This is a genomic window from Streptomyces sp. NPDC001532 (genome assembly GCF_040298625.1).
GTDB lineage: Bacteria > Actinomycetota > Actinomycetes > Streptomycetales > Streptomycetaceae > Streptomyces.
This window is the reverse complement of record NZ_JBEPAL010000015.1, coordinates 56,675-114,345: the sequence shown is the minus strand read 5'-3', so window position 1 is coordinate 114,345 and position 57,671 is coordinate 56,675. Positions and strand designations below refer to the sequence as shown.

The following is a 57,671-nucleotide window of genomic DNA, read 5'->3' as shown; positions in this document are numbered from 1 at the left end:
GCATCCTCAAGGCGGGCGGCGCGTACCTGCCGGTGGACCCGACCCATCCGCCCGAGCGCACGGCCGCGGTCCTCGCCGACGCCCGCCCGGCCCTCGTCCTGCGCGACCTCACCCTCGCCGGCACGGACGACCCGGACCCGCGGCGCGGCCCGGCGGCACGGACCGGCCCGCCGGCGACCCCGCGGCATCCCGCGTACGTCATCCACACCTCCGGCTCCACCGGCCGGCCCAAGGGCGTGGTCGTCGAACACGCGAGCGCTGTGGCCCTGGTGCGCTGGGCCGTCGACGCGTTCGGCACCGAGCGACTGGCCCGCACCGTGTGCAGCACCTCGTTCACCTTCGACGTCTCCGTGTTCGAACTGTTCGCGCCACTGGCCTGCGGAGGCCGTGTCGAGATCGTGCGCGACGCCCTCGCGCTCACCGAACGCCCCGCGTCCGCCGGTTCCGCGACCCTCGTCAGCACGGTGCCGTCCGCGCTGACCGGCGTCCTCGACCACGGCCGCCTCCCGGACGGCACCGGCACGGTCGTCCTCGCCGGCGAGGCGCTGCCGCGGGCCGTACTGGGACGGCTGCGCGAGACGGTCCCCGACGCCGACCTGATCAACGCCTACGGCCCCACCGAGGCCACCGTCTACGCCACCGCCTGGTGGGCCGAAGGAACCACACCCGACGGACCGCCCCCGATCGGCACCGCCCTGCCCGGCACCACCGCGCAGGTCCTCGACGCCGCGCTGCGGCCCGTCCCGGCCAACTGCGTAGGCGAGCTGTACCTCGGCGGCACCGGCGTGGCCCGCGGCTATCTGCACCGGCCGGCCCTGACCGCCGAACGGTTCCTGCCCGACCCGTACGGCGCGCCCGGCGCCCGCATGTACCGCACCGGCGACCTGGTGCGCCGCCGGCCCGACGGCGGCCTGGTCTACGTCGGCCGCGCCGACCACCAGGTCAAGGTGCGCGGCTTCCGCATCGAACCCGGTGAGATCGAGACCGCGCTGTGCGCGCACGAACGGGTGGACCGCGCGGTCGTCGTGGTCCGCGAGGACACGCCGGGGGACCGGCGGCTGGTCGCCTACGCCGTACCGGTCCGGCCGGACCCGCTCCCGTCCGCCGCCGAACTGCGCGCACACCTCGGCAGGATCCTGCCGGCGTACATGGTGCCGTCGGCGTTCGTCGAACTGGACGCGCTGCCGCTGACCGCCAACGGCAAGCTCGACCGCGCCGCCCTGCCCGCCCCGCACTCCGGGGACGCCGCCCAGGCCGCCGCCTACGAACCGCCGCGCCCCGGCACCGAGACAGTCGTCGCGGAGGTCTGGGCGCAGGTCCTCGGCGTCGAACGGGCCGGACGGCACGACGACTTCTTCGACCTGGGCGGGCACTCGCTGCACGCGGCGACCGCCACCGCCCGCATCCGGGCCCGCACCGGCACCGAACTGCCGCTGGCCGCCGTGTTCACCGCGCCGACGGTCGCGGAACTGGCCGCCGACATCGACGCCCGCGGCCGCACCGCCGAGGAACCGGCCATCCGCAGCCTCGACCGCACCCGTTACCGCGCCCGCGGCCGCCAGGAGCCCTCCGCCACCGCCCGATAGCGTCCCCGGCACCTCGGCGACCGTCCCCCGCCCCCGCCCGGCCCGCCCCCGGGCACACCCCGACCCCACCCACCCTGAGGCCCCTGGGCCCCCGATCCGGCCGACGACCGGACCGGGCCCGCACCCGGAAAGGTAGGCCAGCCATGTCAGCTGCCGCCCAGGACGACGCCGGACCCGCCATGGACGCACCACCCGCGGAGACGGAGGACGTCCTCGTCTTCCCGGCCTCCTTCGCCCAGTCCCGGCTGTGGTTCATGGACCGGCTCGCACCGGGCGGCACCGTCTACAACGTGCCGCTGGTCATCGGCCTGTCCGGACCGCTGGACGCCGCACTCCTGGCCGAGTGCCTGAACGCCGTGGCCGGCCGCCACGAGGTCCTGCGCACCACCTTCGCCGAGGGCGACGACGGGCCGCTCCAGATCGTCCGGCCCGCTCCGGCGATCCGGCTGGAGGTGCGCGACGTCGCCGCCGACGAGGCACGGCGCGCCGCCGCCGACGAGGCCGACCGCCCCTTCGACCTGACCACGGGACCGCTGCTGCGCGCCCTGCTGCTGCGCACCGCCCCCGCCGAGCACCTGCTCGTCGTCACCTTCCACCACACCGTGTGCGACGGCTGGTCCCTCGGCGTGTTCTGCCGCGAACTCGGCACGCTCTACCAGGCGCACGCCCTCGGCCTCGCCTCTCCGCTGCCGGACCTGGCGATCCAGTACGCCGACTACGCGGTCTGGCAGCGCGAACGGCTGGACTCCGCCGCCCTCACCGGCCACCTCGCCCACTGGCGCGAACGGCTCGCCGACGCCCCGGCCGTCCTCGCCCTGCCCACCGACCGGCCCCGGCCCGCCGTCGCCTCGCACCGCGGCGCCGAGGTGCCGCTCAGCGTGCCCGGACCGGTCGCCTCCCGGCTGCGGGAGACGGCGCGGGCCGGCCGCTGCACCCCGTTCATGCTGCTGCTGGCCGCCTGGCAGGTGACGCTCGCCCGCTGGTCCGGCCAGTCCGACGTCTGCGTCGGCTCCCCGGTCGCCGGCCGTGACCGGCCGGAACTGGAGCCGCTGATCGGCTACTTCGCCAACACCGTCGTGCTGCGCGCCCAGCTGGACGAGGACATGACCTTCCGCGACCTGCTCGCCAGGACCCGGCGGACCGTGCTCGCCGACCTCGCCCACCAGGACGTCCCGTTCGAGCGGCTCGTCGAGGAGCTGCGGCCCGACCGCGACCTCGGCCACCATCCGCTGTTCCAGGCGGCGTTCGTGCTCCAGAACGCCGACCCGGCCCGCCTGCATCTGCCGGGACTGCGCTGCACGGTCGGCGAACCGGCCACCGCCACCGCGAAGTTCGACCTCACCCTGGCCCTGGAGGACACCGAGGACGACGGCTTCACCGGCGTCCTGGAGTACGCCACCGACCTGTTCGACACCGGTACGGCCACCGCGCTGGCCGAGTCGTTCCTGCTGCTGCTGGAGCACGCCGTCACCGAGCCGGACACCGCGCTCGCCGCTCTCCGGCTGGTCCCCGCCGGCCGACGGGCCGACCTCGTCGCCCCGCACCCGCGCGCGACCGCCGTTGCGGCCGGCCCGAACCGGCCCGCCACCCTGACCGGCCTGTTCGAGGGGCAGGCCGCGAAGACACCCGACGCGATCGCGGTGGTCGCCGGCGCCGAGCGGCTGTCGTACGCGGAACTCGACCGCCGGGCCGACCACCTCGCCCGCCGTCTGCTGCGCTCCGGCGCCGGCCCCGACCGGCTGGTGGCGCTGGCCCTGCCGCGCTCCGCGGACCTGATCGTCGCGATCCTCGGCGTCCTGAAGGCCGGCGCCGCCTATCTCCCCGTCGACCCCACCGCCCCGGCCGAACGCGTCCGGCACATCATGACCGACGCAGCACCCGCCTGCGTCCTGACCACGACGAAGATCGCGGCCCGCCTGTTCCCGGACGGCACCACCGCCGTCCTCCTCACCGACACCGCCGACGACACGCCCGCCGGCGGCCTCCCCGAGGCCGGCACCCAACGCGCCGCCCCGCCGCACCCCGACCACCTGGCCTACGTCATCTACACCTCGGGTTCCACCGGCCGGCCCAAGGGCGTCGGCGTGGCGCACCGCCAGGTGGTGCGGCTGCTCACCGCCACCGCCGAGGACTTCGGCTTCGGACCCGGCGACGTGTGGAGCCTGTTCCACTCCTGCGCCTTCGACTTCTCGGTGTGGGAGATCTGGGGCGCCCTCGCGCACGGCGGCACGCTCGCCGTGGTCCCGGCCGAGGTCACCCGCTCGCCACGGGAGTTCGTCGACTTCCTCCTCACCCACCGGGTCACGGTCCTCAACCAGACCCCGTCCGCGTTCCGCGAGCTGACCGCCGAGGTCATGGCCCGCCCCGAACCGCCCGACCTCGCGCTGCGAACCGTGGTCTTCGGCGGCGAGGCCCTGGTCGTGGACGACCTGGCACCGTGGTTCGACCGCCTCGGCGACCGGTGCCCGGACATGGTGAACATGTACGGCATCACCGAGACCACCGTGCACGTCACCCACCGCCGGCTCCGGCGGGCCGACCTGGACGGCCCGGTGCGCAGCCCGATCGGGCACGCGCTGGCCGACCTGCGGCTGCACCTGCTGGACGCGCACGGCCGACCGGTGCCGCGCGGCGCGGCCGGTGAACTGTACGTCGGCGGCCCGGGCGTGGCCCGCGGCTATCTGCGCCGGCCCGCGCTGACCGCCGAGCGTTTCGTGCCCGACCCGTTCTCCGCCGAGCCGGGCGCCCGGCTGTACCGCTCCGGTGACGTGTGCCGCTGGCGCGCGGACGGCGAGCTGGAGTACCTCGGACGCGCCGACCAGCAGGTCAAGATCCGCGGCTTCCGCATCGAGCCCGGCGAGATCGAGGCGGCGCTCGCGGAACACCCGCGGATCGACCGGGCCGCGGTGCTGGCCCGCACCGACCCGGCCGGCGACCCCTACCTCGTCGGCTACGTCGTCCCGACCGCCGACGGACCGCCGGACGCCGCCGCCCTGCGCGCCCACCTGGCCGCGCTCGTCCCGCCGTACATGGTGCCCGGCGCCTACGTCGTGGTGCCCGCGCTGCCGCTCACCGGCAACGGCAAGCTCGACCGCGCCGCACTGCCCGCCCCCGAGGCCGGCCGGCGCGCGGCGGCCGCTTTTGAGCCGCCGAGCGGCGACAGCGAGCGGCTGCTGGCCGAGATGTGGTCGGAGGTGCTGGGCGTGCCCGTGGAACGAGTCGGTGCCGACGACAACTTCTTCGACCTCGGGGGCCACTCCTTCGCGGCGCTGCGGCTGATCAGCCGTATGGAGAGCAGCTGGGACGTGACCGTGCCCACGGCGACCGTGTTCTCCGCGCCGACGCTGCGCGCGCTGGCCGGCTGGCTGGACGAACGGCCACCGGCCCCCGCGCCGTCCCCGCTGGTCCCGCTGCACGCCACCGGTACGCGGCCACCGCTGTTCCTGGTCCACCCGGTCGGCGGCCACGTCCTGTGCTACGCCTCCCTGGCCGGCGCGCTCGGTCCCGACCGGCCCGTGCACGCGCTGGTGGCGCGTGGCATGCGCGAGGGCGAACGGCCGGCCGCACGGATCGAGGAGATGGCAGCCGACTACCTCGACGCCATCGCCGAGGCCGGGTACGACGGCCCGCTGGTGCTGGGCGGCTGGTCGTTCGGCGGTGTCGTCGCCTTCGAGATGGCCCGCCAGGCCGCCCGGCGCGACGGCCGCACCCCGCCGGTCGTCCTGATCGACAGTCACGCGCCGGGACGGTACGGGCCGGGCACCGCGCCGGACGAGACGGAGCTGATCGCCGACTTCGCCGCGGACTGGGAGCGCTCGACCGGCACCCGCCTCGGAGTCCAGCCCGCCGCACCGGCGGGAACGACGGCGCGGGACTGCCGCGCACACCTGCTGGAGAGCGCCCGGCGCGCCGGGCTGCTGGACGCCGAGGACGGCCCCGCCCACCTGGCCCGCCTGCTCGACCTGTACGGCGCCAACCGCACGGCCCTGCGACGCTACCGGCCCGACGGCCCGTACGACGGACGGCTCCTCGTCCTCTCCGCCACCGAAACCGCCACCGCCACCGAAACCGGCAACGGCACCGAAACCGGCAACGGCACCGCCACCGCCACCGAAACCGGCAACGGCACCGGCAGCGAAACCGGCAGCGGCACCGGCACCGACAGCGAAACCGCCACGGACGCCGCCACCGACGCCGACCGCGGCTGGCGCCGCTGGACCACCGGCCCGGTGGACGTCCGCCCGGTCGGCGGCGACCACTACAGCCTTCTGCGCGAACCCCACCTCACCGACCTCGCAGCCGAGCTGCGGCCCTTCCTCGACGGGAGCCTGACATGAAGCTGCGCCGAGCGCCGCTCGAAGACTGGATGCGCGACTTCTACTTCGACACCACCATCGACCTCGGCAGCAGCGGAGTGCAGTGCTGGACCCTGGCCGAGCTGCGCGCCCTGCTCGGCATCTCGCAGGACGACCTGGACGCCATCGCCCTCGACGACAGCCCCTCCTACGGCAGCGAGGCCCTGCGCGGCGCGCTCGCCCAGCGCTTCGCCGACGGCGACCCGGCACGCGTGATGGCCACCCACGGCTCCACCGAGGCGATCTTCCTCGCCATGAACGCGCTGCTGGAACCGGGCGACGAGGTCGTCGTCATCGACCCCGGCTACCACTCGCTGTGGTCGATCGCGGAGTCCATCGGCTGCCGGCTCAAGCGGTGGCGGCTGCGCCCGGAGGACGGCTTCGCACCCGACCTGGACGCCCTGCGCGCCCAGCTCACCCCCGCCACCCGCATGGTCGTCGTCAATCTCCCGAACAACCCGACCGGCGCCTCGCTGCCCGCCGGCCTCTTCGACGCCTTCCTCGACATCGTCGCCGACAGCGGCGCCTACCTCGTCTGGGACGGCGCCTTCACCGAACTCGTCCAAGACGGCCCCGCCCTGCCCGAACCGTCGCTGCGCTACGAGCGCTGCCTCTCGCTCGGCACCATGTCCAAGGCCTACGGCCTGCCCGGCACCCGCGTCGGCTGGTGCCTGGCCGCGCCCGAACTGCTGGCCCGCTTCCTGCCGTTGCGCGACGCGCTGACCATCTGCCTGTCACCGCTGACCGAGTTCCTCGCCGAACGCGCCGTGGTGCACGCCGACCGCATCCTCGACATCCGCCGGGCCCAGGCCCACCGCAACCTGGACACCCTCACAGCCTGGGCCGACACCCACCCCGACCTCGTCTCCCTCACTCCGCCGGCCGGCGGAGTCACCGCCTTTCCGTCCTTCCACGGCGTCACCGACACCGAGGACCTGTGCCGCGAGCTCGGCCGCGACCACGACGTCCTCCTCGTCCCCGGCAGCGGCTTCGGCCACCCCGACCGGGTCCGGCTCGGCTTCGGCGGCGACGAGAGGGCCTTCGCGACCGGCCTGAGCCGGCTGCACACCGTGCTCGCGCAGCGCGCCGCCACCCGCCGCCTCGAAGGAGCGCCCCGATGACCAGCGCCCCGCCGACCAGCGCCCCGGCCACCGCCCGGGGCACCCGTGCCCACGACGTCTCGGTCACCCAGCACGGCCTGTGGTTCCTCGACCAGATCACCCCCGGCGACCCGCTGTACACCCTGGCCTGGCGCATCGACCTCGACGGCCCCCTGGACACCACCGCGCTGCGCCACGCCGTCAACGCCGTCGTCGCCCGCCACGACGCCCTGCGCACCCGCTTCGCCCGCGACGACGACGGCCGGCCCGTCCAGCTCGTCACCGACCAACTCACCGTCGGCCTGGCCGTCACCGACCTGCGCCCGCTGCCCGCCGCCGAGCGCGAACGGGCCGCCGCCGACGCCTGCGCCGCCGAGACCGCCATCGGCTTCGACCTCGCCACCGGCCCGCTGATCCGCACCCGCCTGCTGCGCACCGCGGAGCACCGGCACACCCTGATGCTGCTCGTCCACCACATCGTCTTCGACGCGGTGTCGATGGAGACGGTCGTCCGCGAACTCGCCGAGGCCTACGGCCACGCCCGCGCCGGCACCGACTGGCGGCCCGAGCCCGCCGCCCAGTACCCGGACTTCGCGGACCGCCAGCGAGCCGAGCTGAGCGGCCCCCGGCTGGAACGCCTCCTCGGCTTCTGGCGCCGGGAGCTCGACGGCGCGCCCGAACTCCTCACCCTGCCCACCGACCGGCCCCGCCCGGCGGAACAGACGCACGCCGGCGCCGAGCACCGCCTCCGGCTGCCCGCCGGCCTCACCGACCGGCTGCGGGCGCTCGCCCGCTCCGAGCGCGTCACCCTGCACATGCTGCTGCTGGCCGCCTACCAGGTGCTGCTGGCCCGCTGGTCCGGCCAGCGCGACGTCAGCGTCGGCAGCACCGTCGCCGGCCGGCCGCGCACCGAACTCGCCGGAGCCGTCGGCTACTTCGTCAACACGGTCGTCCTGCGCGGCCGTCTGGAGGACAACCCGTCCTTCCGCGACCACCTGCGCGCCGTACGCACCAGCTGCCTGCGCGCCTACGACCACCAGGCGCTGCCCTTCGACCGGGTGGTGGAGGAGCTGCGGCCGGGCCGCTCACTGAGCCACAACCCGCTGTTCCAGGTCACGTTCGACACCCATGTCGACGACCGGGCCCACCGCACCGACGCCTTCGGCGACGCCAGGCTGACCGCGGTCGACTTCATCGAGGCGGGCCGCTCCAAGTTCGACCTGTCCCTCACCGCCGTGGACGACGGCACCTCCGTCGAACTGACCGCCGAGTACGCCACCGACCTCTTCGACCACGCCACCGTCGAACGCCTCATCGGCCACTACACGCTGCTGCTGGGCTCGGCCGCGGACGCGCCGCACACCCCGGTCGACGACCTGGGCTTCCTCTCCGCCGACGAGGAGACCCTGACCGTCCGGGACTGGAACCGCACCGACGGCCCCGTCCCCGACACCACCCTCGGCGACCTCTTCGCCGCCCAGGCCGCCCGCACCCCGGACGCCGTCGCCGTCAGCGACGCCTCCGGCAGCCTCACCTACGCCCAGCTCGACGCGCGTGCCGCCCAGGTCGCCAACCTGCTGCGCTCGCGCGGCCACGGCCCGGAGAGCACCGTCGGCGTCTTCCTGGAACGCTCCGTCGACCTCGTCGTGGCGCTCTACGGCGTCGTCCGGTCCGGCGCCGCGTTCGTCCCGCTGGACCCGGGCTACCCGCCCGACCGCCTCGCCCACGTCGTCGACGACGCCGGCATCACCACCGTCCTCACCGAATCGGCCCTGCGCCCGCGCCTGCCCGACCGGCTCGACACACCCACCCTCGACACCGACCGCCACCTCTTCGACGCGCAGCCCGCCACCGCGCCCCGGCCGGACGTCACCGGACGCCACCTCGCGTACATCGTCTACACCTCCGGGTCCACCGGCCGGCCCAAGGGGGCGATGAACGAGCACCGCAACATCGTCAACCAGCTCACCTGGGTGCAGGACCACTACGGACTCGGCGCCGACGACGTCCTGCTCCAGAAGACCCCGGTCGGCTTCGACGACTCGCTGCGCGAACTGTTCTGGCCGCTCGCCGTCGGCGCCCGCCTGGTCATGGCCGAACCCGGCGCCCACCGCGACCCCGCCTCGCTCGCCGACGTCGTCGAGGCCGAACGGGTCACCGTGCTGCACGTGGTGCCGTCCCTGCTCCAGGCCTTCGTCGAAGCCCCGGCCGACGCCGCCCGCTGCGCCACCCTGCGCCGTGTCATCTGCAGCGGCGAGGCCCTTCTGCCGGAGCTCCAGCGCCGCTTCTTCGCCACCTTCGCCGGCACCGCGCTCAACAACCTGTACGGCCCGTGCGAGGCGGCCATCGACGTCACCCACTGGGACTGCCTGCCCGGCGCCGAGGGCCCGGTCCCGATCGGCGGCCCGGTCCTCAACACCCGCGTCTACGTCCTCGACGCCGCCGGACGCCCGGTCCCCATCGGCGTACCCGGCGAACTCCACGTCGCCGGACGCCAGATCGGCCGCGGCTACCACGGCAAGTCCGCCCTGACCGCCGAACGCTTCGTGCCGGACCCGTTCTCCAGCGAGCCGGGTGCCCGCCTGTACCGCACCGGCGACGTGTGCCGCTGGCGCGCCGACGGACGGCTCGACTACCTCGGCCGGACCGACCACCAGGTCAAGATCCGCGGCATCCGCATCGAGCCCGAGGAGATCGACGCCGCGCTCACCGCGCTGCCGCAGGTCCGCCAGGCGGTCGTGCTCTGCCGCGAGGACACCCCCGGCGACAAGCGCCTCGTCGCCTATGTCGTACCGGCCACCGCCGTCCGCCCCGCCGATCTGCGCACCGCCCTCGCCCGCACCCTGCCCGCCTACATGGTCCCGGGCGACTACGTCCTGCTGGACGCCCTGCCGCTGAACAGCAACGGCAAACTCGACCGCGCCGCCCTGCCCGCCCCGGCCGGCGACCGCCCCGGCGACTCCCTGTACACGGCGCCCCGCGACGACGTCGAAGCCGTGGTCGCCTGGGCCTGGGCCGACGTCCTCGGCGTCGAACGGACCGGCATCCACGACGACTTCTTCGACCTCGGCGGACACTCCCTGCTCGCCACCCGGGCCGTGATGTTCCTGCGCGAACACCTCGGCGTGGACCTGCGCGTGCACGCCCTGTTCCGGGCCCCGACCCCGGCCCTGCTGGCCGCCGAGATCCTGCGGCTGGCCGCCGATCCGCAGCGGCTTCGGGCCACCTGCGCCGCCGTGCGCGCCGTACTCGACCTCTCCGACGAGGAGGCCGACCGCCTCTTCGACGAGCGACCCACCGCGCAGGAAGGACCCGGTGACCATGGACAGCACGGCTGAACAGGACACCCCTCCGCTCACCGGCGGCTGCCCGTACGCCGCGCGGTCCGCGGCCCCGGCCCGCCCGGCCGACTTCGACAGCCATGACCCGGCGCTCGCCCGCGACCCCTTCCCGACCTACGAACGCCTGCGCGCGGCCGGGCCGGTGACCTGGAGCGAGAGCTGGGACGGCCACTGGGTGGCCGTCGGGCACCAGGAGGTCTCCGCCGCCGCCCGCTCCCGCCGTCTGCTGACCGGCCGCACCCTGCCCGATGGCACCGTCCAGGGCGTCACGATCCCGCCGCTGGGCCAGACCGGCCGCATGGCACCGCTGGAGCTGGACGCGCCGCTGTCCCTGAAGTACCGCAAGCTGCTGGCCGCCTTCTACTCCGCCAGCCGGGTCCGCGCCCGCGAGCAGGAGCTGCGCGACCTGGCCCGCGAGAGCCTCGACGCGGCGATCGCCGCCGGCACCTGCGACATCGTCCCGGCGATGACCCTGCGCGTGCCGGCCATCGTGACGATGCGCGACATCGGTCTGCCGGACGACCGCTGGTTCGACGTGGACGCCCTGCTGCACCGCGCGCTGCTCGCCGCACCGCACGACATGCCCGCCGCACGCCACTACGCCCAGCTGATCACGCTGGAGATCGTCGAGGAGATGGAGGCCGTCCGGGAGCTCCTGGAGGACGACCCGGACGCGCCGGCGAGCGGGCTGATCGCGGACCTGCTGCGCGCCACCGTCGACGGTGAGCCCGTACCGGACGAGGACATCGTCTCGATGATGTACTTCCTGCTGCTCGGCATCGACCCGACCTCCACCCTCACCGCGACCGCGCTGTGGCACCTGGCCCACCACCCGGAGCTGAAGCGGCGTCTGATCGACGAGCCGCGGCTGATCCCGCGCGCCGCGGACGAGTATCTGCGCTGGATGTCACCGGTGCAGGGCACCAGCCGTACCGTCGCCGAGGACTTCCAGCTCGGCGGCCGGCAACTGGCGGCGGGGGAGCGGGTGTTCCTGTCCTGGGCGGCGGCCAACCGGGACGAGAGCGTGTACCCGAGGCCCTTCGAGGTCGACCTGGACCGCCCCGACGAACGGCACCACGCGTTCGGTGGCGGCCCGCACTACTGCGTCGGCGCGGGCATCGTCCGCGCCATGTTCACCGTGATGCTGGAGGAGATCCTCACCCGCCGCCCCGACTACGAGATCGCCGACGAGGACGCCATCACCTGGTTCCCGGACCTCAGTTCCTTCTACGGCATCACATCCTTGCCATTACGCCTGACAAGTGGCAAAGATCACGAAACTTCATAAGGGTCTCCTGTGTAACTTCTGTGGATTTGCTGTGATTTCGGATTCGATCTGACGCTTACGCTCTCACAGGCGCCACACATGTGGTGTTCATGTAAAAACACAGATCGGACCATGATGACGGTGTACAAACCCCTGCCTGACCAGCAGGGGCGGCCCGCATCCGGCGGAACCGCACGCTGGACAGCGGGCGGAATCTCCCTGGTGATGGCCATAACCCTGCTGGACGTGGCGAGCCTGCCGGCCGCCGCTTCGGCCCCCGACGCACCCAAGCCCCAGAAGGCGGCGGCGACGCAGGCCGCCGACATCCCGTCGGCCCGCGTGGCCGCGCGGCTGTCCGGCACCCGGGTGGAGGCGCTCTCCGAACGCACGGAGACCTCCACCACCTGGGTGAACAAGGACGGCAGCCTCACCACCGAACTCGCCGCCGGACCCGTCCGGTTCCAGCGGGACGGCAAGTGGGTCGACGTCGATGTCGACCTGCGGCGGTCCGGCTCCGGCGTGGAGGCCGTGGCCCACCCGGAGAGCCTGCGGCTGGCGGGCCGGACCGGCACGCCGGCGCGCTCGTGGAAGGCCGCGCGCACCGCCAAGGCGACCGACCTGGTGACGCTCGGCGAGGGCGAGCGGCAGATCACCCTCCAGTGGAAGGGCGGCCTGCCCCAGCCGAAGCTGAACGGGACGCGCGCCGAGTACGTCGATGCCGTGCCCGGCGCCGACGTGGTCGTCGAAGCCACCCGCACCGGCTTCGAGCAGTTCGTCGAGGTCAAGAAGCGGCCCGCCGCGACCGGCTACTCCTACACCCTGCCCCTCAAGGCCAAGGGCCTGAAGGTCCGGCAGCTCGACGACGGCAGCGTCCTGTTCACCGACAAGAAGAACAAGAAGCGGGCCGTGATGCCCGCGCCGGTGATGTGGGACGCCACCGTCGACAAGCGCTCGGGAGAGCACACCCGCAAGGCGCGGGTCGGCCTGAAGGTCGTGCGGAAGGGCTCGTCCGTCGACCTGGTGGTCACCCCGGACGCCAAGTTCCTCGCCGACCCGAAGACCACGTACCCCGTCACCGTGGACCCGTCGACCTCGGCGCTGTCCAACGTCTTCGACACCTACGTCCAGCAGGGCGAGACCGTCGACTGGTCGGCCGACACCGAACTCGACCTCGGCAATCCCGGCACCAAGAACGCCGACGGCACCCCGCGCACCGCGCAGTCCTTCATCTCCTGGAACACCACGCCCGTCCAGGACGCGCTGGTGCTGGACGCCGAGCTGTCGCTGTGGAACTTCCACTCCGGCAACCCGGACTGCAAGGCCTACCCGTGGGAGGTGTGGACCTCCGGCGCCGCCTCCACGTCGAGCCGGTGGACCAACCGCCCGACGATGACGGCGAAGAAGGCGACCTCCACCGAGACCCGCGGCAACGCCGCCTGCACCGCCGCCCCCGACGGCTGGATCAACGCCGACGTGACGTCCATGGTGCAGGAGTGGGCCTCGGCCAAGGCCACCCGCGGCCACATGGGCCTGCGGGCGACCAGCGAGTCCGTCGTCGAGCAGTGGAAGCGCGTCAACTCGGCCAACGCCGCCACCAACCCGCCGAAGCTGGTCGTCACCTACAACTACCGGCCGCGCACCGGCACCAAGCAGGAGGCCGGACCGCCGTACTTCTCCTACAGCGGCGTCTACTCCGTCAACACGGTCACGCCCACGCTGCAGGACCGGTTCGTCGACGCCGACGGCGACAAGGTCAACGGCACCTTCCAGATCTTCGACAACGCCACCAACACGCAGGTCGGCGAACCGATCGTGTCGAAGTTCGTCCCGTCCGGCCAGCTCGCCTCGGTGACCGTGCCCGCCGGGCTGCTGAGCAACGGAAAGACGTACAAGTTCCGCACCTCGGCCTACGACGGCACGCACTACAACACCGGCTGGTCGGCCTGGAAGACCTTCACCGTCGACACCAGCGCCCCGCCCGCCCCGGCCAAGATCACCTCCACCGACTACCCGACGGGCAAGTGGAGCAAGGGCGCGGGCCAGGCCGGAACCTTCACCGTCACCCCGCCCGCCTCCGACCACAACTGGCTGGAGTGGTCGCTGGACGGCGTGACCTGGACCAAGGTCGCCACCGGCGGCGCGAGCGGTGACAAGAGCATCTCCATCACCCCCGCCGACAACGGCGCACAGGCCCTCCTCGTGCGGGCCGTCGACCGCGCCGACAACCGCTCCACCGTCGTCGAGTACACCTTCAACGTCGGAGCCGGCGGCTTCGTCCGGCCCGCCTCCGGCGACCGGACCGCACGCCGGCTCACCCTGGAGGCCGAGACCGACGGCGCCAAGTACGACAAGGTCTCCTTCTCCTGGCGGCGCTCCGCCGCCGACGACTGGCAGCGCATCCCCGCCGGGGACGTGACCCAGGACGGCACCGCGCTCACCCAGTGGCCGGTGGACCTGACCGGCGGCCGCAACGCCCCGCTCGCCTGGAACGCCACCTCCACCGTCAACCCCGACGGATCCGTCGAGATCAAGGCCGACTTCACCGGCCCCGCCGGAGCCTCCGGCAGTGCCGAACCGGTCACCGTCGTGGTCGACCGCAACGCCGACGGCGCCGCGAGCGAGGACGTCGGACCCGGCTCGGTGAACCTGCTGACCGGTGACTACGCCCTGTCCGCGGAGGACGTCTCGGCGTTCGACCTCGTCGTCAGCCGCACCGCCCACTCACGCCGCCCCGAGGCCGGCGCCCAGCAGGACGACCAGGCCGCGATCTTCGGCAAGCAGTGGGTCTCCGGCTTCGAGGCCCAGCTCAACGAGTCGGAGTACACCCACCTGGAGAAGATCTCCGACACGGCCGTGCGCGTCGTCCTCGCCGACGACAGCCCCATCCACTTCACGGCCAACGCGGCGAAGAACGGGTGGATCCCCGAGCCGGGCGCCGAGGAGATGGTGCTCAAGGGCAGCGTCAGCGGCACCTTCACCCTCTCCGACAGCTCCGGCACGGTCACCGAGTTCGCCAAGGCCGACCCGGCGGCGACCGCCTGGCAGGTCAAGAGCACCCTGTTCGACGGCCTGTCCAACTCGACCACCACGGTCATGTCCCAGACGGTCACCGTGGACGGCAAGGAACTGGCCCGCCCGACCCGGATCATCGCCCCGACCTCCGCCGCCGCCGCGTCCGCGTGCGCCGCGGACCCGTCGACGAAGGGCTGCCGCCTGCTGGAGTACGTCTACGCCTCCGCCACGACGGCGACCGCCACCACCTTCGGCGACATCGGCGGCCAGGTCCGCGAGATCCGGCTCTGGTCCACCGAACCCGGCGCCACGGCCGCCACGGCCAAGGCCGTGCAGACCTACCGCTACGACGACTCCGGCCGGCTCCGCCGCGCCTGGAACCCGCAGATCAGCCCCGCGCTCGTCACCGAGTACGCCTACGACGCGGCGGGCCGGGTCACCTCCCTGACGCCGCCCGGCGAGCTGCCGTGGACGTTCACCTACGGCAAGGCGGGCAACGACCCGGCGGCCGGTGAGGGCATGCTCCTCAAGGCCGGCCGCGCCGCGCTGAAGGAGGGCACGGCCGCCACCGTCGAGGGCGAGTCCACCACCAGCGTCGTCTACGACGTGCCGCTGTCCGGCACCTCGGCCCCGTACGCGATGGACCGCGACACCGTCCGCACCTGGGGCCAGCAGGACATCCCCACGGACGCCGCCGCCGTCTTCCCGGCCGACGCCGTACCGGCCTCCCACTCGGGTTCGGCGCTCGACCAGTCGGCATACCGGCTGGCCACCGTGCAGTACCTGAACGTCTCCGGCGAACGCGTCAACCTCGCAGAGCCGGGCGGCCGGATCGACAACACCGACCACGACCGCTACGGCAACGTGGTGCGGGAACTGTCGGCCGGCAACCGGGAGACCGCCCTCGGCACGACGGCCGCCGCCAAGGAGGCCCTGGCCGACCTCGGCCTGGCCGACCGGCCCGGCGCCGAGCGTGCCGAGCTGCTGTCCACACGGTCCGTGTTCGACGAGACCGGCACGCGCGAGCTGGAGAAGTTCGGCCCGCTCGGCCGGATCGACCTGGCGAAGGACCTGAAGTCGGGCGACACCACCCTCGTCTCGGCGGGCTCCTCCGTCCTCGCCCGCAGCTGGACCAGCAAGCGCTACGACGAGGGCCGTCCCTCGGACGCCGTCGGCACCGTCAACCAGGTCACCAGCACCCGCGAGGGTGCCCAGGTCCGCGAGCACCCCGCCACCATGGCGGACGCCCAGCTGACCACCGTCGCCTACGACTGGGCGAAGGGCCTGCCCACCAAGGTGGTGCAGGACCCCGCCGGGGCCGCCATCACCACCGTCACCGAGTACGACGCCCAGGGCCGCGTCACGAAGCAGGGAGCGCCCGGCACCTCGGGCACCGACGCGGGAACGCAGGTCAGCACCTACTGGTCGGCCACCGGAACCGGCACCTGCGCCGGCCGCCCCGAGTGGGCGGACCTGCTGTGCACCAGCGGGCCGGCCGGCGACATCACCGGCGGCGGGACCAACCCGGCCCAGCTGCCCACGATGACCGCCGAGTACGACTGGTGGGGCAACACCGCCAGGACCACCGAGAAGTCCGGCACCGCGACCCGCACCATCACCCGCGGCTACGACGCGGCGGGCCGCCCCACCACCGTGCAGACGACCGGCCTCGGAGCGGCGGTGCCGTCGACCACGACCAGCTACGACCCCGAGTCGGGCCGCGCCGTCAGGACGACGTCCCCGACCGGCGGCACCCTGACCCGCGCCTACGACAAGCTGGGCCGGGAGATCTCCTACACCGACGCGGACGGAGGAACCACCACCACCGCCTACGACCGGCGCAACCGCCCGGTCAAGGTCGGCAACAGCGTCCCCAGCACGGTCACCTACACCTACGACTCGACCGCCGAGCCGCGAGGCCTGGCCACCAAGGTGACCGACTCGGTCGCCGGCACCTTCACCGCCACGTACGACACGGACGGAGCGGTCGCCACCGAGAAACTGCCGGGCGGCTACACGCTCAAGCAGTCCAAGGACGCCGCGGGCGCCGTCGTCGAGCGCGTCTACACCCGTGACAGCGACGGGGCGACCGTCTACAACGACGCCGTCACCTCCACCATCCACGGCCAGGCCGCCACGCGGTCCGGCTGGTCGCACCAGGAGTTCGGCTACGACGACGCCGGACGCCTCACCCGGGTCGAGGACACCAGCGACAACGTCTGCACCCTGCGGACGTACACCCTGGACAGCCGCTCCAACCGGACCGGCACCACCGAGGCCTCGGCGGCTCCCGGACTGAACTGCCCGACCACCGCGGGCGCGGCGAAGAGCCAGGCCTACGACACCGCGGACCGCATCGTCGGCTCCGGCCACGCCTACGACGCCTTCGGCCGCACCACCACGCTGCCGGGCTCGACCCTGTCGTACTACGCCAACGACCTGGTGCAGCGGCAGACCGCCGGCAACCGGCGCCAGACCTGGCAGCTCGACGCCGGACTGCGGTTCCGCTCGTGGACCGTGGAGACCGACACCAACGGCACCTGGAGCCATACGGCGGCCAAGACCAACCACTACGGCAACGACGGCGACAGCCCGAGCTGGATCGTGGAGGACGCCGCCCAGGGCACGGTGACCCGTAACGTCGCCTCCGCCACCGGCGTGTTCAGCGCGACCACCGGCAAGACCGGCGGCACCGTCCTCCAGCTGACCAGCATCCACGGCGACGTCGCCCTCCAGCTGCCGCTCGACCCGGCGATCGCGCCGACGGTCGTCGACAGTGACGAGAACGGCGCCGCCCGCACCGGCAAGGCCGCCCAGCGCTACGGCTGGTTCGGCTCCAACCAGCGCTCCGGCGAGACCCTCACCGGAATGGTCCTGATGGGCGCGCGGCTGTACGACCCGGAGACCGCCCGGTTCCTCCAGCTGGACCCGGTCTTCGGCGGCAACTGCAACGCGTACGACTTCGTCTGCGCCGACCCGGTCAACGGCACCGACCTTGACGGCCGGTGCGGAGCCTGGGGCAATCCCTTCAAGGCCTGCGACAAGTGGCGCATCCTGATGTGGTCGCGCTCGCCCGGCAGCCACTGGAAGACCATCCGTGAGGGCAGCACGTCCAACGTCACGGTGAACGGCAAGAAGTACGGCAAGTTCGGTCTGCGGCACATCAAGGACAAGCACGTCGGCAAGGGCAAGCGCTCCGCCTGGCGGTCCAGCTCCACCATGATGAGCGACCTCAAGAAGGCACTGACCTCCGGCAAGTGGCGCAACGCCTGGGGTGGTGTCTACGACGGCAAGTGGGACATCACGTACTCCTACTGGACCGGCTGCGGATGCCGTAAGAAGAAGAAGTACACGGTGTACGTGTACTACCGCACCACCAAGGCACCCGACGGCAAGCCGCTGGGTGTGACCACCGCCTACATCAACCGGACCGGGTGACCCAGTTGTCTCAGCAGATGAACGCGCCGGACGCGCCGGACGCACCCGAGGACCTGATCCGCGCGGCGGCCCGGAGCATCGCTTCGCGGCTGGCGGGGGAGAAGGGTCCCCTCGGGGCACTGCGCTCGGTCGTCCACATGGTCGACAACGACGAGGCCGAACTGGCCGTCGACGACCTGGCGCGAGTGATCGCCTCGTACCGCATCCGCATCCGGCGGACGGAGTACGACCAGATCACCGCGGCGGCGGCGCGGCTCGACGCGCTGGACTCGCTCACCGAAGCGGGAGTCGATCGCTTCATCGACGACTGAGACACAAGCCGCCCGGCGATCCGGGCACACATCGAATGACGCCGGCCTCCGAGACCACGATCCTGGTCTCGGAGGCCGGTGTCGTCCGCGCGAGCCGGGAGTCCTGTGACACGTACCGCACACCACCTGAGAAGGACCGGGCGTTCCGTGGTGCTCCACGACCTCCGGTACAGCGCGCGCGTCCTCGCCGACGCGGCACGGGAGGCCAGAAGGCCCCGCCCTCGCCGGATCCGCCGCGAGGTGAACGTCCGCACGTTCGCCCGCCGGCAGCGCGACCCCTCCGTCGCCGAGTGGTCCGCGCTGGAGGAGCGCCGGGCGCGACAGCGGCTCCGCAGCCGGCTGGGCACCCTGCTGAAGCTGGTCGCCTCCACCGCCGACGGGCTGGCACTCGATGCCGTGGACAGGGTGGACGTGCCGCCGGCACGCCATCGGCGTAGCTCGCTCTGGCTCGCGTAGCCGTCGGCCGGGGCGCGTGTCAGGCTGTGGCTGACGCGACGGGAGGCAGGTCATGGACCAGATCGGCGAGAAGCCCGAGGAAGTGCGCAAGCAGATGGAGAAGGAGCAGGCGCAGGCGCGGGCCGGGAAGAAGGGGCCGAAACGGGGCACGGAACGCGAGGGTGCGCAGACGGAGCACGGCGAGTCCGCGCAGGACGAGGCCGAGCCGCCCACGCCGGAGCGATAGCAGGAGCGGACGCCCCCGGCGCGAAGCCCGGGGGTGGAGGGTCAGGCGTGACTTCCGCGCCTCTGGGGACACGAGTCGACATGCCGACAGTGAGAGAACAGCAGCCGGCGGCCGCCTCGGACGGCCCGGCCCTGAAGAAGGCCCTGACCACACCCCTGCTCTACTTCTTCATCCTGGGAGACGTCCTGGGCGCCGGGGTGTACGTGCTGGTCGGCCAGGTCGCCGCCGAGGCCGGCGGAGCGGTGTGGGCGCCGCTGGCCGTCGCCCTGCTGCTGGCCCTGCTGACCGCGGCCTCCTACGCCGAGCTGGCCACGAAGTACCAGCGGGCCGGCGGAGCCGCCCACTACGCCACACTGGCGTTCGGCCCGTTCGCCGGTTTCCTCGCGGGCTTCTGCATGCTCGCCGCCGGCATCGTCTCCGTCGCCGCCCTGGCGCGCGGCTTCGGCGGGGACTACCTGTCGGCCTTCGTGTCCCTGCCCGTGGGCCTGGTCGCCGTGGTGTTCCTCGCCCTGCTGGCCCTGCTCAACGCGCGCGGCATCAAGGAGTCGATGCGCGCGAACGTCGTCGCCACCGTCATCGAGGTCGGCGGGCTGCTGATCATCGTCGCCCTGGGCGCGTGGCTGCTGCTGCGCGGCGACGGCGACCCCGGGCGGCTGACCCGGTTCGGCACCGCGGACACGGGCGCGGCCGCCGCCGTCCTCAGCGGCTCCGTCCTCGCGTACTACTCCTTCGTCGGGTTCGAGACGTCCGTGAACGTCGCCGAGGAGACCCGCGACCCGCGCCGCTCCTACCCGCGCGCCCTGTTCGGCGCCCTGGCCACCGCCGGAGCCGTCTACGTGCTGGTGGGCGTCGCCGCCTCGGTGGCCGTGCCGACGGACCGGCTCGTCGCGTCCAGCGGCCCGCTGCTGGAGGTCGTCGAGGAAGCGGGCGGCGTGCCGGTGCTCCTCTTCAGCGCCATCGCGCTCGTCGCCGTGGCCAACGGGGCCCTGCTGACCGGCATCATGGCCTCCCGGCTCGCCTTCGGCATGGCCCGCGACGGACTGCTGCCCTCGTCCCTGGCCAAGGTGCTGCCGGGCCGCCGCACACCGTGGGCCGCCATCGCCGCCACCACCGTGCCGGCCATGTTCCTCGCGCTGACCGGCAGCGTCGACGTCCTGGCGTCCACGCTGGTCCTGCTGCTGCTCGTGGTCTTCCTCATCGTCAACATCGCCGTGCTGGTGCTGCGCCGCGACACCGGTACGGAACCGCACTTCCGCACGCCGACCGTGCTGCCCCTGCTGGGCGCCGCCTCCTGCGTCCTGCTCGCCACCCAGATCGAGGGCCGGGTATGGCTGCGGGGCTCGGCCGTCCTCGCCGTCGGCGCGCTGCTCGGCACGGTGGCGGCGCTACGGCGTGACAGGACCGGCCGGCGGTCTTGCCGCGGACGATCACAGGCGCTTCAATGCACCCACCCCCCACAGGAGGAACACCCGAACCACACCCAGCGAAGGGGTTCTTCTTGACCGCCAAACGCGCCACCGCCGTCACCGCGGCCGCCTGCGCCACCGCGCTCGCCATGGCCTCGCCCTCGTCCGCGATCAACTCCTACAACGCCACGCCCGCCCCGGAACGCACCGAGGTCGGCGCTCTCGTGGCCACCTGGGACGACGACGGCGATCCGGCCACCGCGGACCGCGTCGACTGGGTCTGCTCCGGCACGATGATCGACGCCGACACGTTCCTGACGGCCGCCCACTGCACCACCGACTGGCCGGACAACGTACGCTTCCACGTCTCGCTCGACCAGGACGTCCAGGCCGGACTGGACGCCGCCGCGAAGCAGCACCCCGGCGACCCCGCCGCCCAGGCGGCCGCCGTCGCGGTCCCGGGCACAGCCCACAGCCACCCCGACTATCCGGGCCCGGCCGCCGACACGCACGACATCGCGGTCGTCGAACTCCCCGCCACCGCGATGAAGTCCCGCTGGTCCTTCACCCCGGCCTCCCTGCCGACCGCCGACCAGCTCGGCCGCCTCGGACCGCGGAAGCTCAACTCCACCGACTGGCTCGTCGCCGGTTACGGCACCCAGGAGGCCGTACGCGGACCCGGCGGCCACACGCACCCCGGTGGCGGCGTCCGGATGAAGGCACCGGTGACCTTCGACGCCCTCAACGCCTCCTGGGCACGCCTCGCCATGACCGCGCCCCAGGGCAACGGCGGCGCCTGCTACGGCGATTCGGGCGGACCGAACTTCGCCGTCATCGACGGCAAGCGCGTCCTCGCGGCGACGACCATCACCGGCGACAGCCCCTGCTACGCCACCAACGTCACCTACCGCCTGGACACCCCGGGCGCCCGCACGTTCCTGGCCCCGTTCGTGCGACTGCCGTAGCCACCCGCCGGACGGTGCCGACGACCAAGCAGGCCGTCGGCACCGTCAGCCGAGGCAGCTCCCAGCCGAGGCAGCTCTCAGCCGAGGCAGCTCAGCCGAGGTAGCTCGCCCGCCCCTCGTCGTCGAGTTCGAAGGGGCCCTCGGGGATGACGCAGAACTCGTTGCCCTCGGGATCCGCCATCACCAGGAAGCCGCCGTCGGCGTACTCCTCCAGCCTGCGCCCGCCGAGCGCCTCGATCCGGCGCCGCTCGGCGGCGGGGTCGGGTGAGGTGACGTCGAAGTGCATGCGGTTCTTGCCCGACTTGGGCACCGCGGTCCGCTGGAAGCCCAGGCCGAGGCCGTCGTCCCGCCGCAGCCACACGTAGGGGCCCATGCGGCCCACGACCGGTCTGCCGAGCAGCTCGGACCAGAACGCGGCAAGCCGTTCCGGGTCGTCGGCGTCGACGATGAGGGCGTTGATGCGCACAGATGATGAGTCTGCCATGGCGTGATCATCCCAGGACCGCGCCGAGTTGGTGCGCGGTCGGCGTACGGGCAGTCGGCGACTGGGGAGTTGGCGACGGGGGAGTTGGCCGCTTGACGGCCCCCGCCCGCACCGCCCCGGCACCCCGGTGCTACGCTCCACGCGCCCCCGGCGGGGGAAGTCCGGTGAGAGTCCGGCGCTGACCCGCAACGGTGTGTGCGCGAGCCCTGTGGCCCGTCGTACAAGCCCGATCGCCCGCTGGTGGTTGCCGTACCCATCGACCGCTCGCCGTGGAATGCGAGAAGGGACCGCCGCAGTGCGTCGCACACCCCTCCCACCGCTCCTGCTGGGGCTCCTTCTGCTGCTGTTCGCCTCGGTGTTGTGCGGGGTGGGACTCGGGGCCTCCGACGTGGGATGGGAGCGCACGCTGCGGCTGCTGTGGGCCGGGCTGAGCGGCGGCGACCTGCCCGCCGGTGACCGCGCCGCCTACACCATCGCCTGGGAGATACGGCTGCCCCGAGTCGTCCTGGCCGTCGTCGTCGGCGCCGGGCTGGCGACCGTGGGTGTCGCCGTGCAGGCGATGGTGCGCAACGCGCTCGCCGACCCGTTCGTCCTCGGCATCTCCTCCGGCGCGGCCGTCGGCGCCAACGCGGTGATCCTGCTGGGCGCCTTCGCGGGACTCGGAGTGTGGGCGCTGTCGGTGTCGGCGTTCCTGTCCGCGCTCGCCGCGACGGCCTTGGTGTACGCCGTCGCCCGCTCCGCCGCCCACGGCCTGACCCCGCTGCGGCTGATCCTCACCGGCACCGCCATGGCGTACGGCTTCCAGGCCGTGACCACCGTGATGGTGTTCGGCGCCGCCCGTGGCGAGGCCGCGCGGTCGGCCATGATGTGGCTGCTGGGCAGCCTGGGCGGCGCCACCTGGGCGCGCGTACCGATCGCCGCTGCGGCGGTGGCCGCCGGCTGGGCGTGGCTGCGGACGCGGGCGGAGCCGCTGAACGCGCTCGCCATGGGCGACGAGACCTCGGCCGCGCTGGGCGTGCGGCCGGGCCGGCTGCGCCGGGAACTGTTCGTCGTCACCGCCGCCGTGACCGGCACGGTGGTCGCCGTGAGCGGGGCCATCGGCTTCGTCGGCCTGATGGTGCCGCATGTCGTGCGGATGCTGGTGGGCGCCGACCACCGCCGGGTACTGGCCGTCGCCCCGCTCGCCGGTGCCGTGCTGCTGGTGTGGGCGGACTTGCTGTCCCGGCTGCTGCTCGCGCCCGCCGAGCTGCCGGTCGGGGTGATCACCGCGGTGGTCGGCGTGCCGGCCTTTCTCCTGCTGATGCGGCGCGGCGGCTACGCGTTCGGAGGACGCTGATGAGGCTCGACATCGAGGACGTGACCGTCGACACCGCCGGTGGCGTCAGGCTGGTGGAGGACATCCGGCTCGCGGTGGACTCCGCGGCCTTCGTGGGGCTCGTCGGTCCCAACGGGAGCGGCAAGTCGACGCTGTTGCGGTGCGTCTACCGGGCGCTGCGGCCGGCCGGGGGAGTGGTGCGGGTCGGCGGGGACGACGTGCGCGACCTGGAGCCCAGGGCCCTGGCACGGCGGCTGGCCGCGCTGCCGCAGGAGTCGCCGGCCGAGTTCGACTTCACGGTGTCCGAGGTGGTCGGCATGGGCCGGACACCGCACCGGGGGCGTACGGCGGCGGCGGACCGCGAGATCTGCGCGGCGGCGATGGACCGGACCGGCGTCGCGCACCTCGCCGACCGGGGTTTCCTGGCGCTGTCGGGCGGCGAGAGGCAGCGGGTGCTGATCGCTCGGGCGCTGGCCCAGCAGCCCGCGGTCCTCGTGCTGGACGAGCCGACGAACCACCTGGACATCGCGCACCAGCTGGAGGTGCTGTCGCTGGTGCGGGGCAGCGGTCCGACCGTGCTGGCCGCGCTGCACGACCTGAACCTGGCCGCGGCGCACTGCGATGTGCTGTACGTGATCACCGCGGGGCGCGTCGTCGCCTCGGGACCGCCGCACGACGTCTTGCGCCCCGACCTGCTCGCCGAGGTGTTCGGCGTACGCGCCCATCCCGTACGGCACCCGGAGACCGGTGCCGTACGGCTGCTGTTCGACCTGCTGCCCCCCACTCGCTGACTTCCCGAGGAACCGCCGATGCACAGGCCCTTCACCACCGTCACCGCCACCGCCGCCTGCCTCGCCGTTCTCGCCACCGGGTGCGGCGCGCGGATCGAGCAGCCGACCGCACAGGCGGGCCGGCCGGTCACACTCACCAACTGCGGCACGGAGGTGACGTACGACAAGGTTCCGGAGCGGGTCGTCACCAACGACGTCGGGATCACCGAGCTGATGTTCGCGCTCGGCCTGGAGGACCGGATGGCCGGGTTCGCCATGCCCGACGACAAGGGAGATCTCGACGAGGTGGCGTGGAAGGACGGCTACGACAAGGTGCCGTGGCTGTCGAAGGACCAGCTGACCAAGGAGAACGTGCTGGACGCCCGCGCGGACCTGGTCTTCGCCGGATGGAACTACGGCTTCCGCGAGGACGCGGGCTTCACCCCGCAGACGCTGGAGAAGCTGGGCGTGCCGTCGTACGTCCTCACCGAGTCCTGCCGCAACGGCCGCACGAAGACCTCGCGCGGCATCATGCCGCCCCTGGACGCCCTCTACGCGGACCTCACCAACCTCGGCAAGCTCTTCGGCGTCGAGGAACGGGCCGCCCGGCTGATCGCAGGCTTCCGGCGACAGGTCGCCCAGGTCCGCGCGAAGGCACCCGAGCGCACCCCCGAGGTCTTCCTCTACGACAGCGGCGAGGACCAGCCCTTCACCTCCGGCCGCTACGCCGCGCCCGACCAGATCATCAGCGCGGCGGGCGGCAGGAACGTCATGCACGACGTGGCCGACTCCTGGACCACCGTCGGCTGGGAGACGGTCGTGGAGCGCGATCCGGACGCCATCGTGATCTGCGACTACGGCGACGTCAGCGCTGAACGGAAGAAGGACTTCCTGCTCTCCTACGCGCCACTGCGGGACGTCACCGCCGTTAAGCACCGCAACATCTTCGTCCTCGACTACGCCGACCTGGTGGAGAGCCCGCGCAATCCGTCGGCGATCGCGCGGCTGGGGGAGTACCTGCGGACGGTCGCGGAGGACGACCCGAACCGGCAGCGGTCCCGCACAAAGTAAAGGCCCGTTACTTAGTGACGCCGCCGAACGTTATCCGGTCACCGGCGCGCGCGGCGCCGCTGGCGACAGGAGGAACGGTGTTGTCGGAAGCGTTGTGGGGACTGGCCGCGGCCGGCGGAACGGCCATGGTGGGGGCCGCGGCGACGGACGTCTGGCGGTCGGCACGACTGCGGATCGCCGGACTGCTGGACCGAGGGGAGCCGACCGGGGGACGGGCGGATTCGGCACGGATGGATTCCGCACGGACGGATTCTGCACGGACGGATTCTGCACGGGTGGATCCGGCGCAGGCGGATCCGGCGGTGGTGGAGGCGGAACCGGTCGAGTCGCGGCCCGGGCGCATCCGCGTGGTGCAGCACAACATCGCCCTCGACGGCGGAGCGCAGCACATCACCCTGAGCGGTGACATCAACGTCGGCCGGGACGGCCGGGTCTCGCGGTGAGCGCCGAGGCGCGGCACCACGGCACCGCGACCGCGCTGCCGGGGCAGGCCAACGCGGCGCAGCACGGCGGCACGCAGTACATCACCGGCAGCGGTGACGTGAGGACCGTCAACGTGTTCGTCGTGCTGCCCGAACACCCGAAGGAGGACGACGACCCGATGCCCGCTCCCACCCGCCGTGAACGGCTGCGCCGTCAGATGTCGAGGGACGTCCGCGCGGCGGCGCGGGAGGTCATCACCCGGCAAGGTGTGGAGGCGTTGACGCTCGCCGAGATCGCCCGCCGGGTCGGCGTGACCCCGGCGGCGCTCTACCGGCACTTCGACGATCTCGGGGACATCGTGCGGCAGACGACCCGGGACATCGTCACCGAACTCACGGACGGGTTGCGGGAGGCGATCGAGGCGGAGAGCGAGACGGACCACGCGGCCCGCCTGATCGCCCCGGCCCGGGTGTTCCGGCACTGGGCCCTGGCGCACCGCCAGGAGTTCCGTCTGCTCTTCGGGACACCCACGGTGGCCGCCGGTGTGGCCCACACCGATGTGACCGCCGAGTGGGTCCGGGAGCTCGCCACCATCTGGGGCGCCGAGCACATGCGGCTCTGGGCGGCCCGCCCCTACCCGGTCCTGGCCGACGAGGACCTGCATCCACGGCTGCGCCGGCAGATCACCGACTATCGCGCCGCCACCGGTGTGGAGATGCCGCTCGGCGCCCTGGTCGTCATGCTGTCGTGCTGGCGCACCCTGTTCGGGCAGGTGGCCATGGAGGTGTTCGAGCACCTGAACCCGCTGATCGCCGATCAGGACCACCTGTTCGAGCTGCTGATGTCCGAGTCGGTGACCCGCATGGGTCTGGGAGCGGACTACCGGCCCCCGAAGGGCCGGCGCCGTCCGGCCCGCACGTGATCACGGCCCGCCTCGGCGGTCACCGCCTCCGCCCGCGCGTGTCCGACGTGGTTGCGGGTAACCGGAGTTGACTCTCCAGGCATCTCGCGAAGGGATTCGAAGTGGACGAGCGGAAGGCGCCCGCCGACAGTGGTCTCGGCGAGCTCGAGCCCGGCACCCGGCAGCGTGGGCAGCTGCGTACCCGTGTCGCCGACATCTCCTGGACGGCGCTGTGCGTCGTGCTCGCGCTGTGGGCCGTGTGGAGCGCCGTCGGCGTCGCCCGCGGCGCGACCGCGTGGGTCTACTGCGCAGTGGCCTGGGTGCTGCTCGCCGCGGCGCTGGCCCTGCGGGTGGCGGCGGTGCGGCGCAGGACGTCGTTGTAGTCGGCCCGCTGGGTTGGTTGGCCCGCTCGGTGTGCGGGGCGGACGCGCCACGGCCATGGCCGGCGGCCGGCGCCGAGGCGGGTTCAGGACACGCAGCCCTGCGCCTGCCCCGCCGCCGGGAACCAGGACGTGAGGAACGCCAGGAGAGCATCCCGGCGTTCCTCGGTCTCCGAGGGGACCGGGTCCTCGCTCTCCAGCTGGACCAGCCCCACGAACTCCCGCGGCGCACCCCGGTAGGCGCACTCCGCCGCGGCCTTGGCTCCGCCGTCCGCCACCGCGGCCACGTCCCCCACCCCCTCGACGAGAGCCGGATCACCGAGCCGCCGAAGCCCTCGGTCCTCCAGGGACACCACGTCCGTACCGCGGTCGGTGACGTCCCCCGAGAGGTAGAGCACCAGGGAGTCGTCCACGCTCACCCGGCAGGAGACGCTGCCTCGGCCCTTGTCGGTACGGCTCTGGGTGAGCCTCGCGCCCGCGGGCAGCAGTGGTGAGAGCGCGTCGGCGTCCACGCGAACGCCGCACACCCGGTCGGGTACGGCGTAGTCCCGGGACCGCGACTCCCCGCACCCGACCAGGGCGACGGCCAGCAGCCCGGCCAGCACGGTCGGCCCGGCCGCGGCGGGCGCACGCGTGCCGCGGCACCGGGCTCGTCGTGCTGTCACTTGCCCGCCAGCCCTTGCGCCCGGTTGTTCCCGTCGAACGCGGCACCGTTGATCTCGTCGGTGACCGTGTAGCGGTTGGCGCCGTCCAGGTTGCCGGCGTTGGCGCTGATCCACTCGTCCGCCAGCGCCTGCAACTGGCGCTCGCGCGCCGTGAAGGTGTCGCCCTTCATCCGCTGGTTCTCCTCGTTGATGCGCTGCTCCTCGTCCTGCTTCCAGGCCTCCACGGCGATGCCGACCCCCTTGTCGACGACGGGACCGGCCACGGGGATGTAGCTCACCGCGGCGCCGACACCGCTCTCGACGAGCTTCGCGGTCCAGGTCGGGTCGTCCTTGTCGACCTCCAGCGCCTGGTAGCGCGCCTCCTCCAGGAAGCCCATGGTGGCGCCGGCCCGCAGCAGGGTCTCGCGCGGGTCGCCGGGCCTGTCGTGGTGGATGTCCCGGATGATCTCGTGGGTCAGGCCTTCGTTGAGCATGCCGTACGCGGTCTGGTCGCGGGAGATCTGCTTGGTGACCTCGAGCAGCTGCTTGCGGTCCACCTGGCGCGGGTCGTTCTCGTCCGTCGCGTGCGCGCTCATGGTGTGGTGCACGGAGTCGCCGTGGTTGGAGAGGACCTTGGCCATGTCGTCGCGGAACTCGGCCGGGAAGTCGTCCTTGGACTCGGCGAGGATCGCCAGGGACCGGTCGAGGACGCGGCGATGGTCGCCGCTGTGCTCCACGAAGCGGGCGTTCGGGTCGTTCGGGTTCATGCCCGTGGCGGCGGCGACGAGCGCCCGGCCGGTCGCGTCCCTGGCCTCGTTGGGGCCGTCCGTGAACGGGCTGTCGTCGAAGTACGGCCGCTCCTTGAGCACCCACCGTGCGTTGTCCTGCGGCTGGTCGTCCTTGAAGAACTCGGTGGCGGCGTCCGGGCTGTTGGACAGGGCGGTCATGAAGCCCGACATCGCATCGAGCCCGCGCTCCTCCCCGATGAAGTTCGTCTTGAACGTCGGCTCCATCTGGTAGAGCCGGTCCGGGATCTTCATCTCCTTCTCCATCGCCACGAGCTTGTCGCCGTACCGGCCCAGGAACGCGTCGTCGTAGTTCCCGGTCCGCATCAGGTTGCTCATGATCTGGAAGCCGTAGGCGTCGCCGCCGCGCTGGGTGAAGCGCTGATCGCCCAGCTGGATCATCTCGTCGGTCCAGGTCCGCATGGCGGCCGAGTCGGACCGGGTGGCGCCGGCCAGGGTCATGCCGAGGTTCCTCTGGAGGTCGTCGAGCTGGTCGAGGCGGGCCCGCTGGAGGCCGCCGCCGTCGGTGCCGTCGGACATGTCGGCCCAGAAGTCGAGGGTGCCGCGCGGACCCATGGTCGTCGCGAACTTCTCCTGGAACAGCGGGTCGCTCCCGTGGGCGGCCAGGATGCGGTTGACCTCGTCGAACTCCTCGGGCGACATGTCGTCGCCCTTCTTCATCAGATCCGCGGCGCGCTGGGCGTCCTTCAGCGACTGCGCCGCCGTGTCCCGGTCCTTGAACGAGGCGTCGGAGAAGCCCGTCTCGGACTGGCCGACGATCGTGTTCAGCACCTCGGCGGCCGTGTTGTCGCTGGTGGTGGCGTCACTGAGGATCTTCTGCACCTCGTCGCGCAGTGCGGTCACGTCCTGCGGCGTGTGCTCGGGCGGAGTGTGCCCTGCGGCGGCGCGGTCGGGGTGGACGTTCATGGTGACCGTGAAGGAGCCGTTGCCGGTGTCCATGACGGTCAGGTTCTTCTTGAGACCGTTGCCGATGGCCGTCTTCAGCCGGTCGCGATGGCCGACGAGTTCGTCGTGGGTGTCCTGGAGGATGTTCCGGATGGTCTTGGCCTGGTTGCAGGCGTCGGAGAACTCGCCGGCCGTCTTGGTGATGAACTGCTTCGACACCTGCGAGTTCACACCGGTCCAGTTCGCCTTGTCGGCGAGCCCTTTGAGGCCGTCCGAGGCCTCTTTCGACAAGGTCTCCAGGTGACTGACCAGCTTGTTCCAGTCGGCGATCGCCGTGGACAGCTTGCCGAACTCGCCGAAGCGCAGGGTGTTGAGGTTCATCGGCCCTCCGGGTTGTCCGGGTTCTCGTCGAAGCCCTTGTCGAGGTCCGCGAGGGAACTGAGCTGACCGACGATGTGGTACTCGTCGCCCTGGTGCACCTTGCCGGAGAACTCCATGTGGTTGGAGATGTGCGCGCACGCGTCGATCAGCGATCTGAGCTGCTTCTCCCACTGCTGGTCGACGCGTTCGAGCGCCCCGCCGAGCGCGAAGCCCTGCGTCTTCAGATCGGTGGCGGCGCTCCCGGTGCTCGCGTCCGCGACCTTCCCCTGGGTGCTGAGCTTGTCGAACAGCTCGAACGCCCGGTCGCCGATCGCCGCCAGATCGTCCTGGCCGACGGTCAGGTCACCGTGCGAGGTCTTGCTGGTGCCGCCGCTGCCGCTGCCCCCGTCGGGCGGGAGCTGGTTGAGCCGCATCCCGGTCGACTGCTGCTGCGCCGCCTCCGCTTTGAGCTGTTCCCACTCGTCCCACGCCATGGCCCCCGTCGCTCCCTCGCTCGGCTCGTCGTGTGTGTCGTGTCCGTCGGGCTCGGCCCGCTTCCTCTCCACAGTGGACGCCGGACAGCGGCGGTTGGCTGCACGCCCTGCACTTTCTCCACACGGATTTCCCAAATCCCCGACGGAGGGCGCTGCGGGGAGGGCGCGTCCGCGTGAGAGAGCTCCCGAACGGGGGAAGTCATACCCGGCCGACGAAAGCCCAGCCCCGTACCGGAGGGAGCCGTCCATGCGTGTGGCCGTGCCCAGTGGAACGCTCGGTCGACCCCGGGACGCGCGATGACCGCCCCCGCCGCCGACCACCTGCTCGACGACGCCCGTGCGCTGCTGCCGGAGATCGTCGCCGTACGCCGCCGCGTGCACCGCACCCCCGAGCTGGGTCTGCGGCTGCCCCGCACCCAGCGCACCGTGCTCGACGCCCTCGACGGACTGGGGCTGACGGTGACCACCGGCAAGCGGCTCAGCTCCGTCGTCGCCGTGCTGGAAGGCGCCCGCCCCGGGCCCGCCGTCCTCCTGCGGGCCGACATGGACGCCCTGCCCCAGCAGGAGGACACCGCGCTGGACTTCGCCTCCGAGGTGCCCGGCGCCATGCACGCCTGCGGCCACGATCTGCACACCGCGATGCTCGTCGGCGCGGCCCGGCTGCTCGCCGCGCGGCGGGCGAGGCTGGCGGGGCGGGTGGTGTTCATGTTCCAGCCGGCGGAGGAGACCGACGGCGGAGCCCGGCACATGCTCGACGAAGGGCTGCTGGACACCCCGAACGGCGCGGGCGTCACCGCGGCCTTCGCCATGCACGTCACCACCCGCTTCGAGAGCGGCACGGTCCATCTGCGTCCCGGCCCGACCTTCGCCGCCTCCGACCAGATCCACCTGACCGTCCGCGGCCGCTCCGGACACGCCTCGTCGCCGCACACGACCCTCGACCCCGTCCCGGTGGCCTGCGAGATCGTCCAGGCCTTGCAGACGCTGGTGACCCGCACGGTGAACGTCTTCGACCCCGCCGTGATCACCATCGCCTCGATCCACGCCGGTACGACGACGAACATCGTCCCGGAGACCGCCGAACTGCACGGCACCTTCCGCACCCTGAGCCCGCGGACCCGGCAGCGCGTGCGCGAAGGCATCGCCCGGGTCGCCCGCCACGTGGCCGCCGCCCACGGCGCCACGGTGGACATCGACCTGACCGAGGGCTACCCGCCCGTCGTCAACGACACCGAGGCGGCCGTGACCGTCCGCGACACCGCCGCCCGGCTGCTCGGCGCCGACCGCGTCCATGAACTGCCCGAGCCGTTCATGGGCGCCGAGGACTTCTCGTACGTCCTGCGCCGAGTGCCCGGCGTGATGGCCTTCCTCGGCGCCCGCCCACCGGGCGTCCCGGCCGAGGACGCGCCCGACTGCCACTCCAACCGCGTCGTCTTCGACGAACAGGCCCTCGCCACGGGCGCCGCCCTGCACACGGCGGTGGCGCTGGCCCATCTGTCCGGGTAGCCGCGTACGAGGCACGGCTCGGCGCGGCGGACCGCCGGCTTTCGTGGACATGGTGAAGGACCGTCAGACCGGCTCTGGGCATGCGGATGTCCCGAAGGGGCAAACGAACAGCTCAGAGGTGAGGAGGGCGTGACCACCATGACCGTGGAAACGAACGAGAGAGCGATGTCCGGACAGTGCGCTTCCTGCGGCGGCACCGCCGCCGCCGATCAGGAGGACCCGCCGGAGACGCCCCGCGAGCGGGTCAACCGGCGATGGAACGAGATCATGCAGGAGACACGGGTGGCGCAGACCGGTGTCCAGATCCTCTTCGGATTCCTGCTGAGTGTCGCCTTCACGCCGCTGTTCCACGACCTGGGCACGTTCGAGCACGTCGTGTACGTCACCACGGTGGTGCTGGGGGCCTCGGCCACCTGCTCGTTGATAGCCCCGGTGTCCATCCACCGCTTCTTGTCCGGTCAGCGCATGAAGGACGAGATGGTGGAGATCGCGCACCGGCTCATGATGTGCGGCATGGTGCTGATGGCGCTGACGATCGGCTGCACCCTGCTCCTCATCCTCCACGTGGTCGTTCCCGGCCTCTGGGCCGAACTCCTCGTCGGAGCGGTGATGCTGTGGTTCGGGCTGTCCTGGTACGTCCTGCCGCTCTGGCTGCGCCACCGCGCCACCCGGCGGATAGCCGAGCAGGACGCCTGCCGGTGAGGACCTTCGCGGCGCGCACCGCGTAACAGCGGGCAGCGGGCTCCGGAGCCCCGGATGGGAACATGCGCGCACTCCCGCCCACCATGCCACGCGCCCCGGATATGCCCCCGTCGGCCGGGTAGACGCTAGTCACCCACGGCCGGGAAGGAGGAGGGTCATGTGTCGTTCACCGTGGCCGGCGGACGCGGTCGACGTCGAGTCCGGCTTCGCCGAGCGGGTCGCCGACGCCATGGCCCGGCCCCGCCGGCGCGTCACCTCGCCGAACGCACGCGACCGGCCCGGACCGGTCTCCATGAAGCCCTGAGGCTCCATGCCCGCCAGGTCGGGGTAGCCGGACCGGAGGAGGGGTCGGCGGATGCACTGTTGTCGTTTGACAACAATAGCCGTGAGGCAACAGAGTAACCATGTCGGACGTGCGCGGGGAAGGACCTGGAATGCTCCGGTGGACGGAGAACGCTCCGTGTGCTGGTCGCCGTCACCGAACGGCGACGGCGACACCGGCGCCGCCGACCGGCCGTCAGGCGGTCTGGACGCCGGAGTCCGAGGCATCGTGGTGTATCTGTGTCGCCGCGGTGGCGCAGAACGCCTCCAGTCCCTCCAGCAGTGCGATCCGCTTGGCGGCGGGCATGTCCCCCAGTACTTTCCGCAGCTCCCGCTCCCTGCGGTGGCGCAGCTCGGCGAGGAAGGCGCGGCCCCGGCTGCTGAGGTGCAGCCGTACCTCGCGCCGGTTCTCCGGGCTCACCGCCCGTTCGATGAACCCCGCGGCGTGGAGCCGGTCGCACAGCCGGCTGGTGGACGGCGGGGTGGACGCCAGGGATTCGGCGAGGGTGCGCAGGTTGATGCCGTCGTGGTGTTCGAGGGTGTGCAGCACGCGCAGCTGGGACGCCGAGGCGGGCGCCGTGGAAGCCCGGCCCCACACGACTTCCAGCAGTTCGACGGCGGTGGTGGTCATACGCGCGACCTCGTCGGGCGCTGGGTGGCGGCGGAAGGCAGTCACGGTCACACTCTCGCAGGCACTGGGGTGTCTGTCAGCGTACTAGGCGCGCCCGCTGTCCACGGGTGACCCAAGGTGACCGGTTCGGCTCGTACATGAGCCAGGCCTCGTGAGTGAGGTGTCTACGTTGTCCGGCAGAAGACAGGTGTATTTCTCGCTATGAACAGATTTGTGACCGCTGAACGCGCTCTGCGGACGGCCGCTCCCCATGACCTGCTCGACGCCATCCGCGCCGTACTGATCGAGCAGTACGGCGCGGAGGACGTCGAGCTGCTGATGGCCGACTACGGCCTGAGCGTGCTGCAGCCGGTGTCCGTGCTCCCACACACCCTGGAACCGGTCTCGGTGCACGGCAGTCCGGCGGGCCGGGCCTTCGGCTCCCAACGGCCCTACCGTGAGGAGAGACGGGACGGGCGGGTGCGACTGCATCTGCCCGTCAGCGTGCGCGGCGACCGGGTCGGCGTGCTGTCCGTGACCCTGCCGGGACCCGAAGCCGCGGGCCGATGGGAGCCGGAGCTGGCCGAGATCGCCGATGTGCTCGGGCGTGAGGTGTTCGTGGCCCAGCGCGACACGGACCTGTACCTTCAGGCACGGCGCAAGGACCGGCTGACCCTGGCCGCCGAGATGCAGTGGCAGCTCCTGCCCGGCCGCGCCTGCTCCCGTCCCGAGTACGACCTGTCCGCTCAACTGGAGCCTGCCTACGCCATCTTCGGCGACAACTTCGACTGGTCCGCCACCGCCGACCATCTCGTGCTGTACGTCACCAACGGCATGGGCGAGGGCATAGAGGCGTCCCTGCTGACGAGCCTTGCCATCAACGCGCTGCGCAACGCGCGCCGGGCCGGGATCTCCATCGCGGACCAGGCGGCACTGGCCGACCAGGCCATCTACGCCCACTACCGCGGGCGCTGTTATCTGTCCGTCCTCATGTTCGACTTCGATCTGGCCACCGGCAGGGCGAGCGTCGTGGACGCGGGCTCTCCGCAACTGCTGCGATTGCGCGGCGGCACAGTGGAGCATGTTGCCTTCGAGGCGCAGTTGCCGCTGGGCATGTTCGAGGAGACGGACTACGTGGCGCAGGAGTTCCAGGTGGAGCCGGGCGACCGGCTCGTCTTCGTCAGCGATGGTGTGCACGCGGTGGCGTCCCCCAAGGGAGAGCCCTACGGGGACTCGGCCCTCGCCCGCGCCGTCCATTCCACCCGCCTGCTGCCCGCCGCCGATGTGCCGCGCGCCATCCTGCGCGAACTGACCGGGCACCGCGGCGAGGCCGTGGCGGACGACGACGCCCTCGTCGTGTGCCTGGACTGGCGGGGAAGGCCGTCCACCGAGGACGGAGACCCGGCCCGGATGTGACGATCGCGTGTTGTTCACCTCATGTCCTCGCGCTAATGTTTGCCATGTGGCAATAATTGTTGGATGACTTGCCGTCAGGCAGCGCGGGGGCTCGCAACAGGGAGACGATGTAAGTGGCGGAGCACGACACAGCCCCCCGAACCATGCAGGAGTTGAGCGGCTTCCTGGAGCGGCGCCGTGAACAGATCGCCCAACGCTGGGCGGACGCCGCCCTGTTCCGTACGGTCTTCACCGTCTCCCGCGACGAGGCGGTCGAGGCGTGCAAGGCCGTGGTGGACGCCCTCGGCGAAGTGGCCCGCAGCGAGCGCCTCGAGGACGTCGACGCCCCGGGTTTCGGCACCGTGAGAGACCAGCTGGGCCGGATGGCCGCCTCCCGGGCCCAGGCCGGATTCAGCCCCGCGCAGATCGCCGTCGAGGTCGCCGGCCTGCGCGAACCCGTCACCTCGCTGCTGCGCGCGGAGGTCGACGACCCCACCGACGAGAAGGCGCAGGAGTGTCTGCTCGCGCTGACCGTACTGATGGGCACCCTGCGGCTGGTGGTCATGGAGACGACGGTCAGCGCCGGCGAGGAACTGATCGCCCGGCAGCGCCAGCAGCTCATGGAAGTGGCCACCCCCGTCATCAAGCTGTGGGAAGGCGTCATCGCCGTGCCGCTGATCGGCACCCTGGACAGCGCCCGCAGCCAGGTCGTGATGGAGAACCTGCTGGAAGCGATCGTGGAGCAGCGAGCCCGCTACGCCATTCTCGACATCACCGGAGTGCCGACCGTCGACTCGCTCGTGGCGCAGCATCTGATGAAGACCGTCGCCGCCGCCCGGCTGATGGGCGCGGAGTGCATCGTCTCCGGTATCCGTCCCGCCATCGCGCAGACCATCGTCCACCTCGGGATCGACCTCGGTTCGATCATCACGCGGGCCGGCCTCGCCGACGCCCTCGCCCACGCGCTCGCCCAGCAGGGCATCGTGGTCTCCGCCCGACCGGCCGCGGGAGCGACCGCGCGGTGACCGGCTTCTTCGCCGCCCGTCCCGACCCGGTGCCGGTGCTGACCCTGGGAGACGTCCTGCTGGTCACCCTGCAAGGCGCGTTGTACGACGAGGCGGCCGAACAACTGCAACAGGACATCACGCACCGCATCGCGAGCAGCCCGGTACCGGTGAGCGGCGTCGTGATCGACATCTCCGGCGTGGAGCTCGTCGACTCCTTCCTCGGGCGCATCCTGGCCGAGATCGCCGCGAGCGCGAGCCTGCTCGCCGCACGGACGGTGCTGGCCGGCATGCGGCCCGCCGTGGCCATCACCCTCGTCGAGCTGGGCCTCACCCTGCCCGGCCTGGTCACCGCCCTGGATGTGCAGAGCGCCCTGTCCCTGCTGGGCCGCACCACCGCGGCCGCCGGAACCGCCCGTCCGGAAGTGGGTGCGTGATGCGTGTCCCACTCGCCCCGACCACGCGCCTGCCCATCGGCTCGGACGCGGATCTGGCACGGGTGCGGCAACAGGTGCGCCAGGCGGCGGCAGACCTCGGCTTCGGCCTGGTCCAGCAGACGAAGCTGGTGACCGCGGCCAGTGAACTGGCCCGCAACGCCCTGGTCCACGGCGGCGGCGGACATGTGGAGATGACACCGCAGCGGGACGGCGCCGACCGCGGGCTGCAACTGTCCTTCGTCGACACGGGCCCCGGCATCCGGGACATCGCACTGGCCATGACCGACGGCTACACCACCGGCGGCGGCCTCGGCATGGGCCTCAGCGGCGCCAAGCGCCTCGTCAAGGAGTTCCACCTCGACAGCCGGCCGGGCGAGGGCACCACGGTCACCATCTCGGAGTGGGTGACCGGTCTGCCTTCGCCCCGCAGGGGAGCGTCATGAGCAGGGTCTGGGACATCCCGGTTCCCGAGAGCACCCGGGTCCGGGACGTCCGCGTCGCCACGGAGACAGCCTGCGGCCTCGCCGGACTGGACCCCCAGTCCACCGCCGCCGCGGCGCTGGTGGCCACCGAGCTGGCGACCAACCTCGTCAAGCACGCCAGCGGCGGCCGCGTCGTCATCAACCTGGTCGATCCCCCCGACCCCGTCCCCGGCGCCGGCCCCTGCGTGCAGATCGCCTCCCTCGACCACGGACCGGGCATACACGACGTCGAAGAGGCGTTCCGGGACGGCTACACCACCGCCCCGTCCTCGCTGGGCGCCGGCCTCGGCACCTGCCTGCGCATCTCCGGCGCCTTCGACCTGCACAGCCGCCCGGACCGCGGCACCGTCGCCGTGGCGCGCGTCAGCCCGGCCCCGACCTCCCACACCCGGCAGGCTCCGCCCCGCGCCGGAGTACGGGCCGGCGGGATCAACGCCTCGCTCGCCCACGCCGAGCACTCCGGGGACGCCGTCACCTGGGCCCGCTCCGGATCCCTGGTCACCCTGCTGCTCGCCGACGGACTCGGCCACGGCGACAAGGCGGCCGAGGCGTCCACCGCCGCCGTGGAGGCGCTGCACCGGATCGCCGACCTGCCGCCCGCCGACATCCTGCGGCACCTGCACGAAGACCTGCGCGCCACCCGAGGCGCGGCCATCGGCGTGGCACAGATCGACGAGGACGCGGCCCGGCTCTCCTACGCCGGTGTCGGCAACATCGGCGCCAGGCTCCGCACCGACGACGGCTGGCACGCCCTCATCTCCCACCCGGGCATCGTCGGGGCGCATTTCCCCGCCACCGTTCCGCAGCACCGGTCGGCCTGGCGGGCGGACAGCCTGCTCGTCATGCACAGCGACGGACTCCCCAGCCGCTGGCTGCCGCCGGACGATCCCCGGCTCCTGACCCACGACCCGGCCGTGACGGCGGCGGTGATCCTGCGGGACGCCGGCAGCGCCGCCCGCCCCTTGCGCGACGACACCAGTGTGGCCGTGCTGGCCCCGACCCACCGGACGGACGTCCATGACCGAAACCCCTGACGTCTGGAAGATGTCGTCGGTCACCGATGCCGCCCGGGCGCGCGCCGCCCTGGAGCGCATCGCGACCGACGGTCGAGCGCCCGCACGGGAACGGGCCCGCTTCCTCATCGCCCTCACCTCCCGACTGCGCCACTGCCTCGACCAGGGCGGAGAGTGGGAACTCCGCCTCGACATCCGCCGCGGCACCGCGACCCGGGACCACCACCTCGACGTCTCGCTACGGCCGACCGGCACGGCGGACTCACCCGGCTCACCCGGCTCGACCGGCCGCGCGGATCAGCCCCGGCTCAGCTGCCCCCTGCCGCACCCGCCCGCCGAGGACGCCCTCCGCTCCGCCCCGCCGCTGCACGAGGCGTTGCTGCACGCCGACGACAACACCGAGGCCCTGCTCGACCTGCTGACGGAACAGGAAGACCTGGTCCGGCTGCACCGGGAGGAACTGCACCACACCAACCAGGGCGTACTGGCCCTCCACTCCGAGCTGGAGGCCGCGGCCGGATTCCAGCGGGAGCTGCTGGAGGCGGAGCGCACCGCGCGCGCCGAGGCGGAGCAGGCGCGGCGGCTGCTGACCTTCCTCGCCGACGCGAGCGCCGCCATCACGGTGTCGCTCAGCCACACCGCCGTACTGCGCCGCCTCTCCGACATGCTGATCCCGGACTACGCGGCCCACCTCGACGTCTGGCTCTTCGACGAGGAGAACGAAGGCGACGACGGACCCGCGCAGCGGTCCAGGGAGCACTCCGCGGCCGCGGTGGCCGCCGCGCGCACCGGCCGTCCGCAGCACGCCGCGCCGCATCCCGGCTTCCTGCCGGGAGTCGACGACCTGCCGGCCTCGGTCCTGTCCCCGGAGCGACCGCTGCTGGCGATCCCGCTCGTGGCGCACCGCCTGCTCGGTGTCGTCACCCTCACCGCGCCCGGCCCGCGCTTCGACCCGGACGCCTCCGTGATGCTGGTCGAACTGGTGCGTCGCGTCGCCGTCGCCCTGGACAACGCCCGCAGCTACGAGCGGTACCGCGACACCGCCGAGGCCCTGCAGCGCGCCCAGCTCACCGAGCTGCCCGCCGCCTCCGGCCTGCTCCTGACCGCCCGCTACCTCCCGGCGGCGTGGGGCATGAACATCGGTGGCGACTGGTACGACGCCTTCCTCCAGCCCGACGGGAGCCTGCTGGCCGTCATAGGGGATGTCACCGGCCACGGCCTGCACGCCGCCGTCGTCATGGGTCAGCTGCGCACGGCGTTGCGCGCCTACGCGATCGAGAGCAACAGCCCGGGTGAGATCCTCACGCGGCTGCACCGCATGCTCCGCCATCTGCAGCCGGAGCTGTACGCCACCGCGATGATCGCCCGCTTCCGCCCGGGTGAACCACAGGTGGTCTGGTCGTCGGCCGGGCACCCGCCCGCCGTCGTGCGCGGCGCCGACGGCACCGTACGCGTCCTGGACACCAAACCCGGAGTCATGCTCGGCATCCCGGTGGAGTACGAGTACGAGGACCACCGGGCCGACCTGCCCGTCGGCTCCTCGCTGGTGCTGTACACCGACGGTCTGGTCGAGCGCCGGGCGGAGGGCATCGACCGCGGTATCGAGCGCCTCGGCCAGGCCCTCGGAGCGCTGAGCCCGCCCGAACTGGAGCAGGACCCGGACGCCGCCGCCGACGCCCTGCTCAAGCCCCTGCTGCACGACTCCGAGCGCGACGACGACGTCTGCCTGCTGCTGTGCCACACGGTGGCGCCCACGGACCGGAAGCGGGGAGAGGAGGAGCCCGTGCCGTCGGCCCGCACCGGTCCGCCCGCGAGCCGGCGTTCTCGCGGTAGCGTGGGAGGCCGCCAGGCGAGAGGGTCGATGCCGTGACAGCCCCTGAACCGCTTTCGTCCGCGGAAGCCCGGCTTCGCGCGGCCGAACCCCACGCGCTGGTCGACACGGCCCGCCGTCTCCTCGCCGAGCTGGTCGGAGCGCGGGAGATGACGCTCCTCCTCGCCGACTACGGACTCAACGTGCTGCAACCGGTGTCCGACCTGCCGCACACCGGCGCGCCGGTCGCCGCCGACGACGGGCCGGCGGGCAGCGCGTTCGTCCAGCAGAGCCCCGTGATCGAAGTCCTCCCGGAACCGGGCGCGCACCTGGTGCACCTGCCCATCACCGTGCGCGGCGACCGGCTGGGCGTGCTCTCCGTACGTCTGGCCGCCGGGGCCGCGGATCCCGAGACCGTGCTGCGGCTCGGCGAGTTCGCCACGGCACTCGGCCACGAGGTCTCCACCGCCGACCGCGACACCGACCTCTTCCTCCAGGCCCGCCGCGTCCGCCGCCTCACGCTCGCCGCCGAGATGCAGTGGAACCTCCTTCCCGGCCGTGGCTGCGCCCGCCAGGAGTACGTCATCGGCGCCCACCTCGAACCCGCCTACGCCATCGGCGGTGACAACTTCGACTGGGCCACCAGCGCCGACCGTCTCGTCCTCACTGTCACCGACGGCATGGGGCAGGGCATAGAGGCGTCCCTGCTCACCAGCCTCACGGTCAGCGCCCTGCGCAACGCGCGCCGCGCGGGCATCGATCTGGCCGATCAGGCCTGCCTCGCCGATCAGGCCGTCTACGCCCAGTACGGCGGAAAGGTGTACGCCTCTACGCTGCTGATGGAGTTCGATCTCGCCACCGGAGCGGTCCGCGCGATCGACGCCGGCTCTCCCCAGTTGTTCCGTCAGCGGGCCGGCCGCACCGAACGAGTCGAACTGAACGCGCAGCTGCCGCTCGGCATGTTCGAGGAAACCCTGTACGAGGAACAGATGTTCCATGTCGAGCCGGGGGACCGCCTGTTCGTGGTGAGCACCGGTGTGCACGCGACCCGCTCCGCGACCGGCGACCTCTTCGGTCAGCAGGCCCTGCGTCAGATCCTCGGCGCCACCCGCTCCGCGTCACCGCACGAGGCGGCACGCGCGGTCGTCGCCGGGCTGGTCGAACATTTCGGCAGCAGCGAACTGGCGTCCGACGCCGCGGTGGTGTGCCTGGACTGGAAGGGCCGCTGAGGCCGTCCCCGGCGCAAGATGCGGGCGAGGGTCGGCCCGGTCGTCGTGGCCGGGTCAGGTGGTGGGCGACGGGCCGGGCCCCGGCCGGCCGGGCGCGCGTCGGGAGTCGTCCTGAGCGGAGAGGAAGGCCCGCATGCCCCGGCTCAGGGCCTCCAGTTCGGCCGGCTCCATGGCCGCGAGGACCACGGCCAGCGCCCGCGACCGGCGGTCGGCCACCTCGCGCAGCACCTGCCGGCCCTGCCCCGTCAGATTGAGCTGCACCTCGCGGCGCTTGCGGGGGTGGAGCACCCGCTCCAGCAGCCCGGCCGCCTCCAGGCGGTCGCACAGCCGGCTGGCGGTCGGGAGTCCTATCTCCATCCCCTCCGCCAGGGTGGTGAGATTGAGCCCCGGTTCCGACTCCAGGATGCGCAGGGCCCGCAGTTGGTGCGGGGAGAGCCGCATGCTCGCCTTCTGGGCCGCCTCCGACCACAGGTTGGACAGACCGTCCACGGCGTCGGCGATCTCCAGCGCGAGGGACCGGGATTCGTCACCCGGTCCGCTCGCCTGGTCGTCCCCGAAGCCGTTGAGACGAGTCACGAACCCATCACTTCCAGCAATCGCCTGCCCATGCGGATACCACCCTCATTCAAGCGCGGTACCCGAAGAGCCGCTGAGCAAGCACCGCCGACCGTGCCATCGTAGGAACGTGGGACGGACGGAAGTACTACATTTCAGTGGGCAACCACCGACGGATGGTCGACTGAGGGGTCCGATTCCCGCGCTCCTCGGCGTTTCCCGCCGCTTCACACCGGCGAAACGTCACGCATCAGCCTAGGTGACGCAACGGGCGCCGCCCTCCTGGTTGGAGCGGAGCGTCGCGGGCAGCCGAGTATGCAAGCGGAGCGTGAAGCAGGCGGGAAAGGTGGGGACGGCCCTGTCCGAAATTCCTTCGGTCGAGAAGACCCACTCAGGTCGCTGCCTGGTGGCGGAGTTCAGCGGCGAAATGGATTTCCTCACGGAACCGTCGTTCCGTACCGAGTTCTTCCGGCTGCTGGACGAAGGCGACCGGTTCATCGTGCTCGACCTCAGCGGTGTCCCCTTCTGCGATTCCGCCGGACTGAACGCGCTGCTGGCGGTGCGTCGGCGCGCCGTCGACACCGGTACGCGGCTGGTGCTGGCCGGTGTCCAGGAGCAGTTGCGGCAACTGCTGCACATCACCGGCGTCGACGAGATCCTCGACGTGTACGACTCCGCGCCGCAGGCGGTCGAGGCGCTCGACGGGTGACGCGGCCGCGGGCCACTACACCGCCGCCGCGTCCCCGGCCGGCGTAGGCCGTGCGCCGAGGGCGGCCTCGTCCGCCGGGTAGGCGGCGGCGAAGGTGAACGCGCGGGGGGACGGCCCGTGCGCCCGGAGGTCGGCCAGCCGGTCCAGGGCCTCCCGCACGGTCGGGAGGTGGCCGGCGGGGACCCACCAGAGCACGAGGTGCGCCTCGACGTGCCGTTCGAACCACTCGCGCCGACGCCGCATCACCTCCAGGTGCCCGCTGCGGTAGGTGAAGTCCCACAGGGCTTCCCGCGTCTCCCACACCGACAGGTTGACGATGACGTTCTCGCCCGCCGGGCGCAGGCCGGTGGCGTCTGCGGCCCCCTCCTCCACCAGCCGCCACACGAAGCCGGGCGCGCCGTCGGCGGCGGCGTTGACCGAGTCGAGCATCTCGGCGAACGGGGCGATGCGCGGATCGTCGAAGGGGTGGAGCAGGGTCGCGATGTTCAGCTGGGCGAGGTGGGCGGCATGCGTGGATGCGGTCATGACCTCATCCCAGCACGCCCCGCTTTTCTATGTCAATCGCCATTGTTTTTAGAACTCTCGATCACCACGCAGCACTCTCCCGGCCTGGCGTCCATACGGGCGCGGACGGGACCGTCCGTGCCGAGCAGGCCCTCCAGCAGCGCGAGGTTCATACCGCAGACGAGCGGCGGGAAGCGCTCGGCGACGGCGTGGAAGGGGCAGTTGCGCATCCGGACGACCTGCGCGGCCGGCCCGGTCGCCGCCGCGCTGCCCGTCGCGCCTGCCGTGACTTCGGTGTCCTGGACGTCCTCGGCACCGTCGGCCGGTTCCAGGTGTGGTTCGTAGCCGCGGGCGGCCAGCATCTGCATGGCCTCGTCCAGGCCGGCGCAGGGTGCTTCCGAGCCGCGCAGGGCCTCGCCCCGCCGGTGCGCGGCCGCGTTGAGCCCGGCGTCCAGCCCGGCCGCCTCGGCGGCTTCGGCCAGCAGCTCGGCGGCGGTGCGGTAGTCGCGGGCGGGCAGCGACACCGACCGCTCGGCCCGCGCCCGCGTGTACACCTTGGCGGGCCGGCCCGCCCCCGGCCCGGAGCGCCCCGTCAGGCGGCGGCTGCCGCTCTCCAGCAGCCCCGCCTCGGTCAGTCTGTCGAGATGGTGCGCGGCGAGCGTGCGGGTCACTCCGGCCGCCTCGGCGGCCTCGTTGCGGCCGACCTCGCGGCCCTGCGCCGCCACGTACTCGTACAGCCGGCGTCGCACCGGATCCTGCAGTACCGCGATCGCGTCGATGTCCTTCACCTGGCCATTCTAGGAACAACACAGGTTGGAGATAGAAGAGACCTGTCTGCCGGTCCCGCCCAGGCCCCGCTCAGGTCCCGCTCAGGTCCCGCTCAGGTCCCGGTGAGCCTCGGTCTCCGCTCGGTCTCGGCTCACTCGTGCGAAGGCGGGGGAGAGGGCGGGGCGGAGCGGAACGAGTCCCAGTCGGCCCGCCCGCCCGCGCCCAGGACTCCCACGTCGCCTCCGAGATCCGTGGTGGACCGGGCCCGCAGTTCACGCCGGGTGGCCCGGGCGACCAGGGCCGGGAAGACGGGCCGCAGCGGCTGGCACCAGCGCAGCCACGGCGGCGCGTACACCTGGTGGGCGCGGTGTGCGATACCGGTGGTGAGCCACTCGGCCACCTGAGTGGGGGAGTGGACGCGGCGCGCGAACCAGGGCTGGTTCCGGCGCAGAGCGCGCAGCACGGGGTGGTCGTCCATGCCGCTGATCATGTCCGTGCCGGTCCAGTGCAGATAGGCGATGCCGACCGTGACGCCGTCGGGTTCGACCTCGCCGCGCAGGGCCCGGGCGAAGGACTCCGCACCCGCCTTGGAGGCGCAGTAGGCGCTCATCATGGGCGCGGAGCCGAACGCGGCGGTGGAGGCGATCTGGAGGAAGTAGCCGCCCGAGCGGGTGAGCTGGGGAAGGAAGGCCCTTGCCGTGTTGGCGGCTCCGACCAGGTTGACGTCGATCACGCGCTGCCACAGGTCCGCCTCGGTCTGCCGGAACGGCCCGCCGATCGCGATACCGGCGTTGGCCACGACCACACCGGCCGGGCCCAGCTCCGCCTCGGTCAGCCGTGCGGCGCGCTCCAGCGCCAGATCGTCGGTGACGTCCGCCTCGACGCAGACGCTGGGTGACGGCAGGGAGGCGGCCACCCGGCGCAGTGACGTCTCCTCGCGGCCCAGCAGCGCGAGCCGCATCCCGGCCTCGGACAGGCGCCTGGCGAGCGCCTCGCCGACCCCTCGGGCGGCCCCGGTGACGACCGCGACGCGGCCCCGCAGCACGATGTCGTGGTCGGGCTTGCGTACGCCAGGTCGGCTCATGTCGCGGTCCTCGTCCTCGTCGGCCACAGCGAGCAACGGCTCACCGACAACGGCTAACACGACAAGGCACCGGCTCGCACCCCGGCCACACGCGCCCGATACCGCCGTGAGCGGGGGCGACGGGACCGTGGCCGGGGGCGGCGGCCGGACCGCTCAGCCGACCCGCAGCGAGTCGATCAACGTGTTGATGTCCGGCCGGAGGTCGTTCTCCGTCTCCGGCAGATCGATCCAGAGCACGGAGGCACGCGGACGGCCCGTGTCGACCACGACGACGGTCGACAGATCCATGTTCGCCTTGACGCCGTACTTGCGGAAGTGCATCTCGCGGATCAGCACCCACGCCTTGTGGCCGTCGACGGTGAGGGGCTGGGACGCGATGTCCCGTCCGTGGGTCTCGCCGTCGACGAACGAGTACTCCTGACGCTCGTCCTGGACCGCCGCGGCCAGCTTGCGCAGCGGCTCGGACCCGGTGGCCTGCTCCATCAGGTCACCGTCGACCAGGCCGGAGCGTACGGTCGCCTCCCACGTCGCCTCGGTGTCGAAGCTCTGCTTGCGGTTGAAGCCGTCGAGCAGGGGATCGGTCGCCCGGCTCCTGTTCCACTTGCCGCCCAGCTCCGCGTAGGAGAGGCGCGCGTCGGGGTCGCTCACCCGGCCGAGGACCGGCGAGCCCTTGCCCGGGTACCGCTCGACGTCGACGACGTCGGTGAGCCGCACCTCGTCGGGCAGCGGAGCGGCGCCAGGAGTGAGCGACGGGACCGGTACGCCGGGCAGCGGTTCGTCCGCACCGGCGGTGCCGGAGCACTGGGCGCTCGCGTACTCGCCGCTCGCCTTGGACTGCTTCACGACGACGCCGTCGGCGAGGATGGTGCACATGACCTTCCCCGCCCCGTGCTGGTGGCGGTTCTGCGCCTGGAGACTGAGCGAGGCGTCGCGTTCGAAGTCGAAGCTCATCCGGAACGGCAGGACGGTGGCGTCGTGGTTCTCGCTGCCCTCGGGGGTGGTGTAGCTGATGTCGGCCGAGGGTCGGTCGCCGGTCACGATGTAGGTGATCTCGACCTTGCCGTCGTCGCTCGGGCCGGCGGCCCCGCCCGGCTTCCCGTCGTCCGGGGAGCCGCCCAGCGTGACGATCATCAGGATGATCTGGACGCACGTCAGAAGGGCGCCGAGTGCCAGCAGCGGCCCGGGGACACGGCCGAACGTGCGGCGCCCGGCGCTGGACAGGGCACCTCCCGAGGCCGCCGTGCCCGGGGCGTCCGTGGTGTGCGTCGCGCCTGGCGCGTGCGGTGTACCGGTGTTCTCCCGCATGTCGTCCGTCCCCCTCATGCCGATGCGCTGTCGCCGGGCTGGGCCAGCACGAGCCCCGCCTGCCGGGCCTCGCCGAGGCTGCGCTGGAGTTCCTCCAGCCGGGCCCGGTCGGCGAGCCCCTCGATCTCGGCGACGGCGAGTTCGTCGCGGACCGTCCGCGCCAGCAGCTCCCGCATGTCGTCGCTGAGTTCCTCGAGTTCCTGCACGGCCTGCCAGTCGCGATAGGCGGCATCGGCGGCCCGGGTGTGTTCGGCGTACTCCTCCAGCGCCGTGACCCGCTGCATGAGCGCCCCGGCCGACAGCCGCAGCGCCTGCTTCTGCGGCTCCAGGACCTCCAGCACCCGAGCACTGGTGGTGGACTCCCCGGCGACGGCGTGGACCTGGCTCGCCAGCCGGGTGAGCTCGGCCAGCGCCTGGGCGATCTCCCATTCCTGCGCGGGCAGCGTGACGGCGTTGGCGACCTCGTCGAGCAGCCCTGCCTTGTTGACCTCCGACTCCAGCACCGTGCTGACGGCGACCTGCGCACGCGTCATCTGACGGCGCAGCGAGCAGCCGACCAGAGGGCGCAGCGTCGAGGTGCCGAAGTCCTCGGGGAGGTAGTAGTGGCCGTGGTGCCGCCGGGCCAGCCGCTGCACCTCGTCCATCCCGCAGCCGGCCCCGAACAGGACGAGCCAGGAAAGGAGCTGCAGACCCGTCCCCGTCAGCAGGAACGCGCTCAGTCCGCCCCACCACAGCGCCGCCAGCACCCCGGCCTGCGCCAGCACCCCGGCCACCGCTCCCGGCCTGTTGCGGAGCAGCAGCGGCACTCCGACGACCGGCAGGAAGCCGCACAGCGTCGCGGCCGGTACGGCGAGCAGCGCGTCGCCCGGAGTGCGCCCGCCCCACCGGGGCGCGGCGGGCAGCGGCAGGCTCGCCGGCAGCAACCCCTGCTCGGCCCGGGCCAGCAGCCCTCGCTCCTCGTCCTCGAGCGCCGGATCCACCACCGGCCGCAGCGCGATATCGCCTGCCATTGGATCACCCCCCCGGATGTCAGGGAAGATCGTGACACATGAGGTCCGGCCACGTCGCGCCGCCTCCGGTCTTCACCGGCGGACGCCCCGAGACTCGATCGTTGATCACTGGTTGAACCCTGGGTGCCGGGGTAGCCGGGCGTTGTCGGCCCGCACCGGGTCGTTCGCATGCAGGACTGGGGAGGGAAGCGCCATGGCGCCGGTGACAGTGGCCACCACGAAGACGGAGACGCCGAACCTGCCGGAGGTCGCTGACCCCGCACGGGTGGCGCCGAAGGACGCCCGTGAGCTGTCCCGGGTGTTCTTCGATCAGCTGGCGGTGCTGGAGGAGGGCACGCCGGAGTACCAGTACGCCCGCAACACGCTGATCGAGATGAACATGTCCCTGGTCCGCTTCGCGGCCGGCCGGTTCCGCAGCCGCGGGCCGGAGGAGATGGAGGACATCGTCCAGGTCGGCATGATCGGCCTGATCAAGGCGATCGACCGGTTCGAACTCACCCGTGAGGTGGAGTTCACCAGCTTCGCGGTCCCCTACATCGTCGGTGAGATCAAGCGGTTCTTCCGCGACACCACCTGGGCGGTCCACGTGCCGCGCCGGCTCCAGGAGGCCCGTGTCCACCTGGCCCGCGCCACCGAGGAACTCCGCAGCCGTCTGGGCCGTACCCCCACGGTCAAGGAGCTGTCGGAGCTGATGAGCCTGACCGAGGACGAGGTGCGCGAAGCACGTCTGGCCTCCAACGGCTACGACTCCTCCTCCCTGGACGCGGCGATCAGCACCAGCGAGGACGGCGAGAGCGCCCTTCAGGACTTCATCGGCGTGGAGGACCCGGCGCTCGAACTCGTGGAGGACTTCAACGCGCTGGCGCCCCTGATAGCCGATCTGGACGAGCGTGAACGGCGCATCATCCACATGCGGTTCGTCGAGGAGCTCACCCAGGCACAGATCGGAGAGCGTCTGGGCTGCTCGCAGATGCACGTCTCGCGTCTGCTGTCACGCACGCTCAAGCGGCTGCGGCAGGGCATGCTCACCACCCGGTGAGCGGCCGCGCCGCGGGCCGAAGCGGGAGATCCTGCCGACGGGCGCGCGCCCGGTTCCGGCCTCCGCAGACGCAGTAGGTAGGAGATGGATTTCCGTGATGCGCAAGGAGTACGAGGAGTACGAGGGGAACGAGGCGCCGTCGGGGTCGGCGTCGGCGTCGGACGGCGAGGCGGGCGCGTCCGAGGAGGAACTGCTCGACGGCCTGCGGGTGAACGAGCAGCGGCCGGAACGGCCGATCCTGCTCAACGCCGACGGCACCAACATCGAGACCTGGCGGGAGAACCACCCGTACGACCACAAGGTGCGCCGGGCCGATTACGAGCGGCAGAAGCGGATCCTGCAGATCGAGCTGCTGAAGATGCAGCACTGGGTGAAGGACACCGGCCAGCGCATCGTGGTGGTCTGCGAGGGACGCGACGCCGCCGGCAAGGGCGGCACCATCCAGCGGTTCACCGAGCGGCTCAACCCGCGTGGTGCCCGTGTCGTGGCGCTGGAGAAGCCGACCGAGCGAGAAGCGGGCCAGTGGTACTTCCAGCGGTACGTGGCGCATCTGCCCGGCCGCGGGGAGATCGTCTTCTTCGACCGCTCCTGGTACAACCGCGCCGGAGTCGAGCGGGTGATGGGCTTCTGCTCGGACGACGAGTACCACCAGTTCCTGGCCCAGGCGCCGATGTTCGAGCGGATGCTGACCGACGACGGCATCATGCTGGTGAAGTTCTGGTTCTCTGTCTCCCAGGCCGAGCAGCGCACCCGTTTCGCCATCCGGCAGGTCGACCCCGTACGCCGCTGGAAACTGTCCCCCACCGACCTCGACTCACTGGACCGTTGGGACGAGTACACGACGGCCAAGGTCGAGATGTTCCGCGCCACGGACACCAGCCACGCGCCCTGGACGGTGGTGAAGAACAACGACAAGCGGCGGGGCCGTCTGGAGGCGATGCGCAGTCTGCTCGACCGCTGCGACTACCCGGCGAAGGATCACGCCGCTGTCGGCAAGCCCGACCCGCTGATCGTGGGCGCCGCGGACACGCTGCTGGAGGCCGGTGAGGAAGCGGCCGACCTCTCGCCCACGCCGCTGACCGGCCGGCGCCGCGGGCCGGGGACTCATCCTGGTCAGCAGGGCTGACGTAGACCGTCGGCGTGCCTGAGGCAGGCCGACGGCGTACTTGACGTAGGTCGTCGGCGTACCTGATGTAGGTCGTCGGCACGACGGACGTGACCGTCGGCATGGCTGACGTGAGCTCGGGCCGGCCTGTGGCGCCGGGCCGGCCTGTGGCGCCGGGCCGGCCCGTGGCGCCGTACGGATCAGTCGTCGGCGGCGGCCACCAGCTTGCGGACGTTCTCGATCCTGCCGCAGCCGGACTTCAGGTACTCCGCACGAGCCTCGCGGAACGCCTGCCCCAGCTCGGCCCGGCGGTCGTCGGCGACGTTCTGACGGGCGTCGTTGAGAAGGGTGCGCTCTTCCTCGTCCGCGTGGTGATTGACCGCCGTGACGAGCTCTTCGAGCTTGTCCTCCCACTCGTCGGAAGCGGTGTCCTCCACCTCCAGCAGGGCGAGCAGCGCTTCGTTGGCCTCGTGGTGCTCGTGGACGCCGTGGTCCACGTCCTCGCCGTCGACGTTCTTGTAGCGCCTCAGGGCGGGATAGACCTTGTCCTCCTCGGCCGAGGCGTGCGCGATGAGCAGGTCCGCGAACTCCTCCAGAGCGGCGGCACGGTCGGCTTCGACGTTGCGCAGGACGCGGAAGAGGTCTTCCATACGGCGGTGGTCCTGCAAGATCAGCTCAACCACGTCGGTGGACGACACAGGACTCTCCTTACTGCGGTGACGGTGTCCGGTCTCGCGGATACCCGCGTTTCCGCAGCTGAGACGTACCGGGCCGGCCGGCCTTCGGAGCGCGGATCAGCGGGCGTCCTGCGAGGTGTCCGGCGGGCAGAAGCAGGCGGTGACCGCCTTGCCGTCGGGGCAGGGGCGCGCTTCCCAGTCGTCGGCCAGCGCGTCGATGAGGAACATGCCCCGTCCTCCCAGGCCGTCGCGGCTGGGTTCGCGCGGCGCGGGCAGCGAGGCGGCGTCGTCGTCGTGCACGGTGATGTGCAGACACCGGCCGTCCCAGGTCATCACGAGCCGGGCGGTGGAGTGGGCGTGGACGTGAGCGTTGGTGACCAGCTCGGAGACGGCCAGCAGTACGTCGTCCACGGTCCCCGGGGCGCTGTCGGTCCAGCCGAGCGCCCGCAGATGATCGCGGGCCCAGTCGCGGGCCGCCTTGGGGCCGGTGCTCACCGGCAGTGAGCGCGCCCAGCCCACTGCCCGCATGGATGAATCGGTCACGGAAAACCTCCCCCGGTAGGGTCCTGCTGAGCCGCGGGTACCCGCTGCCCGCGTCTCGACGCGGTGTGCGACGGCCCGGCTTGCGGCACCGGTTCTCGGTGCGGGTGGCCGGCCTCCGTGCGATCGCGCCGAAGTGCCCGGGCGCGCTGGGCAAGTGAGGGCTTCCCGTCCTGGCTCGGGGGATGTCACAGAACGGGAAGCCCGCCTCCAGCTTCCTCCCGAAGGGCCCGCATGTCGCGGCGGACTGGGCCGGCAGTGGCGGCGACGACTGCTGGGGCCCGCTCCGCATCGAGGCGGCTCTGCCGTGCCGGCGCGCAAGGTCCCGGCGGCGCACCCGGAGGAGTCCCGGCGGCGCACCCGGAGGAGTCCCGGCGGCGCGCCCGGCAGAGTCCCAGGTGGCACACCCCGTCCCGGTGGCACACGGAGGAACGGCGCAGCGGGCCGTCGGCGGAGCCCCGTCACCCGGCCGGCGACCGACTGCGCGCTCAGCGGACGCAGGCGTGCAGCTCCCGCGCCCGGCACGTGAACCACGGCCCCACGAGGCCGACTTCGAGAGGCATCGGCTTGCCGGCCTTGCCGCCCTCCACGGTCTGGCAGGTGTACTCCGTCTTGCGGTGCATGGGAACGAGGACGGCCGCGGGGATGTCGCTGCAGCGCACGGAGTCGGGCAGGTAGTAGCCGTAGACGGCGTTGGCGGCGCCGTCCCGGGTGAGGATCCCCATCCGAGGCTCGGCGCTCCACCGCCTGGCGTTTCCGTACGAGTCCGTCGATCTGCCCACGAGGACGTCCCACTCGACCTCCAGGCCCTCGAAGGTGCTCACGCACACCGCCTCGGCGCCGTCCTTCAGCGTGAGGTCGGCAGGGCAGCGGGCGGTGGTCGTTCCGGCGGTGCTCGCCATGTCGAGGATCTTCACCCGCAGGCCGAAGGCGACCTGCTCGTGGAACGCGGCACCCTCGGGCGGCGACAGGTCCATGAGACCGGTGGGCTGCGGAACCGGCTTGACGATCTTCTGCGGCAGTTGCGGGAAGGCCGGTGGCCGCGCTGAGTCCTCGTCCGTGCCGGAGCCGCAGCCGGTGAGGAGAAGGAGACCGACCAGCGCCGCAGCCATGCTGTTCTTCATGTGCATGACTGTCACCGTAGTGTGGCCGCGGCCGCACGACCCGCAGCGCCCGTGACATCCGTCACATGGGCTCTCGCCAATGACCCTGCCGGTTAGTAGACGCCGCTCCGGCGACATAAGCGACTTGTCCGGCTTGATGACGACGTAGTGTGCGCCGGTCCCTGCGCTCGCGGCGCTCACCCGGCGATCGAGCCCGACTCGCGAGAGCCGAAGGTTCCTGACGAGGTGTGGGGTCGGTGGCGGGCGTCCGCGAGCCGCACCAGCACATCGCCAGGCGCCCGGCAAGGGTGGCCCGCTCTACGACCCGAGGTAGTAGATGCGACCTTTGCCCTGCCGACAAGGCTTTTCTAAGAATGACGACCCGCAGGACGTCTCCGCAGTTCAGGAGCGGAGTCGGCGTGGAGCGAGCCGCCCTGGGAGCGCTCCGCGAATACCGAGTGAGGTCTCGCATGGGCAAGCATCGCAAGAAGAGGTACGACCGGCGCATAGTCATCGCCGCCGTCGCCGTCACCACCGTGGCCGTTCCGTCGGTGGCCGTGGCCTGCGGCGACTGGCAGGACAGCGAAGGAAGCCGGCCCGGCAGCGCCGCGAAGACCGTGGCCGGCGATCGATGGAACGACGCCGACGGCGATTGGCGGAAGAGCGAGGACCGGCAGGACCGCTGGAAGGGGCACCGGCACACCGGCAAGCCGACGCCGACGCCGTCGCGGACCGCGACCCCCTCCGCCCCGAAGCCCGCGGCGCCGAAGCCCAAGGCGACCGCCACGCCCAGCGCCCCGAAGGCCACCAGCACCCCCACCACCAGCGCCCCGAAGCCCACGGCCTCGGCGACCCCCTCCTCGCCCAGCACACCGCAGGCCACCACCACGGCGTCCGGGACCACCGCTCGCATCGTGGAACTCGTCAACGCCGAGCGCGCCAAGGCCGGTTGCTCGCCCGTGAAGCCGAACGCGACCCTGACCAAGGCCGCGCAGGCGCACAGCGAGGACATGGCGGCCCACCGGAACATGTCGCACACCGGTTCCGACGGATCCTCTCCGGGTGACCGGATCACGCGCGCGGGTTACATCTGGAGCACCTACGGCGAGAACGTCGCCTACGGCTACTCCACGCCCGAGCAGGTCATGACGGGCTGGATGAACAGTCCCGGCCACAAGGCCAACATCCTGAACTGCGCGTTCAAGGAGATCGGCGTCGGCCTCGCCCAGCCCGGCTCCTACTGGACCCAGGACTTCGGCACCGCCCGGTGAGCCACGGCGGGTAGTCCCGGGCCGCGAGGGGATGGGTGGGGTGGTGGCCGGCGGGCCGTGTCCACGACCCCACCCCGCTGTGGATGCACGGCCCGGACCAAGCACGGTCTGAGTGATGGGCGTGTTGGTGCGACGGTGGCGCGCCTGCCGTACCGGGTCGCATCATCTCCAGCACATCCGCGGCTTCAGCCCGCTGCGGACCGGATCGCTGATCCTGCCCGTCGCCGTCGCCACCCGTATCGGCGCTCACCTCGGCTCCCGTCTCGTCGGCCGGATCAACAGCCATCCCGTCGCCGGTACGGCCGTCTCGGCCGCCGGAACCGTCCCGCTGTTTACATCGATGTACAAGCGGTCCTAACCTGACGCGGATCTCGTCCCCCAGGAAGGGAAGCCCCCATGAGACTCCGCTCGTTATCCGCCCGCGCCCGCGCCCGCGCCCACGCCCAGGCCCTCGTGCGCCCGGTGATCCTCGGCCTGGCCACCCTGCTGGCCCTGGCCCTCGCCGGGCCGGCCGCCGCGGGCGTCACCACGTCACCCGGCACCTCACCCTCCGCGTCGCCCGCTGCCATGTCCTCCCCGTTGTCCTCCACCCCGTCCCCCGCCGCCGTGGCGGCGACCGGCACGCCGCTGCGGGACGGGACCGGTCTGTACCCGCGCGCGATCCGGCTCGCGCACAGCGGTGCGGCCAACGGGCGCGTGCTCGCCAGTGTCGTCACCTTCGACGGCGACAACGGTGTCGGCGCGATCCACGAGAGCACGAACGACGGGGCGAGCTTCCGCGAGGTCGGCAGAGTCGTCGATCCCGAGTCCGCGGCCGGTCAGGGCCTGTGCTGCGCCACGCTGTTCGAGCTGCCCCGGCAGGTCGGCGCGCTGCCGGCCGGCACACTGCTCTGGGCCGCCTCCGCCGGACAGGACGAGACGAACCGGCGGATGGCGCTGCGGATCTGGCGGAGCAACGACGTGGGACGCACCTGGTCGTACCTGTCCGCGTGCGCTGTCGCCGACGGCACGGGCGGCCTGTGGGAACCGGAGTTCTCGGTGGCCGCCGACGGCGCGCTGGTCTGCCACTACGCCGATGAGACGGAACCCACGCACAGCCAGAAGCTCGTCGCCGCGCGCAGCTACGACGGTGTGCGTTGGGAGGGCCGGCACGACACCGTGGCGAGCGCCCCGTCGGCCGACCGGCCGGGCATGCCGGTGGTGCGCAGGCTGCCGAACGGCACGTACTTCATGAGCTACGAGATCTGCAACCCTGGCGGCCAGTACCAGTGCGTGGTGCACTACCGGACCTCCTCGGACGGCTGGAACTGGGGCAACCCCACCGACCTGGGGTTCCGGCCGGAGACCGTCGACGGCAAGTACTTCCGCGCCGCGCCCACCATCGCCTGGGCTCCGGCGCCGGACGGCGGTGCGAACGGGCGGATCCTGCTGATCGGGCAGCGTCTGCTCAACCGCGACGGCACTCCCGCAGCGGACAGCGGCCGGACCGTCCTCGCCAACACGGAGAACGGCTCCGGGCCGTGGTACGAGATCCCGTCGCCGGTGACCGTGACGGACCCGCAGGTCAACTACTGCCAGAACTACAGCTCCCCGCTGCTGCCGTCGGCCGACGGACAGCGGCTGCTCCAGATCGCCACCGACTTCGACGGCACCGTCTGCCGGGCCTACTTCGCCACCGGCGGCCTCACCGGCAGCGGTGACGCGGCCGGCGTCGTCGACGGCGCGCTCTACCGACTGGTGAACGCGAACAGCGGCCACTGCCTGGACGTCACCGGTGACTCGCGCACGCCCGGAGGCAACGTCCAGCAGTGGACGTGCAACGGCCTCGGCCCGCAGGACTGGACGCTGCGCGCCCGCGGCACCGGCCACTTCACCCTCACCGGCCGCAACAGCGGTCACTGCCTGGACGTGGAGAACGGGTCCTCCGTACCGGGTGCGAACGTCCGGCAGTGGTACTGCAACGGGGCCGCCGCCCAGGACTGGCGGCCGGTGAACGTCGGCCGCGGCTACTACCGGCTGATATCCAGGTCCAGCGGTCAGTGCCTCGACGTGGCCCAGGGCTCGCGGGCACCCGGCGGCAACGTCCAGCAGTGGACGTGCAACGGGCTTCAGCCGCAGATCTGGCGGCTCCAGCGGGTCTGAGCACGCGGCGCCTCCCCGGCATCGGCCGGGGAGGCGCCGCGAGGTGTCCGGAACCGCTACTCCTGGTCCTGCTCCTCGATCGCGGCCGGACGCAGTTGCGCCTCCCGGATGCGGTCGACGTCCAGCTTCAGGCCGCGGTCGAAGCGGTAGACGCCGTTCTGCTCCTGGAAGACGTCGGTGAGCTGGGTGTAGCAGTAGCCGAACATGTCACGGTCGCCCAGCAGCACCTCGGTGAGGCCGCTGAACCGAGCGTGGAACTCCTCCTCGTCGCGGACGCGTTCGCCGTAGCCCCAGGACTGGGTGCGGTCCTCGCCGGACTCGGCCGCCGCCGCCTCGGGGTCCCACCAGATGCCGCCGAACTCGCTGACGAAGTACGGCTGTCCGGCGTAGGGCAGCGAGTACGCGGCCCCGTTCTCGTAGGCGTTGACGAACGGCTCGTCCTTGGCGAGCCCAGCCATCAGCTGCCGGAAGGCCTCCGGGTCCTGCTCGTAGTTGTGGGCGTCGTAGATGTCGGTCTCCGCCACCCGGTGGGCGTAGCCCGACGCGTCGATGACCGGCCGGGTGGTGTCCATGGCCTTGGTGGCGAGGAACATGGCGCGGGTGACGGCGTCGAGCTGGGTGATGCGGTCGTGCAGCTTCTGGTAGGTCTCGTTGAGCGGGCACCAGCCGATGATCGAGGGGTGCGAGTAGTCGCGTTCGAGGGCTTCCAGCCACTGGGCGACGTACGACGCGTCGGGCTGCTGGTTGTCGCCGGAGGAACCGCCGGTCTCGCAGCCCCAGTCGCCGAACTCGCCCCAGACCAGATAGCCGAGGCGGTCGGCGTGGTGGAGGAAACGCTCCTCGAACACCTTCTGGTGCAGCCGGGCCCCGTTGAAACCGGCCGCCATGGCCAGCTCGATGTCCCGCACCAGCGCCTCGTCGGTCGGCGCCGTCATCAGCCCGTCGGGGTACCAGCCCTGGTCGAGGACCAGGCGCTGGAAGACCGGGCGGCCGTTGATGAGGACGGCCTTGCCGCGCAGGCCCACGGCGCGCAGACCCGCGTAGCTCTCGGCGCTGTCGACGACCTGCCCGTCCGCGTCGAGGAGTTCGAGCCGCAGGTCGTACAGGTGCGGGTCGGCGGGGCTCCACTCGCGCCGCCGGTCCTCGGGCACCGGCAGGTGCAGACGCGGGGCCAGGTCCAGGTCGGCGCGGGCCTCGGCGCGGCTCACCTCGCCGTCGCCGTCGCTGAGGACGGCACGCACCCGGTGGCCCGGCCGGTTGCCGGACAGCGGGAGTTCGAGGTGGAAGGCGGAGCCGGCGAGGTCGGGGGTGATGCGCGGGCGCCGCAGGTGCAGCTCGGCCACCGGCTCCAGCCAGACGGTCTGCCAGATGCCCGTCACCCGCGTGTAGTTGCAGTCGTGGTTGGCGTACTTGATCGCCTGCTTGCCGCGCGCCTGCGGACCCGACTTGGGGTCGCGGGCACGCACGGTGATGACGACCTCCTCGCCGCTCCCGGCGATGTCGCCGAGGTCGGCGGTGAAGGGGGTGAAACCGCCGCGGTGGCGCGCGACCTCCTTGCCGTCGGCCCAGACGGTGGTGTCGTAATCGACCGCGCCGAAGTGCAGCAGCACGCGGCGGCCGGCCCAGTCGGCGGGCAGGGTGAGGGCGCGCCGGTACCAGACGGCCTCCAGGAAGTCGGTGTCGCCGATGCCGGACAGCTCGGACTCGGGCGGGAAGGGCACCAGGATCTCGTCGCGCAGTTCACGGCCGAGCAGACCGCGTTCGAGGCCGCTGTCCCCCCGGTCCGTCTCGAACTGCCAGGCGCCGTTCAGATTCAGCCAGTCGCGCCGCACGAACTGCGGTCGCGGGTACTCCGGGCGCGGTACGGAGTGAGTGGGCACACATGCTCCAGTCGATCGGCGGACCGGCGCACGGGCGCCGGTCCGGTGAGTACGGCGAGGGGTGAGGTCAGGATCCGCCGAGTCCGGTGGTGGCCACGGAGTCGACGATGCGGCGCTGGAAGAGGAGGAACACCACGATCAGCGGCAGCGCCGCGAGCAGCGCGGACGCCATGGACTGCGCGTACTGGATGCCGAAGGCGTCCTTCACGGTGGCCAGCCCGACCGGCAGGGTCATCAGGTCCGGGTCGTTGGTGACGATGAACGGCCACATGAAGTTGTTCCACGCCCCGATGAAGACGAAGATCGCCACCGCGGCGACGATCGGCCGGGACAGTGGCAGCACGATCGAGGTGAAGACCCGGAACTCGGAGGCGCCGTCCAGCCGGGCCGCGTCCTCCAGCTCCTTCGGGATGCCGTCGAAGAAGCGCTTGAGGATGAACACCATCATCGGCGCGACGACCTGCGGCAGGACGACCGCCGCGTAGGTGTCCACCATGTTCAGGAGCAGCATCTGCTCGAACAGCGGCACGACCAGCAGCTGCGGCGGGACCATGATGGCGGCGACGGTCACGGCGAGCAGGACCCGGCGGCCGCGGAACGTGCCGCGGGAGAAGCCGTAAGCGGCGAGGGTGGAGACGGCCACCGTGATCACCGTGACCAGGGCGGCGATCAGGAAGCTGTTGAAGGCCCAGACGGACACGTTCCCGCGTTCCAGGATCTGCCGGTAGGCCGCCATGGTGAAGGCACCCTTGAACGGCGACAGACCAGGGGTGGCGACGTCCTGCTCGCCCTGCACGGAGGTGGCGATGGCCCACACGAACGGCACCAGCCATACGGCCGCCAGGACGGCCAGCGCCGCTCCGGCCAGGACGCGCGGCAGCCGGCCGTGGCCGAGCAGCAGCGGGGAGCCGGTCGCCGCGCGGGGCGGCAGGCGCCGGGGGCGCGGGGGCGTTGCGGTGACGGACACGGTCAGTCCTCCCGGCGGAAGAGGCGGAGTTGCACGAGCGAGACGACGATGACGAGGGCGAAGAAGAGGTAGGAGACGGCGGAGGCGTAGCCGAGCCGGTAGCCGGTGAAGCCGACGTCGTAGACGTACTCCAGCACCGGGCGGGTCGAGCCGTTGGGGCCGCCCTTGGTGAGGATGTAGATCTGGTCGAACACCTTCAGCGAGGCGAGCACCTGGAGCATCGCCACCAGCGCGGTGGTCCGGCGCAGCTGCGGCAGGGTGACCGACCACAGGCGCCGCCACGCTCCGGCACCGTCCAGCGCCGCGGCCTCGTCGTACGTCGAGGGCAGGGACTGGAGCGCGGCGAGGTAGAGCAGGAAGTTGAAGCCGACCGTCCACCACACGGTGAGCGCGGCCACCGACCACATCGCGACGGCCTCGTCGGACAGCCAGCCGACGGGGTCGAGGCCCAGCGTGCCGAGGAACTGGTTGGCCAGGCCGAGGTCCGGCTGGTAGAGCCAGGCCCAG

50 protein-coding genes (2 of these 50 running past the window's edge) are annotated in these 57,671 nt (G+C 72.2%); 33 read left to right on the top strand and 17 right to left on the bottom strand.

Annotated elements, in window-relative coordinates:
* From ABT232_RS16655 to ABT232_RS16605, 11 genes are all read left to right on the top strand, one after another.
* Window positions 1-1,586: the 3' end of a non-ribosomal peptide synthetase gene (locus tag ABT232_RS16655; RefSeq protein WP_351840630.1), read on the top strand. Its footprint begins 1,702 nt before the window's first position; the window shows 1,586 of its 3,288 coding nt (coding positions 1,703-3,288); its start codon lies off the left edge, out of view; the stop codon is at window positions 1,584-1,586.
* A 143-nt stretch (window positions 1,587-1,729) separates the two neighbouring features.
* Window positions 1,730-5,923 carry a non-ribosomal peptide synthetase gene (locus ABT232_RS16650; RefSeq protein ID WP_351840629.1) on the top strand — a complete coding sequence of 1,398 codons (4,194 nt, stop codon included), beginning with the start codon at window positions 1,730-1,732 and terminating at the stop codon, window positions 5,921-5,923.
* Window positions 5,920-7,062, top strand: a complete 1,143-nt coding sequence (gene vioD, locus ABT232_RS16645) for a capreomycidine synthase (protein ID WP_351840628.1) — start codon at window positions 5,920-5,922, stop codon at window positions 7,060-7,062. Before ABT232_RS16650 ends, vioD begins: the two co-directional genes overlap by 4 nt.
* Window positions 7,059-10,379 (top strand): non-ribosomal peptide synthetase, encoded by a 3,321-nt coding sequence (locus ABT232_RS16640; RefSeq protein ID WP_351840627.1) that lies wholly within the window; start codon window positions 7,059-7,061, stop codon window positions 10,377-10,379. The genes vioD and ABT232_RS16640 overlap by 4 nt, the downstream gene beginning before the upstream one ends.
* Complete coding sequence (locus ABT232_RS16635; protein ID WP_351840626.1) at window positions 10,363-11,670, top strand: cytochrome P450; 1,308 nt, start codon at window positions 10,363-10,365, stop codon at window positions 11,668-11,670. The genes ABT232_RS16640 and ABT232_RS16635 overlap by 17 nt, the downstream gene beginning before the upstream one ends.
* A 204-nt stretch (window positions 11,671-11,874) precedes the next feature.
* Entirely contained in the window at window positions 11,875-18,099 is a 6,225-nt protein-coding gene (locus tag ABT232_RS16630) for a DNRLRE domain-containing protein (RefSeq protein WP_351840625.1), read from the top strand.
* On the top strand, window positions 18,096-18,410 hold the full coding sequence (locus ABT232_RS16625) for a hypothetical protein (protein ID WP_351840624.1): 315 nt from the start codon (window positions 18,096-18,098) through the stop codon (window positions 18,408-18,410). Before ABT232_RS16630 ends, ABT232_RS16625 begins: the two co-directional genes overlap by 4 nt.
* A 147-nt stretch (window positions 18,411-18,557) precedes the next feature.
* Complete coding sequence (locus ABT232_RS16620; protein ID WP_351840623.1) at window positions 18,558-18,866, top strand: hypothetical protein; 309 nt, start codon at window positions 18,558-18,560, stop codon at window positions 18,864-18,866.
* Between the two features lie 52 nt (window positions 18,867-18,918).
* Window positions 18,919-19,092: a hypothetical protein gene (locus ABT232_RS16615; RefSeq protein ID WP_351840622.1), complete on the top strand. Its 174-nt coding sequence runs from the start codon at window positions 18,919-18,921 to the stop codon at window positions 19,090-19,092.
* An 80-nt stretch (window positions 19,093-19,172) separates the two neighbouring features.
* Window positions 19,173-20,594, top strand: coding sequence for an APC family permease (locus tag ABT232_RS16610; RefSeq protein ID WP_351840621.1), 1,422 nt, complete (start codon window positions 19,173-19,175; stop codon window positions 20,592-20,594).
* Window positions 20,591-21,463: a trypsin-like serine protease gene (locus ABT232_RS16605; RefSeq protein ID WP_351840620.1), complete on the top strand. Its 873-nt coding sequence runs from the start codon at window positions 20,591-20,593 to the stop codon at window positions 21,461-21,463. The genes ABT232_RS16610 and ABT232_RS16605 overlap by 4 nt, the downstream gene beginning before the upstream one ends.
* A 91-nt stretch (window positions 21,464-21,554) precedes the next feature.
* Here the strand turns inward: ABT232_RS16605 and ABT232_RS16600 are convergent, their stop codons facing one another.
* Window positions 21,555-21,947, bottom strand: a complete 393-nt coding sequence (locus ABT232_RS16600) for a VOC family protein (protein ID WP_351840619.1) — start codon at window positions 21,945-21,947, stop codon at window positions 21,555-21,557.
* 274 nt (window positions 21,948-22,221) lie between these two features.
* Between ABT232_RS16600 and ABT232_RS16595 the strand changes: the two genes are divergently transcribed.
* The 6 genes from ABT232_RS16595 to ABT232_RS16570 all read left to right on the top strand — a co-directional run bounded on the left by ABT232_RS16595 (window position 22,222) and on the right by ABT232_RS16570 (window position 26,810).
* A complete protein-coding gene (locus ABT232_RS16595) occupies window positions 22,222-23,283 on the top strand; it encodes a FecCD family ABC transporter permease (protein WP_351840618.1) in 1,062 nt (353 codons plus the stop codon).
* Window positions 23,283-24,053 (top strand): ABC transporter ATP-binding protein, encoded by a 771-nt coding sequence (locus tag ABT232_RS16590; protein WP_351840617.1) that lies wholly within the window; start codon window positions 23,283-23,285, stop codon window positions 24,051-24,053. Before ABT232_RS16595 ends, ABT232_RS16590 begins: the two co-directional genes overlap by 1 nt.
* A gap of 18 nt (window positions 24,054-24,071) precedes the next feature.
* The gene (locus ABT232_RS16585; RefSeq protein ID WP_351840616.1) at window positions 24,072-25,103 is read left to right on the top strand and encodes an ABC transporter substrate-binding protein; all 1,032 of its coding nucleotides are present in this window, start codon (window positions 24,072-24,074) and stop codon (window positions 25,101-25,103) included.
* Window positions 25,104-25,378: 275 nt separating this feature from the next.
* Window positions 25,379-25,546, top strand: coding sequence for a hypothetical protein (locus ABT232_RS16580; RefSeq protein ID WP_351840615.1), 168 nt, complete (start codon window positions 25,379-25,381; stop codon window positions 25,544-25,546).
* Window positions 25,543-26,448, top strand: a complete 906-nt coding sequence (locus tag ABT232_RS16575; protein WP_351840614.1) for a TetR/AcrR family transcriptional regulator — start codon at window positions 25,543-25,545, stop codon at window positions 26,446-26,448. The genes ABT232_RS16580 and ABT232_RS16575 overlap by 4 nt, the downstream gene beginning before the upstream one ends.
* A gap of 101 nt (window positions 26,449-26,549) precedes the next feature.
* Complete coding sequence (locus tag ABT232_RS16570) at window positions 26,550-26,810, top strand: hypothetical protein (RefSeq protein ID WP_351840613.1); 261 nt, start codon at window positions 26,550-26,552, stop codon at window positions 26,808-26,810.
* 83 nt (window positions 26,811-26,893) lie between these two features.
* Here the strand turns inward: ABT232_RS16570 and ABT232_RS16565 are convergent, their stop codons facing one another.
* The 3 genes from ABT232_RS16565 to ABT232_RS16555 are packed head-to-tail and all read right to left on the bottom strand — an operon-like array spanning window position 26,894 to window position 29,996.
* Window positions 26,894-27,472 carry a hypothetical protein gene (locus ABT232_RS16565; protein ID WP_351840612.1) on the bottom strand — a complete coding sequence of 193 codons (579 nt, stop codon included), beginning with the start codon at window positions 27,470-27,472 and terminating at the stop codon, window positions 26,894-26,896.
* Window positions 27,469-29,523, bottom strand: a complete 2,055-nt coding sequence (locus ABT232_RS16560) for a DUF6571 family protein (protein ID WP_351840611.1) — start codon at window positions 29,521-29,523, stop codon at window positions 27,469-27,471. Before ABT232_RS16560 ends, ABT232_RS16565 begins: the two co-directional genes overlap by 4 nt.
* Window positions 29,520-29,996 (bottom strand): hypothetical protein, encoded by a 477-nt coding sequence (locus ABT232_RS16555; protein ID WP_351840610.1) that lies wholly within the window; start codon window positions 29,994-29,996, stop codon window positions 29,520-29,522. The genes ABT232_RS16560 and ABT232_RS16555 overlap by 4 nt, the downstream gene beginning before the upstream one ends.
* Before the next feature lie 297 nt (window positions 29,997-30,293).
* Here ABT232_RS16555 and ABT232_RS16550 point away from each other — a divergent pair, with 297 nt between their 5' ends.
* The 3 genes from ABT232_RS16550 (at window position 30,294) to ABT232_RS16540 (ending at window position 32,508) form a co-directional block, all read left to right on the top strand.
* Window positions 30,294-31,502: a M20 metallopeptidase family protein gene (locus ABT232_RS16550; RefSeq protein ID WP_351840609.1), complete on the top strand. Its 1,209-nt coding sequence runs from the start codon at window positions 30,294-30,296 to the stop codon at window positions 31,500-31,502.
* Window positions 31,503-31,667: 165 nt separating this feature from the next.
* Window positions 31,668-32,204 (top strand): DUF6328 family protein, encoded by a 537-nt coding sequence (locus ABT232_RS16545; RefSeq protein WP_351840666.1) that lies wholly within the window; start codon window positions 31,668-31,670, stop codon window positions 32,202-32,204.
* 157 nt (window positions 32,205-32,361) lie between these two features.
* Window positions 32,362-32,508, top strand: a complete 147-nt coding sequence (locus tag ABT232_RS16540) for a hypothetical protein (RefSeq protein ID WP_351840608.1) — start codon at window positions 32,362-32,364, stop codon at window positions 32,506-32,508.
* Window positions 32,509-32,721: 213 nt separating this feature from the next.
* On the opposite strand, the gene ABT232_RS16535 is transcribed toward ABT232_RS16540, so the two are convergent.
* A complete protein-coding gene (locus ABT232_RS16535; RefSeq protein WP_351840607.1) occupies window positions 32,722-33,156 on the bottom strand; it encodes a MarR family winged helix-turn-helix transcriptional regulator in 435 nt (144 codons plus the stop codon).
* Window positions 33,157-33,357: 201 nt separating this feature from the next.
* Between ABT232_RS16535 and ABT232_RS16530 the strand changes: the two genes are divergently transcribed.
* The 7 genes from ABT232_RS16530 (at window position 33,358) to ABT232_RS16500 (ending at window position 40,505) form a co-directional block, all read left to right on the top strand.
* A complete protein-coding gene (locus ABT232_RS16530; RefSeq protein WP_351840606.1) occupies window positions 33,358-34,551 on the top strand; it encodes a PP2C family protein-serine/threonine phosphatase in 1,194 nt (397 codons plus the stop codon).
* A gap of 143 nt (window positions 34,552-34,694) precedes the next feature.
* On the top strand, window positions 34,695-35,555 hold the full coding sequence (locus ABT232_RS16525) for an STAS domain-containing protein (RefSeq protein ID WP_351840605.1): 861 nt from the start codon (window positions 34,695-34,697) through the stop codon (window positions 35,553-35,555).
* Window positions 35,552-35,971, top strand: coding sequence for an STAS domain-containing protein (locus tag ABT232_RS16520; protein ID WP_351840604.1), 420 nt, complete (start codon window positions 35,552-35,554; stop codon window positions 35,969-35,971). Before ABT232_RS16525 ends, ABT232_RS16520 begins: the two co-directional genes overlap by 4 nt.
* A complete protein-coding gene (locus ABT232_RS16515; protein WP_351840603.1) occupies window positions 35,971-36,414 on the top strand; it encodes an ATP-binding protein in 444 nt (147 codons plus the stop codon). Before ABT232_RS16520 ends, ABT232_RS16515 begins: the two co-directional genes overlap by 1 nt.
* Window positions 36,411-37,487, top strand: coding sequence for a SpoIIE family protein phosphatase (locus ABT232_RS16510; RefSeq protein ID WP_351840602.1), 1,077 nt, complete (start codon window positions 36,411-36,413; stop codon window positions 37,485-37,487). The genes ABT232_RS16515 and ABT232_RS16510 overlap by 4 nt, the downstream gene beginning before the upstream one ends.
* On the top strand, window positions 37,471-39,336 hold the full coding sequence (locus ABT232_RS16505; protein WP_351840601.1) for a PP2C family protein-serine/threonine phosphatase: 1,866 nt from the start codon (window positions 37,471-37,473) through the stop codon (window positions 39,334-39,336). Before ABT232_RS16510 ends, ABT232_RS16505 begins: the two co-directional genes overlap by 17 nt.
* A complete protein-coding gene (locus tag ABT232_RS16500; RefSeq protein WP_351840600.1) occupies window positions 39,333-40,505 on the top strand; it encodes a PP2C family protein-serine/threonine phosphatase in 1,173 nt (390 codons plus the stop codon). The genes ABT232_RS16505 and ABT232_RS16500 overlap by 4 nt, the downstream gene beginning before the upstream one ends.
* A gap of 54 nt (window positions 40,506-40,559) precedes the next feature.
* Here ABT232_RS16500 and ABT232_RS16495 read toward each other — a convergent pair whose 3' ends face one another.
* Window positions 40,560-41,081 carry a MarR family winged helix-turn-helix transcriptional regulator gene (locus tag ABT232_RS16495; protein WP_351840599.1) on the bottom strand — a complete coding sequence of 174 codons (522 nt, stop codon included), beginning with the start codon at window positions 41,079-41,081 and terminating at the stop codon, window positions 40,560-40,562.
* A 307-nt stretch (window positions 41,082-41,388) separates the two neighbouring features.
* On the opposite strand from ABT232_RS16495, the gene ABT232_RS16490 reads away from it, so the two are divergent.
* The gene (locus ABT232_RS16490; RefSeq protein ID WP_351840598.1) at window positions 41,389-41,769 is read left to right on the top strand and encodes an STAS domain-containing protein; all 381 of its coding nucleotides are present in this window, start codon (window positions 41,389-41,391) and stop codon (window positions 41,767-41,769) included.
* A gap of 15 nt (window positions 41,770-41,784) precedes the next feature.
* Here the strand turns inward: ABT232_RS16490 and ABT232_RS16485 are convergent, their stop codons facing one another.
* The 5 genes from ABT232_RS16485 to ABT232_RS16465 form a co-directional block, all read right to left on the bottom strand.
* Entirely contained in the window at window positions 41,785-42,294 is a 510-nt protein-coding gene (locus ABT232_RS16485; RefSeq protein WP_351840597.1) for a DUF3291 domain-containing protein, read from the bottom strand.
* A 32-nt stretch (window positions 42,295-42,326) separates the two neighbouring features.
* On the bottom strand, window positions 42,327-43,061 hold the full coding sequence (locus ABT232_RS16480) for a helix-turn-helix transcriptional regulator (RefSeq protein WP_351840596.1): 735 nt from the start codon (window positions 43,059-43,061) through the stop codon (window positions 42,327-42,329).
* Window positions 43,062-43,192: 131 nt separating this feature from the next.
* On the bottom strand, window positions 43,193-44,125 hold the full coding sequence (locus ABT232_RS16475; protein ID WP_351840595.1) for an SDR family oxidoreductase: 933 nt from the start codon (window positions 44,123-44,125) through the stop codon (window positions 43,193-43,195).
* A gap of 153 nt (window positions 44,126-44,278) precedes the next feature.
* Window positions 44,279-45,430, bottom strand: a complete 1,152-nt coding sequence (locus ABT232_RS16470; protein WP_351840594.1) for a hypothetical protein — start codon at window positions 45,428-45,430, stop codon at window positions 44,279-44,281.
* Window positions 45,431-45,444: 14 nt separating this feature from the next.
* A complete protein-coding gene (locus tag ABT232_RS16465; RefSeq protein ID WP_351840593.1) occupies window positions 45,445-46,440 on the bottom strand; it encodes a hypothetical protein in 996 nt (331 codons plus the stop codon).
* A gap of 193 nt (window positions 46,441-46,633) precedes the next feature.
* Between ABT232_RS16465 and ABT232_RS16460 the strand changes: the two genes are divergently transcribed.
* Both ABT232_RS16460 and ppk2 read left to right on the top strand, forming a co-directional pair.
* Window positions 46,634-47,479, top strand: a complete 846-nt coding sequence (locus ABT232_RS16460) for an RNA polymerase sigma factor SigF (protein ID WP_351840592.1) — start codon at window positions 46,634-46,636, stop codon at window positions 47,477-47,479.
* A gap of 97 nt (window positions 47,480-47,576) precedes the next feature.
* Window positions 47,577-48,605, top strand: coding sequence for a polyphosphate kinase 2 (gene ppk2 / locus ABT232_RS16455; protein WP_351840665.1), 1,029 nt, complete (start codon window positions 47,577-47,579; stop codon window positions 48,603-48,605).
* A gap of 179 nt (window positions 48,606-48,784) precedes the next feature.
* Here the strand turns inward: ppk2 and ABT232_RS16450 are convergent, their stop codons facing one another.
* The 3 genes from ABT232_RS16450 to ABT232_RS16440 all read right to left on the bottom strand — a co-directional run bounded on the left by ABT232_RS16450 (window position 48,785) and on the right by ABT232_RS16440 (window position 50,931).
* The gene (locus tag ABT232_RS16450; RefSeq protein ID WP_351840591.1) at window positions 48,785-49,282 is read right to left on the bottom strand and encodes a hemerythrin domain-containing protein; all 498 of its coding nucleotides are present in this window, start codon (window positions 49,280-49,282) and stop codon (window positions 48,785-48,787) included.
* Between the two features lie 96 nt (window positions 49,283-49,378).
* The gene (locus ABT232_RS16445; protein ID WP_450872136.1) at window positions 49,379-49,789 is read right to left on the bottom strand and encodes an ATP-binding protein; all 411 of its coding nucleotides are present in this window, start codon (window positions 49,787-49,789) and stop codon (window positions 49,379-49,381) included.
* Between the two features lie 500 nt (window positions 49,790-50,289).
* Window positions 50,290-50,931, bottom strand: a complete 642-nt coding sequence (locus ABT232_RS16440) for a hypothetical protein (protein WP_351840589.1) — start codon at window positions 50,929-50,931, stop codon at window positions 50,290-50,292.
* 443 nt (window positions 50,932-51,374) lie between these two features.
* Between ABT232_RS16440 and ABT232_RS16435 the strand changes: the two genes are divergently transcribed.
* The 3 genes from ABT232_RS16435 to ABT232_RS16425 all read left to right on the top strand — a co-directional run bounded on the left by ABT232_RS16435 (window position 51,375) and on the right by ABT232_RS16425 (window position 54,317).
* The gene (locus tag ABT232_RS16435; protein ID WP_351840588.1) at window positions 51,375-52,175 is read left to right on the top strand and encodes a CAP domain-containing protein; all 801 of its coding nucleotides are present in this window, start codon (window positions 51,375-51,377) and stop codon (window positions 52,173-52,175) included.
* Between the two features lie 115 nt (window positions 52,176-52,290).
* Window positions 52,291-52,533 carry a hypothetical protein gene (locus tag ABT232_RS16430; RefSeq protein ID WP_351840587.1) on the top strand — a complete coding sequence of 81 codons (243 nt, stop codon included), beginning with the start codon at window positions 52,291-52,293 and terminating at the stop codon, window positions 52,531-52,533.
* A gap of 38 nt (window positions 52,534-52,571) precedes the next feature.
* Window positions 52,572-54,317: an RICIN domain-containing protein gene (locus tag ABT232_RS16425; RefSeq protein ID WP_351840586.1), complete on the top strand. Its 1,746-nt coding sequence runs from the start codon at window positions 52,572-52,574 to the stop codon at window positions 54,315-54,317.
* A gap of 56 nt (window positions 54,318-54,373) precedes the next feature.
* Here the strand turns inward: ABT232_RS16425 and ABT232_RS16420 are convergent, their stop codons facing one another.
* The 3 genes from ABT232_RS16420 to ABT232_RS16410 all read right to left on the bottom strand — a co-directional run.
* Entirely contained in the window at window positions 54,374-56,197 is a 1,824-nt protein-coding gene (locus tag ABT232_RS16420) for a glycoside hydrolase family 2 protein (RefSeq protein WP_351840585.1), read from the bottom strand.
* Window positions 56,198-56,264: 67 nt separating this feature from the next.
* Complete coding sequence (locus ABT232_RS16415) at window positions 56,265-57,164, bottom strand: carbohydrate ABC transporter permease (RefSeq protein ID WP_351840584.1); 900 nt, start codon at window positions 57,162-57,164, stop codon at window positions 56,265-56,267.
* Window positions 57,165-57,166: 2 nt separating this feature from the next.
* Window positions 57,167-57,671 carry the 3' portion of a carbohydrate ABC transporter permease gene (locus ABT232_RS16410; RefSeq protein ID WP_351840583.1) on the bottom strand. 443 nt of this gene lie beyond the right edge of the window, so the window shows 505 of its 948 coding nt (coding positions 444-948); its start codon lies off the right edge, out of view; it ends in the stop codon at window positions 57,167-57,169.

Coding starts and splice junctions, on each gene's coding strand:
- ABT232_RS16650 (WP_351840629.1), top strand. CDS start 1,730: ATGTCAGCTGCCGCCCAGGACGACGCCGGACCCGCCATGGACGCACCA.
- vioD (WP_351840628.1), top strand. CDS start 5,920: ATGAAGCTGCGCCGAGCGCCGCTCGAAGACTGGATGCGCGACTTCTAC.
- ABT232_RS16640 (WP_351840627.1), top strand. CDS start 7,059: ATGACCAGCGCCCCGCCGACCAGCGCCCCGGCCACCGCCCGGGGCACC.
- ABT232_RS16635 (WP_351840626.1), top strand. CDS start 10,363: ATGGACAGCACGGCTGAACAGGACACCCCTCCGCTCACCGGCGGCTGC.
- ABT232_RS16630 (WP_351840625.1), top strand. CDS start 11,875: ATGGCCATAACCCTGCTGGACGTGGCGAGCCTGCCGGCCGCCGCTTCG.
- ABT232_RS16615 (WP_351840622.1), top strand. CDS start 18,919: ATGGACCAGATCGGCGAGAAGCCCGAGGAAGTGCGCAAGCAGATGGAG.
- ABT232_RS16610 (WP_351840621.1), top strand. CDS start 19,173: ATGCCGACAGTGAGAGAACAGCAGCCGGCGGCCGCCTCGGACGGCCCG.
- ABT232_RS16600 (WP_351840619.1), bottom strand. CDS start 21,947: ATGGCAGACTCATCATCTGTGCGCATCAACGCCCTCATCGTCGACGCC.
- ABT232_RS16595 (WP_351840618.1), top strand. CDS start 22,222: ATGCGAGAAGGGACCGCCGCAGTGCGTCGCACACCCCTCCCACCGCTC.
- ABT232_RS16590 (WP_351840617.1), top strand. CDS start 23,283: ATGAGGCTCGACATCGAGGACGTGACCGTCGACACCGCCGGTGGCGTC.
- ABT232_RS16585 (WP_351840616.1), top strand. CDS start 24,072: ATGCACAGGCCCTTCACCACCGTCACCGCCACCGCCGCCTGCCTCGCC.
- ABT232_RS16560 (WP_351840611.1), bottom strand. CDS start 29,523: ATGAACCTCAACACCCTGCGCTTCGGCGAGTTCGGCAAGCTGTCCACG.
- ABT232_RS16555 (WP_351840610.1), bottom strand. CDS start 29,996: ATGGCGTGGGACGAGTGGGAACAGCTCAAAGCGGAGGCGGCGCAGCAG.
- ABT232_RS16550 (WP_351840609.1), top strand. CDS start 30,294: ATGACCGCCCCCGCCGCCGACCACCTGCTCGACGACGCCCGTGCGCTG.
- ABT232_RS16545 (WP_351840666.1), top strand. CDS start 31,668: ATGTCCGGACAGTGCGCTTCCTGCGGCGGCACCGCCGCCGCCGATCAG.
- ABT232_RS16540 (WP_351840608.1), top strand. CDS start 32,362: ATGTGTCGTTCACCGTGGCCGGCGGACGCGGTCGACGTCGAGTCCGGC.
- ABT232_RS16535 (WP_351840607.1), bottom strand. CDS start 33,156: ATGACCACCACCGCCGTCGAACTGCTGGAAGTCGTGTGGGGCCGGGCT.
- ABT232_RS16530 (WP_351840606.1), top strand. CDS start 33,358: ATGAACAGATTTGTGACCGCTGAACGCGCTCTGCGGACGGCCGCTCCC.
- ABT232_RS16525 (WP_351840605.1), top strand. CDS start 34,695: ATGCAGGAGTTGAGCGGCTTCCTGGAGCGGCGCCGTGAACAGATCGCC.
- ABT232_RS16515 (WP_351840603.1), top strand. CDS start 35,971: ATGCGTGTCCCACTCGCCCCGACCACGCGCCTGCCCATCGGCTCGGAC.
- ABT232_RS16510 (WP_351840602.1), top strand. CDS start 36,411: ATGAGCAGGGTCTGGGACATCCCGGTTCCCGAGAGCACCCGGGTCCGG.
- ABT232_RS16505 (WP_351840601.1), top strand. CDS start 37,471: ATGACCGAAACCCCTGACGTCTGGAAGATGTCGTCGGTCACCGATGCC.
- ABT232_RS16485 (WP_351840597.1), bottom strand. CDS start 42,294: ATGACCGCATCCACGCATGCCGCCCACCTCGCCCAGCTGAACATCGCG.
- ABT232_RS16475 (WP_351840595.1), bottom strand. CDS start 44,125: ATGAGCCGACCTGGCGTACGCAAGCCCGACCACGACATCGTGCTGCGG.
- ABT232_RS16470 (WP_351840594.1), bottom strand. CDS start 45,430: ATGCGGGAGAACACCGGTACACCGCACGCGCCAGGCGCGACGCACACC.
- ABT232_RS16465 (WP_351840593.1), bottom strand. CDS start 46,440: ATGGCAGGCGATATCGCGCTGCGGCCGGTGGTGGATCCGGCGCTCGAG.
- ABT232_RS16460 (WP_351840592.1), top strand. CDS start 46,634: ATGGCGCCGGTGACAGTGGCCACCACGAAGACGGAGACGCCGAACCTG.
- ppk2 (WP_351840665.1), top strand. CDS start 47,577: ATGCGCAAGGAGTACGAGGAGTACGAGGGGAACGAGGCGCCGTCGGGG.
- ABT232_RS16445 (WP_450872136.1), bottom strand. CDS start 49,789: ATGCGGGCAGTGGGCTGGGCGCGCTCACTGCCGGTGAGCACCGGCCCC.
- ABT232_RS16440 (WP_351840589.1), bottom strand. CDS start 50,931: ATGCACATGAAGAACAGCATGGCTGCGGCGCTGGTCGGTCTCCTTCTC.
- ABT232_RS16435 (WP_351840588.1), top strand. CDS start 51,375: ATGGGCAAGCATCGCAAGAAGAGGTACGACCGGCGCATAGTCATCGCC.
- ABT232_RS16430 (WP_351840587.1), top strand. CDS start 52,291: ATGGGCGTGTTGGTGCGACGGTGGCGCGCCTGCCGTACCGGGTCGCAT.
- ABT232_RS16425 (WP_351840586.1), top strand. CDS start 52,572: ATGAGACTCCGCTCGTTATCCGCCCGCGCCCGCGCCCGCGCCCACGCC.